General features: G+C 72.2%; 46 protein-coding genes, 3 tRNA genes and 2 pseudogenes (2 of these 51 cut by a window edge). 25 read left to right on the top strand and 26 right to left on the bottom strand.

The window, feature by feature from the left end:
- A protein-coding gene (locus tag AB0A69_RS19535) for a hypothetical protein (protein WP_361423031.1) crosses the window boundary here: on the top strand, positions 1–39 show its 3' portion. It extends 126 nt beyond the left edge of the window; the window shows 39 of its 165 coding nt (coding positions 127–165); the start codon falls outside the window, past its left edge; the stop codon is at positions 37–39.
- Between the two features lie 68 nt (positions 40–107).
- Here the strand turns inward: AB0A69_RS19535 and AB0A69_RS19530 are convergent, their stop codons facing one another.
- The 6 genes from AB0A69_RS19530 to AB0A69_RS19505 form a co-directional block, all read right to left on the bottom strand.
- Positions 108–2729, bottom strand: a complete 2622-nt coding sequence (locus AB0A69_RS19530; protein WP_361423028.1) for a cellulose binding domain-containing protein — start codon at positions 2727–2729, stop codon at positions 108–110.
- A 100-nt stretch (positions 2730–2829) separates the two neighbouring features.
- A complete protein-coding gene (locus tag AB0A69_RS19525; protein ID WP_361423025.1) occupies positions 2830–5679 on the bottom strand; it encodes a glycoside hydrolase family 48 protein in 2850 nt (949 codons plus the stop codon).
- 245 nt (positions 5680–5924) lie between these two features.
- Positions 5925–6644 carry a DUF4328 domain-containing protein gene (locus AB0A69_RS19520; RefSeq protein WP_361423022.1) on the bottom strand — a complete coding sequence of 240 codons (720 nt, stop codon included), beginning with the start codon at positions 6642–6644 and terminating at the stop codon, positions 5925–5927.
- A 417-nt stretch (positions 6645–7061) separates the two neighbouring features.
- Positions 7062–7973, bottom strand: coding sequence for a hypothetical protein (locus AB0A69_RS19515; RefSeq protein WP_361423019.1), 912 nt, complete (start codon positions 7971–7973; stop codon positions 7062–7064).
- A gap of 424 nt (positions 7974–8397) precedes the next feature.
- Positions 8398–9426 carry a LacI family DNA-binding transcriptional regulator gene (locus AB0A69_RS19510; protein WP_361423016.1) on the bottom strand — a complete coding sequence of 343 codons (1029 nt, stop codon included), beginning with the start codon at positions 9424–9426 and terminating at the stop codon, positions 8398–8400.
- A gap of 349 nt (positions 9427–9775) precedes the next feature.
- On the bottom strand, positions 9776–10891 hold the full coding sequence (locus tag AB0A69_RS19505) for an amidase domain-containing protein (protein WP_361423013.1): 1116 nt from the start codon (positions 10889–10891) through the stop codon (positions 9776–9778).
- 451 nt (positions 10892–11342) lie between these two features.
- Between AB0A69_RS19505 and AB0A69_RS19500 the strand changes: the two genes are divergently transcribed.
- The 5 genes from AB0A69_RS19500 to AB0A69_RS19480 all read left to right on the top strand — a co-directional run bounded on the left by AB0A69_RS19500 (position 11343) and on the right by AB0A69_RS19480 (position 17419).
- On the top strand, positions 11343–12743 hold the full coding sequence (locus AB0A69_RS19500; protein WP_361423010.1) for an ABC transporter substrate-binding protein: 1401 nt from the start codon (positions 11343–11345) through the stop codon (positions 12741–12743).
- An 88-nt stretch (positions 12744–12831) separates the two neighbouring features.
- Positions 12832–13851: a sugar ABC transporter permease gene (locus tag AB0A69_RS19495; RefSeq protein ID WP_361423007.1), complete on the top strand. Its 1020-nt coding sequence runs from the start codon at positions 12832–12834 to the stop codon at positions 13849–13851.
- Entirely contained in the window at positions 13848–14726 is an 879-nt protein-coding gene (locus AB0A69_RS19490) for a carbohydrate ABC transporter permease (RefSeq protein WP_361423004.1), read from the top strand. The genes AB0A69_RS19495 and AB0A69_RS19490 overlap by 4 nt, the downstream gene beginning before the upstream one ends.
- A gap of 298 nt (positions 14727–15024) precedes the next feature.
- Positions 15025–16467: a GH1 family beta-glucosidase gene (locus tag AB0A69_RS19485; protein WP_361423001.1), complete on the top strand. Its 1443-nt coding sequence runs from the start codon at positions 15025–15027 to the stop codon at positions 16465–16467.
- Positions 16468–16633: 166 nt separating this feature from the next.
- Positions 16634–17419 (top strand): alpha/beta hydrolase, encoded by a 786-nt coding sequence (locus AB0A69_RS19480; RefSeq protein ID WP_361423206.1) that lies wholly within the window; start codon positions 16634–16636, stop codon positions 17417–17419.
- Between the two features lie 48 nt (positions 17420–17467).
- On the opposite strand, the gene AB0A69_RS19475 is transcribed toward AB0A69_RS19480, so the two are convergent.
- Both AB0A69_RS19475 and AB0A69_RS19470 read right to left on the bottom strand, forming a co-directional pair.
- Positions 17468–18865, bottom strand: a complete 1398-nt coding sequence (locus tag AB0A69_RS19475) for a HAMP domain-containing sensor histidine kinase (RefSeq protein ID WP_361422998.1) — start codon at positions 18863–18865, stop codon at positions 17468–17470.
- Entirely contained in the window at positions 18862–19551 is a 690-nt protein-coding gene (locus tag AB0A69_RS19470) for a response regulator transcription factor (protein WP_361422995.1), read from the bottom strand. The genes AB0A69_RS19475 and AB0A69_RS19470 overlap by 4 nt, the downstream gene beginning before the upstream one ends.
- A gap of 79 nt (positions 19552–19630) precedes the next feature.
- On the opposite strand from AB0A69_RS19470, the gene AB0A69_RS19465 reads away from it, so the two are divergent.
- Complete coding sequence (locus tag AB0A69_RS19465) at positions 19631–20221, top strand: hypothetical protein (protein WP_361422992.1); 591 nt, start codon at positions 19631–19633, stop codon at positions 20219–20221.
- A 23-nt stretch (positions 20222–20244) separates the two neighbouring features.
- Here the strand turns inward: AB0A69_RS19465 and AB0A69_RS19460 are convergent, their stop codons facing one another.
- The 3 genes from AB0A69_RS19460 to AB0A69_RS19450 form a co-directional block, all read right to left on the bottom strand.
- A complete protein-coding gene (locus AB0A69_RS19460; RefSeq protein ID WP_361422989.1) occupies positions 20245–20382 on the bottom strand; it encodes a hypothetical protein in 138 nt (45 codons plus the stop codon).
- 125 nt (positions 20383–20507) lie between these two features.
- Complete coding sequence (locus tag AB0A69_RS19455) at positions 20508–21383, bottom strand: fused MFS/spermidine synthase (RefSeq protein WP_361422986.1); 876 nt, start codon at positions 21381–21383, stop codon at positions 20508–20510.
- Between the two features lie 47 nt (positions 21384–21430).
- A complete protein-coding gene (locus AB0A69_RS19450; RefSeq protein WP_361422983.1) occupies positions 21431–21913 on the bottom strand; it encodes a hypothetical protein in 483 nt (160 codons plus the stop codon).
- 248 nt (positions 21914–22161) lie between these two features.
- On the opposite strand from AB0A69_RS19450, the gene AB0A69_RS19445 reads away from it, so the two are divergent.
- Positions 22162–23517, top strand: coding sequence for a tetratricopeptide repeat protein (locus AB0A69_RS19445; protein ID WP_361422980.1), 1356 nt, complete (start codon positions 22162–22164; stop codon positions 23515–23517).
- A 31-nt stretch (positions 23518–23548) separates the two neighbouring features.
- On the opposite strand, the gene AB0A69_RS19440 is transcribed toward AB0A69_RS19445, so the two are convergent.
- Complete coding sequence (locus AB0A69_RS19440; RefSeq protein WP_361422977.1) at positions 23549–24145, bottom strand: histidine phosphatase family protein; 597 nt, start codon at positions 24143–24145, stop codon at positions 23549–23551.
- Positions 24146–24280: 135 nt separating this feature from the next.
- Between AB0A69_RS19440 and AB0A69_RS19435 the strand changes: the two genes are divergently transcribed.
- The 7 genes and pseudogenes from AB0A69_RS19435 (at position 24281) to AB0A69_RS19405 (ending at position 30404) form a co-directional block, all read left to right on the top strand.
- Positions 24281–25180, top strand: a complete 900-nt coding sequence (locus AB0A69_RS19435; RefSeq protein ID WP_361422974.1) for a phosphatase PAP2 family protein — start codon at positions 24281–24283, stop codon at positions 25178–25180.
- On the top strand, positions 25113–26264 hold the full coding sequence (locus AB0A69_RS19430) for a hypothetical protein (RefSeq protein ID WP_361422971.1): 1152 nt from the start codon (positions 25113–25115) through the stop codon (positions 26262–26264). Before AB0A69_RS19435 ends, AB0A69_RS19430 begins: the two co-directional genes overlap by 68 nt.
- 43 nt (positions 26265–26307) lie before the next feature.
- On the top strand, positions 26308–27903 hold the full coding sequence (locus AB0A69_RS19425) for a hypothetical protein (protein WP_361422968.1): 1596 nt from the start codon (positions 26308–26310) through the stop codon (positions 27901–27903).
- Positions 27900–29240 (top strand): AAA family ATPase, encoded by a 1341-nt coding sequence (locus tag AB0A69_RS19420; protein WP_361422965.1) that lies wholly within the window; start codon positions 27900–27902, stop codon positions 29238–29240. Before AB0A69_RS19425 ends, AB0A69_RS19420 begins: the two co-directional genes overlap by 4 nt.
- Positions 29241–29328: 88 nt before the next feature.
- On the top strand, positions 29329–29673 hold the full coding sequence (locus AB0A69_RS19415; protein WP_361422962.1) for a hypothetical protein: 345 nt from the start codon (positions 29329–29331) through the stop codon (positions 29671–29673).
- Between the two features lie 140 nt (positions 29674–29813).
- Positions 29814–30340 (top strand): annotated as a pseudogene (locus AB0A69_RS19410) (bifunctional DNA primase/polymerase).
- Positions 30331–30404 (top strand) — tRNA-Lys (locus AB0A69_RS19405). The pseudogene AB0A69_RS19410 and the gene AB0A69_RS19405 overlap by 10 nt, the downstream one beginning before the upstream one ends.
- 96 nt (positions 30405–30500) lie before the next feature.
- Here the strand turns inward: AB0A69_RS19405 and AB0A69_RS19400 are convergent.
- Entirely contained in the window at positions 30501–31742 is a 1242-nt protein-coding gene (locus AB0A69_RS19400; protein WP_361422959.1) for a M6 family metalloprotease domain-containing protein, read from the bottom strand.
- Between the two features lie 450 nt (positions 31743–32192).
- Between AB0A69_RS19400 and AB0A69_RS19395 the strand changes: the two genes are divergently transcribed.
- A complete protein-coding gene (locus AB0A69_RS19395) occupies positions 32193–33971 on the top strand; it encodes an EAL domain-containing protein (protein WP_361422956.1) in 1779 nt (592 codons plus the stop codon).
- Positions 33972–34058: 87 nt separating this feature from the next.
- Here the strand turns inward: AB0A69_RS19395 and AB0A69_RS19390 are convergent, their stop codons facing one another.
- From AB0A69_RS19390 to AB0A69_RS19380, 3 genes are all read right to left on the bottom strand, one after another.
- Positions 34059–35789: a glycosyl hydrolase family 18 protein gene (locus AB0A69_RS19390; RefSeq protein ID WP_361422953.1), complete on the bottom strand. Its 1731-nt coding sequence runs from the start codon at positions 35787–35789 to the stop codon at positions 34059–34061.
- A 297-nt stretch (positions 35790–36086) separates the two neighbouring features.
- A complete protein-coding gene (locus AB0A69_RS19385) occupies positions 36087–37139 on the bottom strand; it encodes an LLM class flavin-dependent oxidoreductase (protein WP_361423203.1) in 1053 nt (350 codons plus the stop codon).
- A 158-nt stretch (positions 37140–37297) separates the two neighbouring features.
- Positions 37298–38035: a decarboxylase gene (locus AB0A69_RS19380; RefSeq protein ID WP_361422950.1), complete on the bottom strand. Its 738-nt coding sequence runs from the start codon at positions 38033–38035 to the stop codon at positions 37298–37300.
- A gap of 82 nt (positions 38036–38117) precedes the next feature.
- Here AB0A69_RS19380 and ehuB point away from each other — a divergent pair, with 82 nt between their 5' ends.
- The 6 genes from ehuB to AB0A69_RS19350 all read left to right on the top strand — a co-directional run bounded on the left by ehuB (position 38118) and on the right by AB0A69_RS19350 (position 42116).
- The gene (ehuB, locus tag AB0A69_RS19375; protein WP_361422947.1) at positions 38118–38999 is read left to right on the top strand and encodes an ectoine/hydroxyectoine ABC transporter substrate-binding protein EhuB; all 882 of its coding nucleotides are present in this window, start codon (positions 38118–38120) and stop codon (positions 38997–38999) included.
- Complete coding sequence (ehuC, locus tag AB0A69_RS19370) at positions 38996–39655, top strand: ectoine/hydroxyectoine ABC transporter permease subunit EhuC (protein ID WP_361422944.1); 660 nt, start codon at positions 38996–38998, stop codon at positions 39653–39655. Before ehuB ends, ehuC begins: the two co-directional genes overlap by 4 nt.
- A complete protein-coding gene (ehuD, locus tag AB0A69_RS19365; protein ID WP_361422941.1) occupies positions 39652–40302 on the top strand; it encodes an ectoine/hydroxyectoine ABC transporter permease subunit EhuD in 651 nt (216 codons plus the stop codon). The genes ehuC and ehuD overlap by 4 nt, the downstream gene beginning before the upstream one ends.
- Entirely contained in the window at positions 40253–41032 is a 780-nt protein-coding gene (gene ehuA, locus AB0A69_RS19360; protein WP_361423200.1) for an ectoine/hydroxyectoine ABC transporter ATP-binding protein EhuA, read from the top strand. The genes ehuD and ehuA overlap by 50 nt, the downstream gene beginning before the upstream one ends.
- Before the next feature lie 166 nt (positions 41033–41198).
- Positions 41199–41957 carry an IclR family transcriptional regulator C-terminal domain-containing protein gene (locus tag AB0A69_RS19355; RefSeq protein ID WP_356645255.1) on the top strand — a complete coding sequence of 253 codons (759 nt, stop codon included), beginning with the start codon at positions 41199–41201 and terminating at the stop codon, positions 41955–41957.
- Positions 41958–42042: 85 nt separating this feature from the next.
- Positions 42043–42116: transfer RNA gene (locus AB0A69_RS19350), tRNA-Lys, on the top strand.
- A gap of 69 nt (positions 42117–42185) precedes the next feature.
- On the opposite strand, the gene AB0A69_RS19345 is transcribed toward AB0A69_RS19350, so the two are convergent.
- The 3 genes and pseudogenes from AB0A69_RS19345 to AB0A69_RS19335 all read right to left on the bottom strand — a co-directional run bounded on the left by AB0A69_RS19345 (position 42186) and on the right by AB0A69_RS19335 (position 45536).
- Positions 42186–42779 carry a lytic polysaccharide monooxygenase auxiliary activity family 9 protein gene (locus AB0A69_RS19345; RefSeq protein WP_361422937.1) on the bottom strand — a complete coding sequence of 198 codons (594 nt, stop codon included), beginning with the start codon at positions 42777–42779 and terminating at the stop codon, positions 42186–42188.
- 115 nt (positions 42780–42894) lie between these two features.
- Positions 42895–44064 (bottom strand): annotated as a pseudogene (locus tag AB0A69_RS19340) (SPFH domain-containing protein); the annotation flags it as partial.
- A 137-nt stretch (positions 44065–44201) separates the two neighbouring features.
- Positions 44202–45536 carry a peptidoglycan-binding protein gene (locus AB0A69_RS19335; RefSeq protein WP_361422934.1) on the bottom strand — a complete coding sequence of 445 codons (1335 nt, stop codon included), beginning with the start codon at positions 45534–45536 and terminating at the stop codon, positions 44202–44204.
- A 165-nt stretch (positions 45537–45701) separates the two neighbouring features.
- On the opposite strand from AB0A69_RS19335, the gene AB0A69_RS19330 reads away from it, so the two are divergent.
- The 3 genes from AB0A69_RS19330 (at position 45702) to AB0A69_RS19320 (ending at position 50066) form a co-directional block, all read left to right on the top strand.
- Positions 45702–45775 (top strand) — tRNA-Lys (locus tag AB0A69_RS19330).
- A 404-nt stretch (positions 45776–46179) separates the two neighbouring features.
- Positions 46180–48117, top strand: coding sequence for a glycosyltransferase family 2 protein (locus AB0A69_RS19325; protein ID WP_361422931.1), 1938 nt, complete (start codon positions 46180–46182; stop codon positions 48115–48117).
- On the top strand, positions 48114–50066 hold the full coding sequence (locus AB0A69_RS19320; RefSeq protein ID WP_361422928.1) for a galactose oxidase-like domain-containing protein: 1953 nt from the start codon (positions 48114–48116) through the stop codon (positions 50064–50066). Before AB0A69_RS19325 ends, AB0A69_RS19320 begins: the two co-directional genes overlap by 4 nt.
- Positions 50067–50130: 64 nt before the next feature.
- Here AB0A69_RS19320 and AB0A69_RS19315 read toward each other — a convergent pair whose 3' ends face one another.
- The 7 genes from AB0A69_RS19315 to AB0A69_RS19285 form a co-directional block, all read right to left on the bottom strand.
- Positions 50131–51153, bottom strand: a complete 1023-nt coding sequence (locus tag AB0A69_RS19315) for a glycoside hydrolase family 6 protein (RefSeq protein ID WP_361422925.1) — start codon at positions 51151–51153, stop codon at positions 50131–50133.
- Positions 51154–51327: 174 nt separating this feature from the next.
- Positions 51328–52002: a class F sortase gene (locus AB0A69_RS19310; protein ID WP_361422922.1), complete on the bottom strand. Its 675-nt coding sequence runs from the start codon at positions 52000–52002 to the stop codon at positions 51328–51330.
- A gap of 5 nt (positions 52003–52007) precedes the next feature.
- On the bottom strand, positions 52008–52652 hold the full coding sequence (locus AB0A69_RS19305; RefSeq protein ID WP_361422919.1) for a hypothetical protein: 645 nt from the start codon (positions 52650–52652) through the stop codon (positions 52008–52010).
- 122 nt (positions 52653–52774) lie between these two features.
- Positions 52775–53554, bottom strand: coding sequence for an HAD-IIA family hydrolase (locus AB0A69_RS19300; RefSeq protein ID WP_361422916.1), 780 nt, complete (start codon positions 53552–53554; stop codon positions 52775–52777).
- Between the two features lie 242 nt (positions 53555–53796).
- Positions 53797–55326, bottom strand: a complete 1530-nt coding sequence (locus AB0A69_RS19295; RefSeq protein WP_361422913.1) for an alkaline phosphatase family protein — start codon at positions 55324–55326, stop codon at positions 53797–53799.
- 132 nt (positions 55327–55458) lie between these two features.
- Complete coding sequence (locus AB0A69_RS19290; protein WP_361422910.1) at positions 55459–56520, bottom strand: 2-aminoethylphosphonate ABC transporter substrate-binding protein; 1062 nt, start codon at positions 56518–56520, stop codon at positions 55459–55461.
- A 26-nt stretch (positions 56521–56546) separates the two neighbouring features.
- Positions 56547–57119, bottom strand: the 3' portion of a protein-coding gene (locus AB0A69_RS19285; protein WP_361422907.1) for an ABC transporter permease subunit. The gene runs 225 nt beyond the window's last position; the window shows 573 of its 798 coding nt (coding positions 226–798); its start codon lies off the right edge, out of view; the stop codon is at positions 56547–56549.

Below are 57119 nucleotides of genomic sequence, written 5' to 3'. Positions count from 1 at the left end.
AGCGCCCGGGACGACCTGGACTACGTGCGCCGCCGCTGACCGGCCGGCCGGGGCGCCTGTGAGGTGCGTGGGGGCCGGGATGCGGACCGCACCCCGGCCGCTGATCGCTACCCCGTACCCGTACAGGACACGGTGGTCGGAGGCGGGTTCGTCCCCGACCACGAGCCGGTGAGGCCGAAGGTGGCCGAACCGCCCGGCGGGACACGGCCGTTCCAGGCGGTGTTCCCCGCCGTGACGGCCGCGCCGGTCTGGGTGTGGGTGGCGTTCCACATCTGGGTGACCTGCTGGCCGCCGGTGAAGCTCCAGCCGGCAGTCCACGAACTCCACGCCGCCGTGCCCGTGTTCTTGAGGGTCACCTCAGCCTGGAAGCCGCCGTGCCACTGTCCGGTGACCTTGTACGTCGCGAGGCAGGCGCCCCCTCCGTCGGAGGGCTGGGCGGTGTCGCCGTAGACGATGCCGCGGCCGTTGGTCGACACGTACACCCGTCCGTAGACGCGCGGGTCGCCGGTGATGGCGGCGCCGGTCCAGCCCCACTGGTGGGCGTCGTCGTTGATGCGCACCCAGCTCGCGCCCGCGTCCGTGGACCGGAAGACGCCGCGTACGCCGCCCACCTTGGCGCTGGCGTAGAGCGCCGGGTACGAGGCGCCCGGGGCGGCCTTGCCGAAGCCGATGGTGTCGGCCTGGTCGACGCCCTGGACCTTGGTGAAGGTGGCGCCGCGGTCGGTGGAGTGCCACAGGCCGTAGGTGCCGTCGGGGTCGCCGCCCGCCAGCCAGAGGTCGCCGCCGCGGCCCGGGACGGCCTTGAAGCGGACGTTTCCCTTGGCCGGCAGTCCCGTCGCCTTGGACGCGGCGAAGGTGGCGCCGCCGTCCGTGCTGACGTAGAAGACCCCGGCCTTGAAGCCGTAGAACGTCTTCGGGTCGACGCGGTCGGACTCGACGACCGCGCCCGCCGGGATGCCCTGGGAGGCGGTCCAGGAGGTGCCGAAGCCGGAGGCGGTGTGGACGCCGGCGCCGTCCGGGCTCCACACGAAGCGGCTGCCGTCGGCGGCGGCCGCGACGGTGCCGCCGCCGGTGACGCCGGAGGGCTCGGTGCCGGGGAACCAGTGGGCACCGTTGTCGGTGGAGAAGGCGACGCGCGGGCCGCCGTCGAGGTTGCCGGCGCGTACGACGACGTCGGGCTTGGTCTCGGCGTAGTCGACGCTCGTGGTGGAGGTGAAGTTCGGTGAGGTGAACATCATCGACGGCACCTTGGTCAGGTCCGTGTGGCGGAAGCCGCCGATGTCACCGAGGGCGCTGATCAGGGGCGCGCCGGAGGGCGGGGACGCCAGATCCAGGACGGCGGTCTCCTCCAAGCCCTGCACCATCGGCTTGATGGTGATCTTGCCGCCGGTGTCCCACTGGCCGAGGTTCTCGGTGCCGTAGATCGTGGCGCCGGTGCCGTACATCATCCGCTGGGAGTCGAAGGGGTCGATTTCCAGGGCCTCCGTCATCCAGCCGAGCTTCGGCGTCTGTTCGGGCGGTGCGGGGTTGGCGCCCCAGGTCAGCCACGGGGAGGAGGAGACGTCCATGGTGTAGCGGTTGGAGCGGTCGGGGTACGAGGTGAAGTCCCAGGCCTTCGTCCAGCTCGCGCCGCTGTCGGTGGTGCGGAAGATCTGCGTGTCGGGCCACCAGGAGCTGTAGCCGCTCACCATCACGGTGCCGGGCTTCTGCCGGTCGACGGACAGGCCGCTGAAGCCGTAGTACGCGTCGGCGGCGGGGGTGACGTCCTTCCAGGCGCCCGTGCCGCCGCCCGCCTTGGTGTCGTACCGCCACACCGCTCCCTTGGAGCCGTCGTACGGGCCGCCCGTGTCGCTGTAGGCGAGGTAGAGGTGGCCGTTGGCGGTGTCGAGGACGCCCTTGTGGGCGAGGAGGCCGGTCGGCTGGCCGGGCAGCCGGGTCCAGGTGGCGCCGGCGTCCGTGGAGCGGTAGACGGTGTTCTCCTTGTCGGCGACACCGACGTAGACCGTCTTGGTGGCGGTGCCGGGCGTGCCGGTGGACTCGTCGAAGGTGACCCAGACGATGCCCTGGTTGTCGGAGGCGTAGCCGCTGGTGTCGCTCGGGTCCTGGGCGTAGTTGCCGGGGTTGGGGAAGGCGGTGACCTGCGACCACGTGGCACCGGAGTCGGTGGAGCGCCACAGGCCCTTGCCGCTGGGCGCGCCCAGGTAGAGGACGCTGTTGCGGTGGGGGTCCACGGCGAGGCGCTCGCCCATGCCGCGCCCGGGCATGTTGCCGCCGAGCTTGAAGGGCAGGTCGGCCTTGCGCCAGGTGGCGCCGCGGTCGGTGGAGCGCAGGACGGCGCCGTTGCCGGGGTCCCAGCTGTTGGTGTACGTGCCGACGGCGGCGTACACGCGGTTCGGGTCGACGGAGTCGGTGGCGAGGCTGACGACGCCGGTGTGGCCCCAGTCGTCCCAGCCGATGTGGTCGAGCAGCGGGGTCCACGTCTTGGTCGACTGCTGCCAGCGGTAGGCGCCGCCGATGTCGGTGCGGGCGTAGGCGAGGTTCTTCTCGGCGCGGTTGAAGACGATGCCGGGGACGAAGCCGCCGCCGTCGATGCGGACGTTCTTCCAGGTGTACGCCTCCGCGGCCTTCGGTTCCACCGCCGGCTGGGCGGCGGCGGCCGTGGGTGGCGCGGCGGTCAGCAGGCCGGCGGCGAGCGCCAGGCCGAGGAGCAGGTGTCGTGTTCTGCGCACGGGTGCGTCCTCTCGGTGGGGGGTGACCCGGGAGGGCCGTGGCCGTGGGACGGCACGGCCCTCCCGGGCGGCGGGGCCGTCGCCCCTCCCGGGTGACGGGCTATTCGAGGAGCTCCGCGTACGAGCCCATGGCCAGGGCGATGTCCGCCTGGGCCCAGAAGCGGTGGTACGTGAAGACCGGCGCGGCGCCGCCCTTCAGATAGGCCTCGACCTTCGACCAGGCCGGGTCGTCCTCGTAGAAGGAGCGGATCGAGGCGAAGGTGGAGGAGGAGTCGACCCGGTCGCCGTTCGGCATGGTCCCGGTCCAGGCGCTCGGCACGTAGACGGGGTCGTCGAACCGGTTGTAGTCGGCGCGGGTCTCCGGGACGGCGATGCCCAGGGGGTCCTGGTGGTGGTCCCACATGCCGTCGAGGAGGGCCTTGGCGACCCGCTTGGCGTCCGCGTCACCGGACTTGGCGGCGTAGTACGTCAGGGTCTTGGCGTACGCGGCGGCCACGCCGACGTCGTTGGTGTAGTCGGCGACGGTGACGTGCAGTCCGGTGTTCGCGCCGGGCGCGGACGGGTTCCAGGTGTCGGGCCGGCCGGACCACTGGAGGGTGGACGGGATGCGGAAGGTGCCGTCGGGGTTGATGGTGGTCTTGGAGATGGCCCAGTCGACCCACTTGTCGAGGACGCTCTTGGCGAGGGCGTCACCGCTCTGGTGGTAGTACTCGGCGACCCGCTCCATGGACCACGCCTGGAAGCCGAACCACTGGTTGGACGGCGGGTCGTGGTAGACGGGCTTCTCGTCGTAGAAGAGGCCGTAGAAGGTGGGCGTGCCGGCCGGCGGGGTGGCGTAGCGGCCCTGCCAGCTGTTGGTCGCGCCGCCCGCGATGGCGCCTTCGGAGGACTGGAGCCAGCGGTAGAACTCCACCTGCCGGTCGAGGCTGGTCGCCCAGTCCTGTGCGCCGGTCGCCGACTTGGGCTTCAGCGGCGCGTACTCGCTGAGCGCGTACGCCGCGAGCGGGTTCTGGTAGCCGCCGTGGGCGTGGCTGGAGCCGATGCGCCAGGCCCAGCCGGCGTTGCTGTCGGTGGCGCCGCCCCAGGCGTAGTACCAGCTCAGCAGGTAGTGCGCGCTGTTCTTGCCGGTGCCGGCGGGGCAGGTGGCCGGGCCGACGCAGTTGCCCGACTTCTTGAAGTACTTGTCGAACATGGCGTACCGCAGGTAGTCGCCCATCTTGGCGGCCTTGGCGACGGTCGCCGAGACCTGGGCGCCCTTGCCCTGCTGCTTGGCCCAGATGTCGGCCCAGTAGGCGGCCTGGACGGCGCGGGCGTCGGCGTCGGGGGCGTTGGTGAACTTCCACTGCTTGGCGTAGGAGGCGTCCCCGGTGAACAGGTCGAGGAAGCCGTTGCGTCCGCCGTAGGTGAAGTTGTCGCAGGTGGGGTGGGTGACGGTCTCCCAGACGGACTCCTGGGGGCCGCGCTGGAAGGTGTTGATGTACGACGGGCCGGTGGCCGTCGGTCCGGCGGAGCACTTGCCGGGCTCGTTGCCGAAGCCGTAGACGTTGTCGACGTCCTGGATCCAGTGCATGCCGTAGATCTCGTCCGTGCCGTACGCGCTCTTCAGCTCGCCCGCGATCGGGTCGGCGCCGGCGGGGACGCCGGAGTCGAGGCGTGCGGGGTACTGGGACGGGAGGTCGTGCTCGGGCGCGTACGTGGCCGGCTTGGAGGCGTTGTAGAAGGAGTTGGTCGGCTGGTCGGCACGGGTGGGGATCATGAACTTCTCCATGGTGTCCCACGCGCCGTTGAACTTCGTCCAGTCGCCGGTGATCTTCCCGTACATGGCCTGGAGCCAGATCAGGTAGCTGTACGCCTCCGACGTCGTCTCGTGGCCGTGGTCCGGCGCCTCGACGATGAGCGTCTCGACCGAGTGGTACGGGATGCCCTCCGGCGAGAAGTAGCCGTTGGCCGGGTTGGTGATCCTCGCGTGCAGGTCGAGGAAGCGGGCGTCGTACGTCGAGTCGGCGGCCAGCTGCGTGACGGTGACCTCGGCCTTGGTGTGGCCGGGGGCGGTGGCCGTGAAGACGGCCGATCCGGTGCCGGTGGGCGCGGCGGTCACGGTCACCTTCTGGGCGGTGTTCCAGTTCGCCGGGGTGAAGGTGAGGGTGGCGGGCGCGGCGGTGAGGCCCGTGTTGCCCGAGGTGCGGGCGACGGTCACCGTGACGTTCGCGGACGGCTGGGTGGAGAGCTTCAGGTCGAACGTGCCGCTGGAGCCCTGGCGTACGCCGAGCTGGGCGGGGCTCGCCACGAGCGCGGCACCGGCGGCCACGGTGATGCCGACGGGCGCGGACTCGGCGGAGGCGCCCCGGTTGTCGTACGCCTTGGCGTACAGCGAGTGGGTGCCGGCGGTGAGGCCGGTCGCGCTGTGGGTGAACGGCGCGGTGGTGTCCGTACCGAGGAGGGTGGTGTCGCGGTAGAACTCCACCTTGGTGACGGTCGCCCCGTCGGCGGCCGCGGCGGTGGCGGCCATCGGGACGGGGTCGCCCGCCGTGAAGACGGCGCCCGCGGCCGGGCTGGTCAGCACGGCGACGGGCGGCTTGTGCGCCCCGGCGCAGGGCTCGCCGTTGACGGCGAAGGCGGCGGGGGCGGTGTTGGCGCCGGTGTAGGTGAACTGCCCGCCGGCGGTGACGGCCGCGCCCGCGGCGACGGTCCGGTTCCAGTCGGCGTTGCGGAGGGTGACGGTCTTGCCGGACTGCGACCAGACGCCGTTCCAGCCGTTGGTGAGCTTCTGGTCACCGGCCTGGTCGTAGGTGACGGTCCAGCCGGTGAGGGGCGCGGTGCCCCGGTTGGTGAGCGTGACCTCGGCGGTGAAGCCGGAGCCCCAGTCGTTGGCCACCTTGTAGTCGACGCTGCACTGGACGGCGGCGGCCTGGGCTGCCGTCGCGGGTGCGGGGGCGCCGACGGCGGCCATGCCCAGCGGTAACGCGAGGGCGACGACGACGGCGGCGGTTGAGCGGGGCCTTGACCTGCCTCTGAGCCAGGTTCCGGCTCTGTTTCTGGTTCGGGTTCCCGGTGACATGTGCCTGCTTCTCCTCGCGGCTCGGGGAGGGTCGGGGGTGAGCACAAGCGGTGAACATGTGGGAGCGCTCCCACTATGGGGAGGGCCGCGGGAGGGGTCAAGGTGCGGGAAGAGTCGAAGAAATTCGACGGGGGCGGCTACGCCGGAAGCCCTGGCTCGGGTGCGGGCGCGGACGTGGCGGGAGGTACGGGGGCGGTGGGAGATGCAGGGGCGGTGGGAGGTACGGGGGCAGCGGTGGGCGCGGGCTGCGCGCGCTCCAGCGCCCGGGCGTGCTGCATGCCCGTCAGCTTGTGCACGAAGCGGATCGCGAGCAGCGCGGCGAGGATGTCGAGGGCATGGGCCACCACGAGCAGCTCGGTCGCGGACACGATGTCGTACGGGCTCTCCGCCCGCTCGTACTGCCGGTCGGCCACGCGCGTGACCAGCCAGGCGATGACGAAGGCGCCCCACCACAGGTTCACGGGCGTTCGGGGCTCGTGCTCGTCGCCCGCGTACGGCTGGGACCGGCTCGCGGTCCACACCTGGGCGGCGATGCCGCGCGGGATCCACAGGGCCGCGAAGGGGATGAACCAGGAGCCGATCGCCCAGCCCGCGCCCCGGTCGAGCAGGTCGGGGGCGAAGACGTCCGCGTTCTTGCGGACCCGGTGGAACCAGATGATGAAGACGACGGCGGTGGCAAGGAAGGCGAGCGACTGGAGGACCGACGTGACGAGCATGAACAGGTCCGCCCGGCTGCCCTCGGCCTCCGTGTAGAAGGCGAAGAGGCGGTCCCCGGCCGGGGCGAACAGGCCCCGCATGGTGAGGGCGGCGCCGATCACCGCGGCGTCGGTGAGCGCGACGACGCCGAGCAGGATCATCACGGCCCGCCCGAGCCCGACGGGCGACCGCAGGACCGCGGACCTCGTGGACGCGCACGCGGCGCAGCGGCCATCGTCGGTCGTCGCCGTCCGGCCACGGCAGTTGGAGCACGGCATCACGGAAGAACCCCCAGGGAACACGGACGCGACCGGAGAACGCCGTGCGCACGCGGTACGGGCACGGGCGGCCGCCTGCGGACGATATGTCCGCACGGCGGCCGCCGTCCACCGCGAATACGCGGGTGAGGCACCGGACTAGGCGCCCACGGGTCCTTCAGCGGCTCGTCAGTGGATCCGAAAGAAGGGCGGACTGCCGTACAGCGCCTCCCGGTTGGCCACGACGCACCCCTCCGGCACCGCCGGCAGCTTCCCGTGCGTGCTCAGCGGCACCTTCTGATCCCTCTCCACCGGGGGTGATCAGCCCTTGGCGAGTACGTCGGCGGCCCTGCGCATCCGGTCCTCGTTGGACTTCTTCACCTCGGCGAGCGCCTTCGCGTTCCTCTCCAGCGTGCGCTTCTGGTACGCGGTCTCCACCGCCAGCCACACCCCGGCCAGGTTGGTCTCGACCTTGCACGTCACGTCCGCGGTCGCGATGCGGCGTTCGGTGTCCGTCGCCGTCTCCGACTTGCCCCACTCGGGGTCGTTGTTGGCCGCCCAGGGGTCGTCGTAGTCGTGCCCGGCCTCGCTCATGCAGTCGCTCCACTTGGCGAACGCCTTCACCACCTGGGGGTCTTGCTCGGCGCGCTCGGCGTCCTCGACGACGAGCCGCTCGATGTAGTCGTCGCTGGTGGTGTCGGCCTTGTCCATGGACTTCTTGCCGTTGAGCCGGGCCCGCGCCTCCAGTACGCACGCGCCCGCCGCCTGCTGCGCGGCCTCGGACGTGTCCTGCCCCGCCTCCCGCTCCTTGGCGCCCGGGCCGGTCTGTGCGGGGCCGTGGTAGCCGGTCCGGCCGGCCTCCGCCGGGTCGAGGACGCCGTACCTGCGGACGTGCCGGTTCCCCCCTGCCGGGGCGGGCCGCTGCGGCGCGGCCCACGAGAAGCCCCGCGCGGTCATGCAGGCCGCGACGAGCTTGTCCTGCGCGAGCTGGAGTTGACGCGCCTGCGCGGGAGTGAGCTCGTACGCGTCCAGGGGGAAGGCGAGTTGCTCCGCGCTGGTGACGGTGGTGACCGCACCGATCGCGATGGGGCCGCTCCCGGCACCGTCCGCGGAGTCGGCCGCCCCCGTGCCCGCGCACCCGGACAGCGTGACGGCGGCCAGCGCGAGGGCGACCGGTGCGGAGCGGCGCCGCGCGAGGTGAGGGAGGGGGCGGGAGAGGATCGATGCGGCCAAGGCAGGGTCCGTTCTGGAAGGGCGGGGCGCCGGGCACCGGTCAGAAGTCGCACTGGCTGCAGCCGCTGACCCCGCCGTCCTTCCAGCAGGGAGAGCTGTACGCGTCGTCGTACGCACCGGTATCGAGCCGGGCGGAAGGGAGGGGCAGGCCCGGAGCGATACGGGCGGGAGGGGTGGAGAAACATGGGGGGAGAACCAGAAACGGGAGAGGTGGTCCCGGGCGCACCATGAGCGGCGTCTGTATGGCCGGAAAGAAGCGGTGCGGGGGAGAACATATGGGCCCCGGGCGATCTTTGACAAGGCCCGAGGGCTCCTCGCTGACCAGCAAGTTCGCCTGATTGTTTCGGCCCGGCGCCCTACCCGGAGTAACCCGTTCCGTCGCCGCCCTCACGCTGGCCCGCGTCGCCCACGCGGCTCACCCCCCTCACGTCGACTCCCGCACCACCAGCTCCGTCGGCAGCACCAGCTGTCGCGGTTCCGCGGCCGTGCCCGTGACCTCCTGGAGGAGGATGCGGGCCATCCGGCGGCCCATCTCCTCGATCGGCTGGCGCACGCTCGTGAGCGCCGGGTCCATCAGGCGCGCCACCGCCGAGTCGTCGACGCCGATGAGCGCCACGTCGTCCGGTACGCGGCGGCCCGCGTCCCGCAGGACTCCGCGCGCGCCCGCCGCCATGACGTCCGACGCGGCGAAGACGCCGTCGAGGTCGGGGCAGCGCTCCAGCAGCTCGCGCATGGCCCGGCGGCCGCCCTCCTCGGTGAAGTCGCCCGCGGCCACGAGCCGGTCGTCCGCCGGGAGGCCCGCCGCCTCGATGCCCTGGCGGTAGCCGTCGAGGCGGCACTGCGCCACGTACATGTCGAGCGGCCCCGTGATGGTGGCGATCCGGCGGCGGCCCCGCGCGGCGAGGTGGCCGACCGCCGAACGGCCGGCCCCGACGTTGTCGGAGTCGACGTACGCGCCCGGCTCCGCCTCGGAGCGGCGGCCGTTGAGCACGGCGGGCAGCCCCAGCTCCTGGACGAGGTCGGGCAGCGGGTCGTCGCCGTGGACCGAGACCAGCAGGACGCCGTCCACGCGCTGTGCGGCGAGGTACTGCTCGAAGCGCTGCCGCTCCTTGCTGGAGCGGATCAGCGTGAGCAGCAGCTGCACGTCCGCGTCCGCCAGCTCGGCGCTGACACCCCGGATGATGTCGAGGAAGTACGGCTCCGCGAACAGCCGCGCCTCGGTCTCCGGGATCACGAGCGCGACGGCGTCCGTGCGGGCGCCCGCGAGCGCGCGGGCCGCGCGGTTGGGGACGTACCCGAGCTCGGCGATGGCCTGGCCGACCGCCTCCTTCGCGCGGTCGCTCACCCGCGGCGAGCCGTTGATCACCCGCGACACCGTGCCGCGCCCGACCCCCGCCCGGGCCGCGACCTCCTCCAGCGTGGGCCTGCCGGTCTGCCGTCCGCTCACCGCCATCGGCCTCCCATCGAACGTTTCTCCCTCAGAGGGGTGTGACCCAGTCAACCTAGAGGGTGCCCCCTGCACGGCCCGAAGGGGAGTACCGGTTACACCCCCACGATCTTGGGAGCGCTCCCACCGTAAGCCACGAGGCCACCGGGGCGCCAGCCACCGATCGCCCGGTGCGAGACCGCCCGGGTCCACCCGCACCTGCGGCAGAGCGCGGACGCGAGCGGGGGGCGTGCACGGACGCGAGCGCGGGGGGCGTGCGTGGACGCGGGGCAGGGAGCGCGCGCGGAGGCGGAGGCAGGGAACGTGCGCGGGCGCGGGGGCGGCGGGTTCCCGGGACCCCCGCGCCGTCGGCGCATCAGGTGCGGTAGGCGTAGTAGAGCGCGTTCGGGTAGGACGCGATGAGGCTCGCCACCGACTTCCGGTAGGTGTCGGTCGAGTGGTAGGTCAGGTACGGCGTCCCGTAACGGCTCCGGTACGTGGTCATCATGGTGTGGTCCTTGGACCCGTCCCGGTCGAAGTCCACCTGGAGCACATCGCCGATGCCCATGTCGTACACGTTGCCCAGGTTGGTCGTCCGCTTGCTGTGCAGCGCGAACCACGACCACTCGTTGGCACCCACGAACGATACGGAGGCGCCCAGGGTGGGGTCGTACCACCAGTTGGTGTAGTCCGAGTAGAGCCCCGGATCGTGCTTCCAGCCGCCCGCCTTCAGGGCCTGGCTGATGAAGTTCGTGCAGTCACCGCCGGCGCTGTTGTACGCCGGGTAGGCGGGGTTGTAGTTGCTCCAGTACTTCTCGGCGTAGGCCGCCATCGCCTGGTAGTCGTAACCGGCGGTGCCCGGGGGCTTCTGCGTCTGCTGCGAGGGCCGCCGGGTCGAGGCGGGCGTCGCCGAGGGTACGCCCGTGTCCGCCGCGGCCGCCGCCGTCCGCGCCGCGAAGGGCTCGTTGATGGCGACGGGGCCCTCGTCCGTGGACCTCATGCCCGTCAGTTCCCACGTGCCGCGCGGCGTGAAGGCGAAGCTCAGCTCGTGGTGGGCCTGGAATCCGGTGGTCGCCGGCTCGTCGCCGCGGATCCTCTTGTACGTCAGGGTCGTGGTCTCGGTGACCCTGACCGTGGCGCGGCGGTCCTTGACGCGCGTCTTGTCCACGCGTACGTCGGTGGTGGCCGCGGTGTACACCTCACCCAGTGCGGCGAGCCGGTCCTTCCGGGACCGCAGTGAGGACACCGCCTCCTTCTCCGACCGCGCCACCCCGGCGGACAGGCCGGCCCTCCGGTCCGTCATCGGCGTGGAACGCCGTGCCTGGCCGTTGTCGAGCAGGGCCGCCGTACGCTGCGTCAGTACGGCGTCGGCCAGCTTCTCGAACGAGGCCGTCGTGGCACCGTCCACCGTCGGCTTCGCGGCCGCCTCGGCCTCCGGGTCGCCACCCGCGAAGGCGGTGGGCAGCAGGACGGCCGATGCGGCGACTGCCAATACGGCCCCCAGGGCGGATCTGAACGTCGATCGCTTCACGAAGTCTTCCCCTTGTCACCCGGTCCCGCGCGGGCCGGGCGACGGAATGTTCGCACGACCTTCCGTTATGTGGAGCCGTGGTGAATGTCGCAGGATTGCCACAATTCCGCGGCGCGGGGCCGGGAAAGCGCCGGCAGCAGGTCAAGTGACCTCCGTCGACAGGCACTTCGCGGCGCTGGATCGCGAACGGCGGCGGCCGGCCACGCGGCTTGACACCAGCCCGACGCCGGACGTGACACCGGACGGGCACCCGACGGGCACCCGACGGGCGCCCGTCGGACACCGGTCGAGCCCTCGACGTCCTGCGGACGTCCCTGCGTACGGAGCTGCTCCAATTCGCGCCCATCCCTTGACACCCACCCTCGTGACCCAACATCGTGGGAGCGCTCCCACAGACGACGAGGAGAGTTGAATGCGCCCTTCCAGCACGTCCGGCGGCAGAACGCGCGCCGGAGCGCCCGGCCGCCGCCCCACGCGCCCCGCGGGTACCGGGCGCCGCACGCGCACCGCGTACACCGGAGCCGCCGCCGCAGTCGCGGCCTGCGCGGTCCTGCTCACCGGCTGCGGCGACGGCGGCGGTTCCGGCCAGGCAGCCGGCGACGAGAAGATCACCCTGCGCATCGGAACCTTCGGCTCCTTCGGCTACGACGACAAGAACGGGGCCAAGCTCTACGCCGAGTACGAGAGGCTCCACCCGAACATCAAGATCGAGGAATCGAACGTCGCGGACGGCCAGAAGTACTGGGACACGCTGAAGCTCCGCCTCTCCCGCAACAGCGGCCTCGCCGACATCCAGGCCATCGAGGTCGGTTACATCGCGGAGGCCACCGGCCCCGCCATGGCGAACAAGTGGGTGGACCTCTCCAAGAGCGGCGGCGCCGACACGTCCGCCTTCCTCGACTGGAAGGTCAAGCAGGCCACGACCGTCGACGGCAAGGTCATCGGCCTCGGCACCGACATCGGCCCGATGGCCATCTGCTACAACAAGGACCTCTTCGCCAAGGCCAAGCTGCCCACCGACCGCACCCAGGTCGCCCGGCTCTGGGCCGGCGACTGGGCGAAGTTCGTCGCCACCGGCAAGACGTACCAGAAGAACGCCCCGGCCGGGACCGCCTTCCACGACTCCGCGAGCGGCCTGTTCAACGCCGTGCTCTCCAGCCAGCCCCTCCAGTACGCCAACGAGAAGGGCGAGTTGGACTACGCCAACAGCCCCGGCGTGAAGAAGGCGTGGGACCTCGCCGTCGAGGCCGCGCAGAGCGGCATCACCGCCAAACTGCGGCAGTTCGACGAGAAGGGCAGCTGGAACGCCGGGTTCAAGAACTCCGCCTTCGCCACCGTCGCCTGCCCGAGCTGGATGACCGGCATCATCAAGGACCAGGCCGGACCGGCCAACCAGGGCAAGTGGGACATCGCCGCGCCGCCGGTCGCGGGCAACTGGGGTGGCTCCTTCCTCGCCGTACCGAAGTCCGGCAAGCACGCGGAGGAGGCCGCGAAGCTCGCCGCCTGGCTGACCGCGCCCGAGCAGCACGCCAAGGTGTTCGGGGTCAACGGCAACATCCCCTCCACCAAGGCCACCCTCGCCTCCGCCACCGTCCAGAACGCCAAGATCCCGTACTTCGGCGACACCCCCGTCGGCAGGATCTACTCCGAGGCCGCGGCCGGCATCACACCCGCGCCGGTCAGCCGCTACGACGGCCAGGTGAAGACCTTCATCACCGACAACGGCATCCTCGACATCGAGCAGCGCGGCACCGCGCCCGACGCCGCCTGGGAGAACGTCAAGAAGCTGGTCGACGACAAGATCGATCAGTAGCGGGGCGCCCCTGAGGCGGGGTGGCCGCCCGGCGCTCCCCCGCCGGACGGCCACCCCGCCCCGTACCGACCTGGAAGGAATGCCCCTCGTGGCCACCTCCGTCCGTGCGGCGACCGATGGCGGCACCGCGCCACCGCCGCCCACGCCCTCGCCGCCGCCCCGTGCCGTACGCGCGGGCAGCGGCTGGCGCAGCCGCCTCTACCGCTGGGACCTCAAGGCGACCCCGTACGCCTTCGTCTCGCCGTTCTTCCTCTGCTTCGCGGCCTTCGGGCTCTTCCCCCTGATCTACACGGGCTGGCTGTCGCTGCACCGCGTGGAGCTCGGCGGTGAGGCGGAGTGGCGCGGCTTCGACAACTACACGGGCCTGTGGGACAGCGAGTTCTTCTGGCGGGCACTCGCCAACACCTTCACCATCGGGGTCATCTCGACCGTTCCGCAGCTGCTGATGGCGCTGGGGCTCGCGCACCTGCTCAACTACAAGCTGCGCGGCCGCGGTTTCTTCCGGGTCGCGGTCCTCGCCCCGTACGCCACCTCGATCGCCGCCGCGACGCTCGTCTTCGCGCAGCTGTTCAACAGCGACTACGGCCTCGTCAACACCGTCCTGGGGTGGGTCGGTTTCGACCCCGTCGACTGGGAGTCGTCCAAGTGGCCGGCCCAGATCGCGATCTCGGTCATCGTCATCTGGCGCTGGACCGGCTACAACGCGCTGATCTACCTCGCCGCGATGCAGGCCGTTCCCCAGGACCTGTACGAGGCGGCCGCCCTCGACGGGGCGTCGCGCTGGCGCCAGTTCATCAGCGTGACCATTCCGTCCATCCGCCCGACCATCCTGTTCACGATCGTGGTCTCGACGATCGGGGCCACGCAGCTGTTCGGCGAGCCGATGCTGTTCGGCGGCAGCCTCGGGGTGAGCGGCGGCAGCGGCGGTCAGTACCAGACGCTGAGCCTGCTGATGTACGAGAAGGGCTGGGTCACCGGCGCCCTGGGGCAGGCGTCCGCCATCGCCTGGGTGATGCTGCTGCTCCTGCTGCTGATCGGCGCGGCGCGGCTGCTCGTCGCCCGCAAAGGGATCAAGGGGATCAAGGGCATCAAGGGAAGGACGTCATGAGCCTCGGAACACCGCTGAAGCGGCTCCGGCCGGCGCGGCCGGCGGCGGGGCGCCAGCACCACGCGGGCCCGCTGACGTACGTCCTCCTCGGCCTGGCCGCCCTCTTCTCGCTCTTCCCGCTGTACTGGAACCTCGTCGCGGCCTCGCACACCGGCGAGCGCGTGGTGGAGGCCCCGGCCCCGCTGCTGCCGGGACCGCGCCTCCTCGACAACCTCACCTTCGCCTGGAACCAGGTCGACATGGGCGAGGCGCTGGTCAACACCACGGTGGTGGCCGGTCTGGTGGCGGCGTCGACCGTGGTGTTCTCCACACTCGCCGGATTCGCCTTCGCCAAGCTGCCCTTCCGCGGCCGCAACGCGCTGCTCGCGCTGGTGGTGGCGACCATGACCATCCCGCCGCAGCTCAGCGTGATCCCGCTGTACCGGATCATCACCGATCTCGGGTGGGTGGACCAGCTCCAGTCCGTCGTCCTGCCGTCGCTGGTGGCCGCGTTCGGGGTGTTCTTCATGCGGCAGTACCTGCTGGAGGCGCTGCCCGTGGAGCTGGTCGAGGCGGCCCGGGTGGACGGCGCGCACAGCCTGCGCATCATCTGGCACGTGGTCTTCCCCGTCGCGCGCCCGGCGATGGCGGTGCTGGGCATGCTCGTCTTCGTCCAGGCGTGGAACGACTTCTTCTGGCCGTTCATCGCCCTCACGCCGGACGGCAACCCGACGCTTCAGGTGGCGCTCGCCGGCCTGGGCTCGGGCAACCACACCATCAACCAGGCGATCGTGCTGACGGGCGCCCTGATCTCCACCGTGCCGCTGCTGCTGGTCTTCGCCCTGCTCGGCAAGCACATCGTGGGCGGCATCACCTCGGGCGCGGTCAAGAGCTGAGGCCCACGCACCGCCGGGGCCGGCCCCCACGGGGCCCGGGCCAGGGGCGGCCACGGGGGGCGGGCCCGGGGGCGGCCACGGGTGGCAGGGCCGGGGCGGACGTCCGCGCTAGCGCCGTCGCCACCCGCCCCCACCCAATCCCCGGCACCCCGCGCCCCCACCCCAAGTCCCGTCACCCGGCCACCCGGCCGCTTCGCGCGCGCCCCCGTCCAGGCCCCCGGTCCGGCCCCCCGACATCAGCCTTCGTCCTCAACCCACCCCTACCCACCCCTCCTCTTCTCCCTGGGAGCGCTCCCATATGACTGCGTCCGACGCTCGCCCTCTCACCGCGACCCGTCAGTTCCCGCCCGGCTTCCTCTGGGGCGCCGCCACCGCCGCGTACCAGATCGAAGGCGCGGCCACCGAGGGCGGCCGCACCCCCTCCATCTGGGACACCTTCTCCCGCACACCGGGCAAGGTGTTCCAGGGTCACACCGGCGACGTGGCGACCGACCACTACCACCGCTTCCGCGACGACGTACGGCTCATGGCGGACCTCGGCCTGAGCGCGTACCGCTTCTCGGTCTCCTGGTCGCGCGTACAGCCCACCGGCCGCGGCCCCGCCGTCCAGAAGGGCCTCGACTTCTACCGCGAGCTCGTCGACGAGCTTCTCGCGCACGGCATCTCCCCGACCCTGACGCTCTACCACTGGGACCTGCCGCAGGAGCTGGAGGACGCGGGCGGCTGGCCGCACCGGGCCACCGCCGAGCGGTTCGGCGAGTACGCCGCCCTCGTCGCCGACGCGCTCGGCGACCGCGTCGGCCGCTGGATCACCCTCAACGAGCCATGGTGCACCGCCTTCCTCGGGTACGGCTCCGGCGTCCACGCCCCGGGCCGCACCGACCCCGTCGCCGCGCTGCGCGCCGCGCACCACCTCAATCTCGGGCACGGCCTCGCGGTCCAGGCGCTGCGGGCCGCCCTGCCGGCCGACGCCGAGGTGTCGGCCTCGCTCAACCTGCACGAGGTGCGGCCGCTGACCCCGGCGGCCGAGGACATCGACGCGGTACGCCGCATCGACGCGGTGGGCAACCGCGTCTGGCTCGGGCCCATGCTGGACGGGGGGTATCCGGAGGACCTGCTCGCGGACACGGCGGCGCTCACCGACTGGTCGTTCGTCCGGCCGGGCGACCTCACCGCCATCCACCAGCGCCTCGACTTCCTGGGCGTCAACTACTACACCCCCGCCGTGGTGGCGAAGATCCGCGACGGGGAGGCCGCCCCGCGCAACGACGGGCACGGCGCCAGCGCCCACTCGCCGTGGCCGGGCGCGGAGGACGTCGCGTTCCACCAGCCGCCCGGCGCGCGGACGGCGATGGGCTGGGCGGTCGACCCGACGGGCATGTACGACCTGCTGATGCGCCTGGCCGGCGAGCACCCGGGCCTGCCCCTGCTCATCACGGAGAACGGCGCGGCGTACGAGGACGAGGTCGCCGCCGACGGCTCGGTCCACGACCCGGACCGCATCGCCTACGTCCACGGGCACCTGGAAGCGGTGCACCGCGCGATCGCCGACGGCGCGGACGTACGCGGCTACTTCCTGTGGTCCCTGATGGACAACTTCGAGTGGTCGTACGGGTACGCCAAGCGGTTCGGTGCGGTGCACGTGGACTACGAGACGCAGGCGCGGACGCCGAAGTCGAGCGCGCACTGGTACGCGAAGGTGGCGCGGTCCGGCGAACTGCCGACGGTGGACGCGTCCTGACGCTTCGACACCCGGGGCCGGACCCGCGATTTATTTCTGTAGCGGTCGCTAGAAAAGGTGCTACGGTTGCACCAGATTTCCTAGCGACCGCTACAGAAACGAGGGGCCGCCCATGTCATCCACGTCCACCGCGTCATCCACGTCATCCGTGTCGGCCGCGTCATCCATGTCGGCCGCGCCCGCCTTCGCCCGCACCGTCCGCGGCACCTCCGGCCCCGGCCTCCTCCTCGCCCACGGCGCCGGTGGCGGCATCGAGGCCAACTACGGCCCGGTCCTCGACATCCTGGCCCAGGGGCGCCGCATCGTGGGCGTCGACTTCCCGGGTACGGGCGGCACGCCCCGCGCCGAGGGCGCCCTCGAAGTGGACGACCTCGCCGACGCCTTGGTCGCCGCGGCCGACGCGGAGGGCCTGGACCGGTTCGCCGTCTCCGGGTACTCGCTGGGCGGTTCGGTGGCCGTGCGGGTCGCCGCCCGGTACCCCGAGCGGGTCACGGCCCTGGTCCTGACCTCCGCGTTCGCCCAGCCCGACCACCGCACGCGGCTGGCCGCCGAGGTGTGGCGCGAGCTGTTCGTCAGCGGGCAGCGGGAGCTGATGGGCCGCTTCCTCGTACCGCTCGCGCTCAGCCCGGGACTGTTGGAGGCGCTGCCGCCCGAGCAGCTGGAGGCGGCGATCCGTTCCACGGGCGAGACCGCGCCGCCCGGGACGGGTGACCACGCCGACCTGGTGGCGCGCACCGACGTGCGCGCGGACCTGGCGGGCATAGCCGTACCGACGCTGGTGATCTCCACGACCGCGGACCGGCTCGTACCGCCCGCCCTGCACCGCGCCGTCGCCGCCGGCATCCCCGGCGCGCGCCTGGAGGAGCTGGCCACCGGGCACCTGCCGTTCGCCGAGGCGCCGGAGCAGTGGGGCAAGCTCATCACGTCGTTCCTCGACGAGCTGGAGGGGTGACGAGCCGGAGAGGTGCGGAAGGGCGCGCTCCGGCCGGGTGGGAGCCGACTAACGCGGGGCACGCCCGGCGCTCGTGCGGCGGCGGCGTACGACGCGGTGCCCGCGCCGCGCCGGGGCGTCGGCGCGCCCATCGCCCAGTCCGATCCAGATCCGGACCTCCGTGCCGCCCAGCACCGAGTGCCCGATCCGCACGTCGCCGCCGGTCGACTCGGCGACCCGGCGCACGATGTCGAGCCCGAGCCCCGTCGAGCCGTCCCGGCCGCCGCTGTTGCCGCGCGCCAGCGCCGCCTCCGGATCGGCGATGCCGGGACCGGCGTCCGAGACGAGGATGATCACGGCGTCGTCGCCGTTGTGGAGGTCCACCGAGAAGGCGGTGCCCTCCGGGGTGTGGCGGAAGACGTTGCCGAGCAGCGCGTCGAGCGCGGCGACGAGTTCGGGCCGGGCCACCGGGATGCGTACGGGCCGGTCGACACCCGCCACCCGCACCTTGCGCCCCTCGTCCTCCGCCAGCGCGGACCAGAAGTCCATCCGCTCCCGTACGACCTCCGAGGCGTCGCAGCCGGCGCCCGGACCGGTGGGCTGCGTCTGGGGCTTGGCCTCCCTGGCCGTGCGGATGATGACGTCGACCTCCCGCTCCAGCTGCTCGACGGCCGCGCGCGTCTGGTCGGCGGCGGGCCCGTCGCCCAGGGACGCGGCGTTGAGCCGCAGCACCGTCAGCGGGGTGCGCAGCCGGTGGGAGAGGTCGGCGGCGAGCTCGCGCTCGTTGGCGAGGAGCTGGACGACCTGATCGGCCATCGAGTTGAAGGCGACCGCGGCGGACTTCAGCTCCGTGGGCCCGTCTTCGGGGACGCGGGCGCCCAGCTTGCCCTCGCCGAGCTCGTGCGCGGCCCGCGCGAGGCGCTGGGCGGGCTGCACCATGCGCACGCCGAGCCGGTCGGCGACCGCGACGGACCCGACGACCAGCGCGGCCCCGACCCCGGCGAGGACCAGCCACGCGGTGGCGATGCCGTTGGTGACCTCCCCCTCGGGCACGTACACCTCGACGATCGCGATCCGGCCGGTGCTGATGGCGGTCGGCTGGAGCAGCGCGAAGCCGCCGGACACCTCGGTCGTCGAGGCGCGCGGCACCCGCTGCACGGTGGCGAGGTCCTTCGCGGCGGCCCGCCCCGTACCGATGGTCACGGCCTCGCCGCCCTCCCCCGGGCCGGGGATGTGGACGGCCATGCGCCCGGCGGCCCCGGCCTGCGTGGAGGCGACGGCGCGTTCCAGCTGGTCGCGGTCGGTGGTGATGGAGAGGGTGGGGCCGATGGCGGCGGCCTGCCGCTCGGCGTTGGTGAAGGCCCGGTCCCGTGCCATCTCCTTGATGACCAGGCCCAAGGGCACGGCGAAGGCCACCACGACCATCACCGTCACCGCCAGCGCCACCTTGACGAGCGCCCACCTCACAGCGGCGGCTCCAGCTTCACGCCCACACCCCGCAGCGTGTGCAGGTACCGCGGTCGGGCCGCCGTCTCGCCCAGCTTTCTGCGGAGCCATGACAGGTGGACGTCGATGGTCTGGTCGTCGCCGTACGACTGCTGCCACACCTCGGCGAGCAGCTCCTTGCGCGGGACGACCACGCCCGGCCGCCCGGCCAGGAAGGTCAGCAGGTCGAACTCCCGCCGCGTCAGGTCCAGGGGCACCCCGTCGAGTTCGGCCTGCCGCCGCAGCGGGTCGATGGACAGCCCGCCCACCTGGATCAGGCGCGGCGGCGGTACGTCCCCGGCCGCGGCGCGCGAGCGGCGCAGCACGGCGGCCATCCGCGCGGAGAGGTGCTCCACCGAGAAGGGCTTGGTGAGGTAGTCGTCGGCGCCGTCGTTCAGGAGCCGTACGATCTCGGCCTCGTCGTCCCGCGCGGTCGCGATGATCACCGGTACGTCGGTGATGCCGCGCAGCATCTTCAGGGCCTCCGACCCGTCCAGATCGGGCAGTCCGAGGTCCAGGATGACCACGTCGAAGCGGTGATGGGCCACTTCGCGCAGCGCCTCCAGGGCCGTGCCGACGCTCCGCACGGTGTGGCCGGCCTCGGACAGGTGCCGGATGAGGGCGGAGCGCACGAACTGGTCGTCCTCGACCACGAGCACACTTGCCATGGCCCGCACCGTACGCCATCCCTCATCCGTTCGGCGGAACGAGGGGGACCGGTAGGACACCGTGGACGGGTAGTGCACTATGGCCCGGATGCGTAGAGGACTCGTACATGCCATGGCGTGGTCGCTCGCCACCGGCGCGGCGGTCACTCTGTCGTGGTGGGGTGTGCACACGGTGATGGCCGGGACGGCGTACGACCCGCCGCGCGCCCTGCCGATCACGGCCGACCGTCCCACGGCACCCGCGGGCGGCGCCGAGCCGCAGTCGTCGTCGACGCGGCGCCCGGGGCCGGATCCGGAGGAGAAGCCGGCCTCGTCCGCTCCCCCGCGCACCGGCGGGACGCCCGGGTCGAAGCGGCCGGAGTCGCCGTCGCGCGAGCCGTCCGCGCCCGCGTCCCCGTCCCCGTCCCGTACGCCGGAGAGGACACCGTCGGCGAGCGGCCGGCCCACCGGCAGCGTGAAGAGTTACTCGGTCGACGGCGGCCGGGTGGCCTTCGACATGGGGCCCTCCTCCGCCGAGCTGGTCTCGGCGACCCCGGCCTCCGGCTGGCAGATGCAGGTGTGGAAGCAGCCGACGTGGATCCGGGTGACGTTCACGAAGGACGGCCGGGAGATCTCGGTGTTCTGCGTCTGGCACGACACCGCGCCACGCGTCGAGATCGACGAGCGCTAGGACCTGTCTTCCGGATCCTGCCGCTACTCCGGTTCGCCGTCGTCGACCGGGTAGGACTTGATCCACGTCTCGCCGCAGCGGCAGTGGTAGTGCTCGATGAGCTCGCCGGCGTCGGAGACGCCCATTCCTTGGCGGATACGAACATGGACATGTTTACCCATGGGGGCTCTCCCTCCTTCATTGGGCTTCATTGGGACAATTGCCCGATTCTGGCCTCCGGCGGCCGTGCGGGGCAACAGCCCGCCCACCATGCGGACGGACGTAGTCCTCTTTACTCGCACACCGATTACTCGAACACCGACGGGGGCGGTGCGGGCGACGGCTTGGCGGCGGCGTCGGTGACGGCCGTCGCCCCGCCCGTGAAGTCGGCCAGCGCCCGCCCGTGCTCGACGCGCCCCGGGTGCGGGTCCGTGGCCACCCGGCGGGTCAGCTCGGCGACCGGCAGCGGGGTGTCCGAGGCGAGGAGGACCGCGTTGCCGAAGCGGCGCCCGCGCAGTACGGCCGGGTCTGCGGCGAGCGCGAGTTCAGCGAAGAGCGTGGCGGCGGTGGCGATCTGACCTCGCAGGTGGGCCAGCGGCGGCCCGTCGGCGAGGTTGGCGGCGTAGTGCCCGCCGGGCTTCAGCACGCGCCGCACCTCGGCGAGGAACTCCGCGCTGGTGAGGTGCGCGGGCGTGCGCGCCCCGCTGAAGACGTCCGCGATGACGAGGTCGGCCCAGCCGTCGGGGATCTTGCCGAGCCCGGCGCGGGCGTCGCCGCCCCGGACGCGTATCCGGGCCCCCGGGTCGAGCGGCAGCTCACGGCGGACCAGCGCCACGAGCGGTGCGTCGAGCTCGACGATCTGCTGGGTGGAGCGGGGCCGGGTGGCGGCGACGTAGCGGGCGAGGGTGAAGGCGCCGCCGCCGAGGTGGACGACGGTGAGGGGGCGGCCGGGCGGGGCGACGAGGTCGGCGATGTGCCCGAGGCGGCGCTGGTAGGCGAAGCTCAGGTGGGCGGGGTCGTCGAGGTCGACGTGCGACTGCGGGGCGCGGTCGATGAGCAGGGTCCAGGCGCGGGAGCGCCCGGGGTCGGGTACGAGCTCGGCGAGGCCGCCGTCCACGGCCTCGGCGACGGTCGCCGGGGCCTGCCGCCCGCGCTGCTTGTGCTGTGCTGCTTTCCTCGCCACCAGCCCATTATCGACGCACTGGCGTGCGAGCCGGGGGCTGCGGGAGCCTACTGGCAGTTGTCGGCGGCCTCGATGAGGCGGGCGGCCTCGCCGAGCGCCCGGCGCAGCACGGCCGGGTCGGTGACCGCGTCGGGGCCGGTGGGCGGCAGCAGCCAGCCGGCCCCGGCGACCGGCGGCTCGCCCGGCTCGCCCGGCCCCAGGTCGGGGATCCGCAGGCCCCGCCCCGCCGTCTGCGTACAGGCGCTGCCCGGCATGTCCCAGTCGGCGGCGGTGCCGGGGGGCACCAGGAAGCCGAGGGTGTCGCGGTGGTCGTCGTGCAGGACGGGGCCGACGGCGGGGGCGCCGCCGCGACGGAGGATGTCGACCGCCTCCAAACCCTGACGGGTCGGCACGGTCACCAGATCGCAGGGTTCACCGGCCGCCTCCGGAGGCGGGGCGCCCGCGTCCTGCGTCGGCCGGTGCTGTGCGGTGGTGTGCGGTTCCGCGTGCTGGGACTGGGACTGGTAGTGCGACTGCTGCTGCGACGCCATGCCGACCTCCAACAAGGGATCCCTCCTCGCTCGAGTCCCCGTGTGGAGACACGTTCCGTCTCTCCGGAGGGTTCAACGCCGACACGCGTCAACAGCTACGGCGGCACGCCGCCGCAAAGGATGGCAGTTCATGGCGGATCGCGGGCGAGATATCCCGTTTGTTGCCAAACGCAGCGTGCGCGCCCCGTCACAGCAGGTACGTTCTTCCTCCGCCGGACCAACGGCAGCACGCAGGAGAGGGCTCGGCCATGGCGTCGTCACGGGCAGTTCCCAATCTCGCCTTCCGTCGGCTGCGCGGCCGGCGCTCCCCGGCCGAGTTCGCGGCCGCGGTCCGCCGGTCCGCCCGGGAGATCGGTGAACAGGTCGCATGTGACGCCCGCTACATCGGGCGCGTGGAGTCGGGTGAGATCCGCTGCCCCAACTACGCGTACGAGCGGGTGTTCCTGCACATGTTCCCCGGCCTCACCCTGGCCGATCTGGGGTTCGCGGCACGTGAGCAGGTGCGCGGCCGGGCGGCCCGCGCCCCCGCCGGCCCCCCACCGGCGGCACAGATCACCATCCGGAACGATGAGGAGAGCGACGTGCTGCGTCGCGCATTCATGACGAGCGGTACCGCCACGGTGGCGGCCGCCTCGCTCGGCCTCGGCGGCCTGGCCGGTGCCGGTCTCGGCACCATCCCCGCCCCGCGCGCGGGCCGCACGTTCGGGGAGACGGAGGTGGAGGCCGTCGAGGAGGCGGTACGGCGCATCCGCCTGCTCGACGACCGGTACGGCGCGGACGGGCTGTACCGCAGAGCCGCCGAGCCGCTCCGCATGGCGTACGCGCTCCTCGACTCGGGGACCCCGGCCCGCCAGTCGACCGCCGACCGGATGCAGGCGGGCACCGGCGAGCTGGCCCTCTCCGTGGGCTGGCTCGCCCATGACTCGGGCCGCCTGGAGGACGCCCGCTCCCACTACGCGGAGGCGCTGGCCACCGCCCGCGTGGCGGGCGACCAGGCACTGGAGGCGCACGCCTTCTCCAACACCTCGTTCCTCGCCCGGGACGAGGGCCGCTTCCGCGAGGCGGTCCGTGCCGCCCAGGCGGGCCAGCACGCGGCCCGGCAGCTGTCCTCCGCTCGCCTGCTCGCCCTGCTGACGCTGCGCGAGGCGTGCGCCTGGGCGGGCCTCGGCGACCGCGCGGCGTGTGAGCAGGCTCTGGGCCGGGCGCACGCGCTCTTCGGGCGGGGCCCGTGCGACGCGGACCCCGAGTGGATGTCCTTCTTCGGCGAACCCGAGCTGGAGGCGCTGGAGGCCCAGTGCTGGTCGGCGCTCGGCGACTGGCCCCGCGCGGTCCGCCACGCCCGCCGTGCGACGGCCCTCCAGAACCCGCACTTCACCCGGAACCTCGCGCTCTACCGCGCCCAGCTCGCCACGGACCTCGCCCGCTCCGGCGCTCTGGAGGAGTCGGCCGCGGCGGGCGAGCGAGTGCTGGACCTGCTGGGCGAGGTCCAGTCGTCCCGCATCCGCGCGATGCTCGTCGACACCGTCCGAATCCTCTCCCCGCAGCGCTCGACGCCGGCGGTGGCGGCCTTCCTGGACCGGCGGGCGGCCTTGGACCGGGTCTGACGCCCCGCCGCACCGGGAGCCGGAGCCGCCGTCAGCCCTCCAGGTGGCCCGTGTCGTTCCACCGCTCGATCGCCGGGGCGCCGTACGCCCAGCCCAGGGCCGAGATGCTCGTCGGGTCGAGGCGGATGCGGGCCGCGAAGGAGACGTCCTCGCCGAGCCAGCGGGCGCCGATGGAGCGCAGGATGTGGCCGTGGGCGAAGACCAGCACGTCACGGTCGGCCGAGCGGGCCCACTCCACGACCTCGTCCGCGCGGGCCGAGAGCTGGGCGAGGGACTCACCCTCCGGGACGCCGTCGCGCCAGATGAACCAGTCCGGACGGAGGGCCTTGATCTCGGCGGGGGTCATGCCCTCGTAAGCGCCGTAGTCCCACTCCATCAGCGCGTCCCAGCGCTCGGCGCGGTCGCCGAAGCCGGCCAGTTCGCAGGTCTCCCGCGCGCGTACCAGCGGGCTCGTACGGATCTCGACGCCCTCCAGGCCGCCCCACGGGCCGCGGTGCAGCCGTTCGCCCAGCAGCTTCGCGCCCCGGCGGCCCTCCTCGAGGAGGGGTATGTCGGTCCTGCCGGTGTGCTTGCCGAGCAGCGACCACTCGGTCTGGCCGTGCCGGGCGAGCAGGATGCGCGGTGCCATGAGGGCTCTCCCTGAGGGTTCACAGAAGGTGCCCCTCCATCATCCCGTACGTGAACGGGGGCCCACGCCGGAGCAACCCCGGCCGCGATCTCCACGTCCATGACAGGAGGGAGCCATGGAGGGGGAACCGTTCGGATGCCGCACACCGTCGTGAGTCGTCGTCCCCGGTGGTGGACCGAGCTGCTGCTGATCGTGGTGGTGTACGCCGCGTACTCCGGCGGGCGGCTGCTCGCGCGTGGTGATGTGGCCGACGCCGTGGACCACGGGCTGGCGATACTCCGGCTGGAACAGGCGCTGCACCTCAACGCCGAACATCCGCTGAACCGTCTCTTCACCGCGACCCCCGCGCTCGGCATACCCGCCGATTTCGCGTACGCCACCCTGCACTACCTGGTGACCCCCGCCCTCCTGGTCTGGCTCTTCCGGCGCCGGCCCCTCCACTACCGGGCCGCCCGCACCTGGCTGATGGTCTCCACACTGCTCGGGCTCGTCGGCTTCACCCTGCTGCCGACCTGCCCGCCGCGGCTGCTGGCCGCCGGGCACGGGTTCGTCGACACCATGGCGCAGTACAGCGCCTACGGCTGGTGGGGCGGCGAGGCGAGCGCCCCGCGCGGGCTCGGCGGCATGACCAACCAGTACGCGGCGATGCCCAGTCTGCACGTGGGGTGGGCGCTGTGGTGCGGGGTGATGCTGTGGCGGTACGGGCGTACACCGCTGCTGAAGGCGCTCGGGGTGGCGTACCCCCTGCTGACCGTGGTCGTCGTGATGGGGACGGCCAACCACTACTTCCTCGACGCGGTCGCGGGGTGCGCGGTGATGGGCGCCGGGCTGGTGCTGGCGGGGCCGGTGGCGCGCGGGGTCGACCGGGTACGGGACCGGGTACGGGACCGGGTACGGGAGCGTTTCGGCGGGGGTTCCGTTCCGGGAACTTCACCGATTGTCAGTGGCGGATGCGAGACTTCCGCGGGTGAGCGAATTCCTGGGCAGCGGGCCCGATCGGCGTCCGCAGACGACACTCCGGCACCGGCTCGCTGAGCTGCGCGGCCCCGCCGCCGCTCCGCATCCGCTGGACGCCCGCGCGCTGGCCGCGCTGGCGGCCAATCCGGGCTGCCGGCGCCGCGCGCTGCTCGACGGAGCGGGGGTCGACAAGGCCGCGCTGGCGTCCGCCCTCGGCTCGCCGTCGGGCTTCGGGCAGTCGCAGTTCGCCTTCATGCGCGGTAACGCCTTCGAGGCCAAGGTCAAGGCCGACGGCGGCCTGGAGCTGCTGCGGCTGCTCGGCGTGGAGAGCCAGGGCGACGTGCGGGTGCCGGACCTCACGGCGGCCGGGCCCGAGGGGCGCGCGGCGCGCACGGCCCTGGCGCTGCGTGAGGCGACGGAGGCCGGGGGGTGGTCGCTGCTCGACCATCCGATGCTCGCGCTGGAGGTCGCCGGCTCGCCCGCGTACCTGGAGCCGGACGCCGTCGTCGTACGGCCCGACGGGCGGTGGACGGTCGTCGAGATCAAGTCCTTCCCGATGATCGACGGCTCGGCGGACGCGGCCAAGGTGGGCGCGGCCGCCCGGCAGGCCGCCGTGTACGTGCTGGCGCTGGAGCGGGTCGCGGCCCTGACGGACGGCGCGGAGGTGACGCACTCGGTGCTGCTGGTCTGCCCCAAGGACTTCTCCAACCAGCCGACGGGCTCGCTCGTCGACGTACGCAAGCAGCTGTCCGTGACGCGGCGGCAGCTGGCCCGGCTGACGCGCGTGGAGGACATCGCGGCCGCCCTCCCGGAGGGCGTCACCTTCGATGTGGAGGCGTGCTCGGCGGAGCAGCTGGCGGCGGCGGTGGACGCGGTGCCGCACGCGTACGCGCCGGAGTGCCTGGCCGCGTGCGAGCTGGCGTTCCACTGCCGCGACCGGGCCCGGGAGGCGGGCGCGGTGGAGGCGCTGGGCCGTTCGGTGCGGGGCGAGCTGGGCGGGCTGACGACGGTCGGCGCGGTGCTGGCGGCGGCGCGCGGGGAGGCCGGCGACCCGGCCGACCCGGCGGTGGCGGCGCTGCGGCGGGCGGCGGCGCTGCGGGCGGAGGCGGTCGCACAGGCGCCCGCGCGGATGCCGAAGGAGTACGTCGAATGTCCCTGCTGAGCGTGTCCCTGCTGAGCCCGGGCCTCGCGGAGGGGGTGGGCGCGTGTCGTTGATCTCCACCCTCGCGCGGCTGGAGGCCGTCGAGTCCGGGCGGGCGCAGCCGCTCGCCACCGTGCGGCACCGCCACCTCTCGGAGCGGCCGCTCGTCCTCGTACCGCTGACGACCGCCGGTGAGGCCGGTGCTCCGCTCGGGGCACTGCTCGGGACCGATCCGGAGGAGCCGCGGCTGCTGGTCGTGCCGCAGCCGCGCGACCGGGACCTGCGGTTCGCCTTCCTCGCGGAGCTCGCGGAGGCCGTGATCCCGTACCTCGACGCGTACGCCGACGACGTCGAGCCGGCCGAGCGCAACGAAACGGATCCCGAGACCGGCAAGAAGGTCAAGGTCGAGGTGGAGCTGTGCGCGGACGCGCCGCAGCTGATCGTGCCGAGCCGGGCGGGCGTCGAGTACGTACGGCTGCTGGGGCGTTCGATGCGGTTCCGGCGCACGGCCGAGCAGGATCCGGAGACGCCGTTCCCGGCGCCGCCGCGCGTGCCGCTGCTGGGGCGCTGGCTGACGCACTACGGCGAGCGGGCGCGGGTGCCGGGCTCGTCGCTGCTGCTGGCGGCGACGGACCTGCTGAACCGGCACTGGGCGACGGGCCAGTCCTCGCTGGAGGACCAGCACCTGGGGGCGCTGCTCGCCTGGATCGACACCCCTGAGGGTGAGTCGGGCGCGGAGGCGGCGCTGCGGGCGGAGCTCGGCCGTGACCGGGACGGGCAGCTGCTGTGCCCGCCGGCCGGTCCCGCGACCGACCCGGCGTTCGACAACCGGCTGCTGGCGCCTGCGATCGAGCGGTACGACCGGGCACGGCAGGCGTTCGCGGCGGCGGAGGACGGCGAGGCGGCCGACGAGCGGCTCGGCGAGCTGCACCGCGCCGAGCGGGAGGTCCGGCGGCTGATCGTCACCCAGCTGCGGCCCACGTGGGAGGCGGTGTGGCGGGCGGTCGAGCTGGCGCGCGAGCTGCCGCCGGGCGCCCGGGTCGCGGACCGCTGGACCCGGGACCGCTGGTCGTTCACCGGCCACCGGGACCGGATCCGGGCCGGTGAGCCGCCGCAGCCGCGCCGCGACGACGCCGTCACGGCCGCGCAGAAGCTCGCCGCGCGCGAGAGCGCCCAGGCGCAGCTGGAGGCGCAGGAGGCGCTGGACGATCCGCTGGTCATGGCGGGGCGGCGGCTGGCCGGTGAGGCGTTCGTGGCCGAGGTGCTGGACGTGACCATGACGTGGACGGAGTCGAAGCGCCCTGCGCCGCGCCCGCTGCTGACGGTGCGGACGGACGACCGGCCGCACCTGGGCGAGAAGGTGAAGGTGTACCGGTCGCTGGACGGCAAGCCGCAGACGGCCGAGTTCGTGCGGTTCGAGGACGGGGAGGCCGGGGCGCTGGTGCTGCGGGTGCTGGACCGGATGGGGCGGGGCAAGGAGCCGGCGGAGGGGTCCGTACCGGAGAAGGGGGACCGTCTGGTGTGGACGCTGTTCGAGCACGACCAGCGGGTCGGCCCGAAGCTGCCGGACCCGGAGGAGACGCCGTGGACCCACGGCGGTCCCCCGCGTTCCGACGCGGGGGAAACGCCCGACGCCGTGACGCCGGAGGACCTGCTGTGACCGCCGTCGTGCCCTTCGATCCCGCCGCGGAGGCCGCGCGCGCGACCCGGGAGATCCTCGACGACACGCTGCACGGGGACGCCCGGGGCGTCGTCGTGGACTCGCCGCCGGGCGCCGGGAAGTCGACGCTCGTCGTGCGGGCGGCGCTGGAGCTGGCGGCGGCCGGGCGGCCGCTGATGGTGGTCGCGCAGACCAACGCCCAGGTCGACGACCTGGTCCTGCGGCTCGCCGAGAAGGAGCCGGAGCTGCCGGTGGGGCGGCTGCACTCCAACGACTCCGACCCGTACGACAAGGCGCTGGACACGCTCGACAACGTACGGAAGTCGGCGAAGGCGGCGGACCTGGCCGGGCTCGACGTGGTGATCTCGACGGCCGCGAAGTGGGCGCACGTGAAGGGCGTCGAGCCGTGGGGCCACGCCATCGTCGACGAGGCGTACCAGATGCGGTCCGACGCCCTGCTGACGGTGGCCGGCCTCTTCGAGCGGGCGCTGTTCGTCGGGGACCCCGGGCAGCTGGACCCGTTCTCGGTGGTGGGCGCCGAGCAGTGGGCGGGGCTGTCGTACGACCCGTCCGCGAGCGCGGTGTCGACGCTGCTCGCGCACAACCCCGAGCTGCCGCAGCACCGGCTGCCGGTGTCGTGGCGGCTGCCGGCGTCGGCGGCGCCGCTGGTGTCGCAGGCGTTCTACCCGTACACGCCGTTCCGCAGCGGGACCGGGCCGGGTGAGCGGCGGCTGGCCTTCGGCGTCGCGTCGGACGGGTCGGGGCCCGACCGGGTGCTGGACGAGGCGGCCGAGTCCGGGTGGGGCCTGCTGGAGCTGCCGGCCCGGCACACGCCGCGTACGGACCCGGAGGCCGTACGGGCCGTGGCGCTGGTGGTACGGCGGCTGCTGGACCGGGGCGGGGCGGCGGTCTCGGAGCGGGCCGCCGAGCCGGTGCCGCTGGGCCCCGACCGGATTGCCGTCGGCACGGCGCACCGCGACCAGGCGGCGGCGGTGCGGGCGGCGCTGGCGGAGCTGGGCGTGTTCGGGGTGACGGTGGACACGGCGAACCGGCTCCAGGGGCGGGAGTACGACGTGACGGTCGTGCTCCACCCCCTGTCGGGGCGCCCGGACGCGACGGCGTTCCACCTGGAGACGGGCCGCCTGTGCGTGCTGGCGTCGCGGCACCGGCACGCGTGCATCGTGGTGTGCCGGGCGGGCGTCGCGGAGCTGCTGGACGAGCACCCGTCGACGGAGCCGGTGCAGCTGGGCATGACGGTCAAGTTCCCGGACGGCTGGGAGGCGAACCACGCGGTGCTGTCGCACCTGTCGGAGCACCGGGTGAGGTGGGCGCCGTAGGACGGCTCCGGGGCGGGGTTGCGCGGCGCGGGACAATGGACGGTGGCCGACCGGAGGGCGGGGGCCGGGACCAGGAGGAGATGGCGACATGGCGGAGACCGAGCGGAGCGAGCAGCGGCGGCTGAAACCCGCGCCCCTGCTCTTCGAGCCTGCGGAGGCCGCCGCCGACCCGGAGCACTTCTTCGACCTGGAGTCGATGGACGACCCGCGCGAGCTCCTCGCGCGCTCCACCGAGCTCGCGCTGGCGTTCCGCGCCGCGACCGACCGGGCGGTGGAGTTCCAGGCGATGGCGGCCGCGCAGCTCGCGGACCCGCGCCGGTTCGACCGGCTGACGGCCGCCGACATCGCGGAGCGCGCGGAGTGGACCGAGGACTACGCGAAGCGGATGGTCGAGTTCGGGCGTGACCTGCTGCGGGACAGCGAGCGGGACTGACGGCGGCGCCGCCGCGAGGATCGGGCGCTGGCCGACGGCATATGCCGGTCGGGCGAACCTTACTCCCGGAGGGACCCGCTTGTCCGGGTTTTCCCCAACCCTCGGAGAGGGGGCTGTCACAGGGCGTAAGTGTGGTGGCCATGAACGTATCCCACGCCACCTCCGACGGCGCCGACTGGCTCGCCTCCGCCGCCCCGCACCCGGACTCCGTCCTCGACCTCTGGGCTGCGCACCCCGCCGCCCCCGCCGTCCTGCCCTGCGGGCGGGTCTTCGACGTCGTGAGCGGACCGGCGGTCGCCGGGCGCCGCGTCCTGGACCGGCTGTGGGAGGAGGGCCCGGGATCGGGGCCGGTCGCCGTGCACCGGGGGCGGATGCTGCTCTTCACCGCGCCGGGCACGGCCCAGCGGTTACCGTCGCTGCTGCGCTGGGAGCAGTGGGGCGGCGACGACATACCGCCGCTGATCTGCCACGGCGTGGGGGACGCCGTGACCGTGCCGCCGCCCGCGCCGCTGGGTGCGACCGAGGGGCCGCGCTGGGTGGTGGCGCCGGACTCCCGGCGGCCGTGGCTGCCGGGGCCGGAGGTGCTGCTGTGGGCGGTGCGCCGTTATCGATTTCTCCTCGCGCCGAACAGGGTGCTAAGGTCTACGACGTCAGCAGGCGCCGCTAGCTCAGTTGGTTAGAGCAGCTGACTCTTAATCAGCGGGTCCGGGGTTCGAGTCCCTGGCGGCGCACAGACGGAAGAAGCCCCTCGCGGAAGCGGGGGGCTTCTTCGTTCGCCCGCGGGCGTTCACCCGCGGTCGTTCGCCCGCGGTCGTTCGCCGTCACGGTCAACGGGGCGTGATCTTGACCGTCCACGCGCCCGTGGCGGTGCGGTCCGCCACCTCCACCCGCGTGCCCTCCCCCGGCACCGTGAAGGTCTCCCCCACCCCCAGCGGCGCGTCCGCGAGCGGCGCGTACACCGAGCGGCCCCAGCAGGCGCCGGTGCGCGGGTGCGTGTCGACCACCTCGACCGGTCCGGCGCCGGACGACGCCTCGCCCCGGACGCGGTAGATCAGCACCCCCTCGGTGCAGGTGCCCTCGTCGTTGCCGGTCGCGGCGCGCGCCTCGATCGCCAGCACACTGTGCTCGCCGGTCCTGACGACCGCCAGCCGGGTGCCCGCCGACACACCCCACTCGGGCACCGCGGCCAGCGGCTCCAGGGTGAGGAGGGTCGGCTCACCCGCCGGAACGCAGCGGACCTGGTGCCCGCCGAGCCAGCCCAGCTTCCACTTGTGCCAGCCGAAGAGCTCCGGCGCCATCGCGAACTGGCTGCCCATGACGTCCCAGTCCCCCACATGGGTGTCCCAGTCACCCTTGCCGTCCATCGGCCGCCGGTAGAGGTCCGGCAGGTCGAAGACGTGCCCGGTCTCGTGGGCCAGCACGTTGCGGTCCGGCGGGTGGCGCTCGAAGACCGTGACGACACGCCGGATGTCGGTGCCGTCGGCGCGCAGCGGGACGTCGAGGTTGACGACCTTCGTGGCGTCCGAGTCCACGCCCGGCGCGTCCGGGTCGGCGACCAGGTAGACGATGTCGTACCGCGAGAAGTCGACGTACGGGTCGGCCACGGCGAGCGCGTCGCGCAGGTAGGCCGCACGCCGCTGCGGCTCCCAGTCACGCCGTATGGCGTACGCGGTGGAGGGCCGCGGCATCGGCAGCCACTCGCGCAGCAGGTGCGGGCGGAGCGTGAACCGGCCGTACGACGCGCGCTGGAAGAAATGGGTGGTCGCCGGGAAGTGGTCGGCGGCGATCTCGTCGGGGTGGGTCAGCGGCGGCGCGTCCGGGAAGGACAGGAAGAGCATGACCGCGTCGAGGTCGCGCACCGGCCGCGGGTAGGCGGCGTTCCAGGTGTCCAGGCCCAGCGAGTGGTGCGCGCCGGTACGGGGCAGGGCGCACGGGGCCGCCTCGGGCGCGGCGGACGCGGGGCCTGCCACGAGGCCCGTCGCGGCGAGCGCCAGGAGAGAGAAGATGCCCGCGGCGGTGGACCGCAGGCGCGCGCGGTCCACTCCCTCGGGTGTCTGCTGACTCTCCACGTCGACCTCCGGGTGCGGGATACGGGACGTCTCACCACCCTGAGGTGATTTGGCGCGATACGCCCTGTTCCGCTGCCCCACTTGGGTGAGCGGGCCGATTTCACGCAAAGTCACAACCGGTCAGGGTGGGATCGGCGGGCGCCACACCCGGGCCAGACCTGTGCAGAAACGATCGACCGGGGGCGCGCGGGTGGGGCGGCTCACACCTTCCGGGCGCCTCTCACCCAGTGGCGGCGCTGGAACGGCCGCCGCGACAGCCTCTATGATCGGCACACTTTCGATGGCTGACCATTCCGACCACATCTGTGCGTCACAACTGCCCTGCGGGAGCGAGCGGTGAGCGGAACCTCCAGCGGAATGCCCCAAGCACCGGGAGCTGCGGCAGTCTCACCGACCGACACCGCCGACCTTCCGAACACGCAGAGTCACGAATCCGGCGGTCCGGGCCCCGTGCCCGACACCGAACCGCGCGACTACCGCGCCGCGTTCAACGCCGCCCACCTCGCCATGGCCGTCGTCGGTCCCGAGGGCCTCGTCGTCGCCGCCAACGACGCCCTCGCCGCCCTCCTCGGCACCGACTCCGACTCGCTGAGCGAGCAGCCGGCCTCCGACCTCGTCGACCTCGCCTCCGACAGCCGCACCTGGCACGCCTACCGCGAGGTGCTGAGCGGCCGCCGCTCCCGCTTCCGCTGCACCCGCCGCCTCAAACACCCGGACGGGCGCTCCCTGTGGGCGGAGGTCACCGTCGCGCCCGTACCGCACAGCCGGCGCGTGCTGCTGTCCATCGCCGACATCAGCGACCGGCGCGAACTCCAGGCGCGGCTGCGCCACCTCCAGATGCACGATCCGGTGACCCGGCTGCCCAACCGCACGCTCTTCTTCGAACGGCTCGCCTCCGCGCTGGAGAACTCCGCGTACGACGCGTACGACACGTACGACACCTACGGCGCGCACGACGCGCGCGGCGCGTACGACTCCTACGGCGGTGGCGGATCAGGGCGGATCGGCCTCGTCTACCTGGACCTGGACGGCTTCAAGGCCGTCAACGACACCCTCGGGCACCGCGTCGGCGACCGGCTGCTGGCGGCCGTGGCCGCCCGGCTCACCGAGTGCGCGGACAGCGACGGCTACACCCGCAGCGGCGGCCACCTCGTCGCCCGGCTCGGCGGCGACGAGTTCGCGATCCTCGTCGAGGACTCGACCGGTACGGAGCAGCTCGCCGACCTGGCCCGGTCCGTACTCGCCGCCGTACAGCGGCCGTTCGACCTGGCCGGGCAGCGGCTGTCGGTCTCGGCGTCGATCGGGGTCGTCGAACGGGCCGCCGCCGGCACCACCGTGACGGGCCTGATGCAGGCCGCCGACACCACGCTGTACTGGGCCAAGGCCGACGGCAAGGCCCGCTGGACGCTGTTCGATCCCGAGCGCAACGCCCACCGCATGACGCGGCAGTCGCTCTCCTCCACTCTCCGCCCGGCCGTCGAACGCGGCGAGTTCGCCCTCGAATACCAACCGCTCGTCGGCATGTCCGACGGGACGGTACGCGGCGTCGAGGCGCTGGTGCGCTGGAACCACCCGCAGTTCGGCTCGCTGGCGCCGAATCGGTTCATCGGGATCGCCGAAGAGGACGGCTCGATCGTCCAGCTCGGGCGGTGGGTGCTGCGCACCGCGTGCCGCCAGGCCCGGCAGTGGCAGAAGGAGCACCCGCGCGAGAAGCCGCTGTTCGTCAGCGTCAACGTCGCCGTACGCCAGGTGTGGGACTCCGACCTGGTCGCGGACGTCGCCGAGATCCTCGCCGAGACGGGGCTCGCGCCCCACCTCCTCCAGCTGGAGCTCACCGAGTCGGCCGTCATGGGCTCGGCCGGCCGGCCGCTCCAGGCGCTCCAGGCGCTCAGCGACATGGGCGTGCAGATCGCCATCGACGACTTCGGCACCGGCTACTCCAACCTCGCCTACCTCAGCCGCCTCCCGGTCTCCGTCCTCAAGCTGGACGGCTCTTTCGTCCGCGGCTTCCAGGACGAGGAGCACCCCAACCCGGCCGACGAGGTCATCGTCGAGGCCCTGGTCCAGCTCGCGCACCGCCTCGGCCTCACCGTCACCGCCGAGTGCGTCGAAACCTCCGGCCAGGCGGCCCGCCTGCGCCGCATCGGCTGCGACACCGGCCAGGGCTGGCTCTACTCGCGGGCGGTGGCCCCCGACCGCATCCCCGAGCTGATCGGCGCCGGGGCGTGAAACCGCCCCTGCCCGGGGGGTGCTCGCCGGGCAGGGGCGGTGGTCGTGGGGGGTGGGTCTCAGGCCGTCAGGCCGTGTGGTGGCGGGTCAGCAGGCTCCCTGGTCCTGCCAGACGCCCCACTCGCCGGTGGTGCCGGGCTCCTCGCCCTTCGTCCACCACTTGGCCTTCCAGGTCCGCCCCTTGTGGGAGACCTGTGCGCCGCCGGTGTACTCCGCCGTCGCGGACCAGGCCGCGGCCGTGCACGCACCCGGCGTCGGGGTCGGGGTCGGCGTGGGAGTCGGCGTGGGGGTGGGGGTCGGGGTGGGGGTGGGGGTCGGGGTGGGGGTCGGCGTGGGGGTGGGGGTCGGCGTCGGGTCCGGGGTCGACGGCGACGAACCGACCGCGGCCACGATGTCGTTCAGCAGCGTGGTCCGCTCGTCCAGCCCGAGCAGCGAGTACATCATCGCGCCCGCCAGGCCCCGGTTGTGGGCGTAGTCCGCGCGGGCCTGGATGGACCGCTTGTCCAGTCCGGTGAAGAACTCGCCGTCCTTGTAGAAGTACGCGGCCTTCGCCTGGTCGTCCCAGAAGGTCGTCGCCGCGTTGTCGACGATGCCGCCGAGCTCCTTGTAGTGCGCGATGCCGGCCTGCCGGCTCACCGGCCGGGCGGCCGAGGCGCCGGTCGCGGGCTGCGCCAGGCCGTTCTTCGCCCCGGCGGGGACGCCCTTCCAGCCGCGGTAGTAGAACTCGTACCCCAGCGTCAGCTTGTTCGCGGGGAAGCCGCCCGCGATGCCGTACGCCGGCTTGCCGTCGATCCAGGCGTCGATGGCGTTGTCGATCGAGTACTTCTCGGTGCCGGGCTTGATCGGGTCGGTCGGGTCGTCGGAGCCGGAGTACAGCGGCGACTGGTGGTACGTCGGCCCGTCGCCGTCCCAGGCGCCGTGCATGTCGTACGTCATGATGTTCGCGTAGTCGAGGTACGCGCCGATCTTGTCGGTCTCGATGTGCTTGATCTTGTCCTGCCCGGCCGGCAGGGCGGCGGTCAGCAGGTACTTCTTGCCGCCGTGGGCGGCGCCGTACGCGTCCAGCTGCTTGCGGAACTCGGCGAGGAGCAGCGTGAAGTTCTGCTTGTCCTCGGGGCCGTAGTGGTTGCCGAGGTGGCCGTCGGGCGAACCGGGGTACTCCCAGTCGATGTCGATGCCGTCGAAGATCCCGGCAGCCGTGCCGGGGCCGCCGTAACCGCCCTCGACCGGCAGGTCGCCGGCGATGTACTGCTTGATGCAGGAGGCCACGAGCTTCTTGCGGCTCGCGTCCGTCTTCGCGGCGTCGTGGAAGTACTTGGAGTAGGTCCAGCCGCCCAGCGAGATGTTGATCTTCAGCTTCGGGTACTTCGCCTTCAGCTCCTTGAACTGGTTGAAGACGCCCACGATCGGCTGGTCCCACTTGTCGGCGACCCCGTCGACGCTGTCGGCGGCCGAGAAGGACCGCTGGTAGTCGGCGTACGAGTCGCCCGCGCCGTCACCGGCGTTGGGGTTGGCGTCGTCGCCCGCCGCCTTGTTGGCCTGGAAACAGGTGAGCTCGGTGGGGTGGATGTTGCCGAAGGAGTAGTTGATGATGTCCAGCTTGCCCGCGATGCCCCGGGTGTCCAGGTGCTTGGGGTAGAAGGCGTTGCCGTAGACGCTCCACTGGTCGTAGTACGCGATCTTCACCCCGCCGGAGGAGGGCGCGGCGGCCGCCGGGGCGGCAGCGGCGGCGGTGCCGGGGCCGGCGAGGGCGGCCAGCGCGCCGGCGGTCAGCGCCACGCCGGTGAGCGCGGCGACGAGGGGTTTGCGGTGCTGCACGTGCGGCCTCCGAGGGGGGTGGCGGTACGGGAGTTGGAGCAGTGATAGCCGCCTCGTGAACAGCGCGTCAATGGTCCGAACCAAATGAGGACTAGACCATTTCGGCGGCGAAACCCCTCGTCAGGAGCGCGCACGAACCGCCCGCCACCGGTGGTGACGAGCGGTTTAAGGCTCCCTTATGGATCTTGTGCGCCCGTTCCCGAGCAGGAACCACGCGGCTCCGCGCCTCCGTTCCCGAGCAGGAACCACGCGGCTCCGCGCCTCCGGTCCCGAGTAGGAACCATCCGGCTCCGCGCCTCAGGCGTCCGGCAGCCCGTACGCGTCCGCGATGAGCTCGTAGCTGCGCAGCCGCGCCTCGCTCCCGTGCGCGTTCGCCGTGATCATCAGCTCGTCCGCGCCCGTGCGCTTCTGGAGGTCGTCCAGCCCCGTCCGTACCGCGTCCGGCGTGCCGTGGACGACGTTGGCCAGCCAGCCGTCGACGAACTCGCGCTCCGCCGGGCTGAAGGCGTACGACTCCGCCTCCTCCGGCGTCGGGATCAGGCCCGGCCGGCCGGTGCGCAGACGGACCATGGACAGCGCGCCCGTGAGCACCTGGCGCCGCGCCTCCCGCTCGTCCTCCGAGGCGAGCGCGGAGACGCCGATGAGCGTGTACGGCGCGTCCAGCACGGCCGAGGGGCGGAAGGAGTCGCGGTACAGGTCCAGCGCCGGGATGGTGTTCCGCGCCGAGAAGTGGTGGGCGAACGCGAACGGCAGTCCCAGCGCGCCCGCGAGCCGGGCGCTGAAGCCTGACGAGCCGAGGAGCCACACGGGCGGGCGGCCCGACGGGCCCTGCACCGGCCCCGGTACGGCGTGGATCCGGGCGTAGGGGTGGCCGTCGGGGAAGTCGTCGTCGAGGAAGCGCACCAGCTCCGCGAGCTGCTGCGGGAAGTCGTCGGCGCCTTCGTTCAGCCTCTCGGTGCGGCGCAGGGCCGCCGCCGTGGCCCCGTCGGTGCCGGGCGCCCGCCCGAGGCCCAGGTCGACGCGGCCCGGGGCCATGGCTTCCAGGGTGCCGAACTGCTCGGCGATGACGAGCGGCGCGTGGTTGGGCAGCATGACGCCGCCCGAGCCGAGCCGGATGCGCTCGGTGTGGGCGGCGAGGTGCGCGAGGATCACGGCCGGCGAGGAGGAGGCGACCCCGGGCATGGAGTGGTGCTCGGCGACCCAGTGGCGGTGGTAACCGCGCCGCTCGGCCAGCCGGGCGAGGGCCACGCTGGTGGCGACGGCCTCGGTGGCGGTGCGCCCGCTGCCCACGGTGACCAGGTCGAGGACGGACAGCGGTACGGGCGCGCTGCCGAGCGCCGTGCCGCGGATGGCGTCCTCGCCTCGTACGGCGCCATCGCCTCGTACGGCCTCATCGCCTCGTACGGCGTCGTCGTTCACGAAGGACCCTCCTGCGTCGATGCGTGCGTAGTGCACCCATCCACAACATGAGGCACTCTCCGGTTATTCCGCACGCCCTCCGCGTGGGCTCATTCCGTGAGCGCTTCCGCGCCCTGCCGCGCGAAGAGCCGCCCCAGCTCCTCGGACCAGGCCCCGCGCCGCTCCGCGAGCCGCAGGCCCTCCCACACGGTTACCTGGTTCCCGGTGAGCACCGGCTTGCCGACGGTCGCCTCCAGCTCCGGCAGGTACGCCACCGTGTGCAGCGCCGTATCGGGCAGGAGCACCGCCTCGGCCTCCGGATGGTCGCCGGTCGCCGCGAGCTGGAGCACGTGCTCCCGGCCCCACCGGGCGAGCTCGGCCGCCGTGACGACGGAGCTCGACCGGGCCGCGACCACGTCGAGTCCGGCGTCCCGGAGGAACCGTACGAAGAGCTCCGTGACGTCCGGCGGATACGTGGCCGCCACCGCGACCCGCCGCACCCCCAGCGCCCCCGCCGCGTGCGCGAACGCGAACGCCGTGCTGGACGCCGGCAGCCCGGCCGCCGCCGCGAGGGCCCGGATCTGCTCGTGGGCGCCCTCCCAGCCGTACACGAACGACCCGCTCGTACACGCCCAGACCACCGATTCGGCGCCGGAGAGCCGCAGCTCCTCGACCCCGGCCGCGAGCCGCTCGCGGGCGCCCATCTCCTGGAGGACGTCCACGCGGTGCGCGTCCTCGCCGATGTCGGTACGGACGATGGGCAGGTTGAGGCCGTTGAGCAGCGACTCCATCCGGGGGAAGTCCTCCTCGGCGGCGTGCCCCGGGTAGAGCAGTCCGACCGTCGTCATGTCATGCCCTCCATGTCACGCGCTCCTGTGCGTCGGCGTTCACGTACGCATACCCCGCGCGGTCTCGGGTAGCCGCGCGCCCATGGCCCGAACAGTTCGTCGACTCAGAACGACCCCTTCGATACCCCGGCGCACCCTCCTGCTGGGCTCGGCCGCGGCCGCCCTGGCCGCCACCGGCTGCAGCCGCGTCGCCTCCGGCAACGCCCTGGACCGGCTCAGATCCCAGGGCACCGTCCGGCTCGGCATCGCCAGTGAGGTCCCCTACGGGTACGTCGACGAGCAGGGAGAGTTCACCGGCGAGGCGCCGGAGCTGGCGAAGGTGGTGTTCAAGCGGCTCGGCATCGACCGCGTCCAGCCCGTGGCCACCGATTTCGCCTCCCTCATACCGGGCCTGAACTCCCGGCAGTTCGACGTCGTCGCGGCCGGGATGTACATCAACAAGGAACGCTGCGAGCAGGTCGTCTTCTCGGACCCCGAGTACCAGATGCTCGACTCCTTCGTCGTCCGCAAGGGCAACCCCCTCAACGTGCGCTCGTACGAGGACGCGGTCCGCGCCAAGGCCAGGTTCGCCACCGCCACCGGGTACGCGCAGCTCGACTACGCCGTGGCCGCCGGGTACCCCGAGAAGGACGTCGTCATTCTCCAGGACCAGGTGGCCGGGCTGAACGCCGTCGAGTCCGGCCGCGTCGACGTCTTCGCCGCCACCGCCCTCACCGCGCGCCTGGTCGTGGAGAAGAGCCGGCGGGCCGAGGCGACGGCGCCCTTCTCGGCGGTCGTCGACGGCGAGAAGAAGATCGACGGCGGCGGCTTCGCCTTCCGCCCCACCGACCGCGACCTCCGGGACGCCTTCAACACCGAGATCCACAAGATGAAGAAGAGCGGCGAGCTCTTCCGCATCATGCGGCGATTCGGTTTCACCCAGGCCGAGATGACCACGCTCACCGCCGAGGAGCTGTGCCGATGACCGCCGGACTCTGGCAGAACTGGGTACTGCCCGGCATCTGGACCACCCTCCAGCTGCTCGTGTACAGCGCCGCGCTCGGCGCGCTGGTCGCCTTCTCCGTCGGCACGGCCCGCACCCACCGCTCGCTGTTCGTCCGCTTTCTGGCGGGCGCGTACACGGAGATCTTCCGGGGCACGTCGGCGCTGGTGCTGATGTTCTGGCTGTTCTTCGTGGTGCCGCCGCTGCTGGGCTGGCAGCTGGTGCCGATGTGGGCGGCGGTGCTCGCGCTCGGCCTGTCGTACGGGGCGTACGGCGCCGAGATCGTGCGCGGCGCCCTGGCCTCCGTACCGAAGGCGCAGCGCGAGGCGGGGGTGGCGCTCAGCTTCACGCCCTGGCAGCGGCTGCGGCTGATCCTGCTGCCGCAGGCCGTGCCCGAGATGATCCCGTCCTTCTGCAACCTGCTGGTCGAGCTGCTGAAAGGCACCGCGCTGGTGTCGCTGCTCGGCGTCGGGGACGTCTCCTTCGCCGCGTACCTGGTGCGCCTCGCGACCCAGGAGAGCGCGCAGATCTACTCCCTCATCCTGGTGATCTACTTCGTGATCGCGTTCGTCATCACCCGCTCCATGAAGGCACTCGAACGGAAGACCAAGGCCAATCTGGGGGTGGTGGCCAAGTGAACTGGGACTGGTCCGCGGTGGCGGACTTCATGCCGCGCTTCTGGGACGGGCTGCTGGTCACGCTGCAGATCCTCGTCCTCGGCTCGCTCATCTCCTTCACCCTCGGCCTCGTCTGGGCGGCCGGATTCCGCGCCCCGAGCCGGCTGGTGCGGTGGCCGGTGCACGCGGTGACGGAGTTCATCCGCAACACACCGCTGCTGGTGCAGCTCTTCTTCCTCTTCTTCGTCCTGCCGGAGTGGGGGGTGCAGTTCTCCGCCCTGACCACCGGCACGCTCGCCATCGGGCTGCACTACTCGACGTACACGGCGCAGGTGTACCGGGCCGGGATCGACGCCGTACCGGCCGGGCAGTGGGAGGCCGCCACCGCGCTGAGCCTGCCGGCCCACCGGACCTGGACCGCGGTGATCCTGCCGCAGGCGCTGCGTCGCGTCGCGCCGGCGCTGGGCAACTACGTCATCGCGATGCTGAAGGACACGCCACTGCTGGCCGGAATCAGTGTGCTGGAGCTGCTCCAGCAGTCCCGGCTGGAGAGCGCGGCGACCTTCCAGTACACCGAGCCGCTGACGGTCGTCGGTGTCGCCTTCATCCTCATCGCCTATCCGGCATCCCTTCTCGTACGAGCCCTGGAGCGCCGCCTTGTCCACTGACCTGATCACCTTCGAGAACGTCACCAAGCGCTACGGCGGGAACACCGTCCTCGACGACCTGTGCTTCTCGGTCGAGCCGGGCCGGCACGTCACGCTCATCGGCCCGTCCGGCTCGGGCAAGACGACGATCCTGCGGATGCTGATGACGCTGGAGAAGCCCGACGCGGGCACCATCCGCGTCGACGGCGGCCGGCTCTTCCCGGCCGACGAGAAGCAGCGGCGGGAGGTGCGCAAGCAGATCGGGATGGTCTTCCAGCACTTCAACCTCTTCCCGAACATGTCGGTGCTGCGCAACATCACCGAGGCCCCGGTGCGGGTGCTGGGCCTGGAGAAGGACGAGGCCGTGGAGCGCGGCCGGGAGCTGCTGGAGATGGTGGGGCTCGCCGACAAGTGCGACGCGAGACCGGCTCAGCTCTCGGGCGGCCAGCAGCAGCGGGTGGCGATCGCGCGGGCGCTGGCGATGCGGCCGAAGGTGCTGCTGCTGGACGAGGTGACCTCGGCCCTCGACCCGGAGCTGGTGGCCGGGGTGCTGGACCTGCTCAGGGACATCGCGCGGTCCACGGACATCACCATGCTCTGCGTCACGCACGAGATGAACTTCGCCCGTGACATCTCGGACGAGGTCCTCATGTTCGACGCGGGGAAGGTCATCGAGTCGGGTGCGCCGGAGCGGATCTTCTCCGATCCGGAGCACGAACGCACGCGCGACTTCCTCGGCGCGGTGCTCTGACCTCCCGGTCGGCGCCGAAAGTAGGCCATTGGCATATGCCAAAGTGTCCCGTTCCTGCGTATGCCCCCGGGACGGGACACTTTCTTGCCAACGGGGCCTCCTGAAACGGCCCTTGGCGGCTATCGTGGTACAGAAGCATGCGGTCACAACCTGGTAGGGGGAAACCGTGGCGCCGAAGCCCGAGCCGACCGCGCCGTTCCACTCGGTGCACTACGCCCTGCGCGTCCTCGAAACGATCTCCAGGCATCCCGGTGGCGTCACCGACGTCCAGATCGCACGCGAGACCGGACTCCCGACCGGCCACCTGGCCCCCATGCTCCTGATGCTGCGCCGCGAGGGGTACGTGGAGCAGGTCTCCGACGGCGCGTACGTCGTGGGCGACTCCCTCGTCCTGCTCGGCTCCGGCGCCACCCGCCGCGAGGCCCTGCAGAACAAGCTCCAGGAGACCCTGACCGAGCTGCGCGACTCGCTCGGCGCCGCCGTCTACATCAGCCGGTACATCGACGGCGAGGTCAAGGTCACCCAGGTCGCGGACGGGCCGCACACGCCCAAGGTCAACGAGTGGGTCGACTTCCGCTCCGCCGCGCACGCGAGCGCGGTCGGCAAGTGCCTGCTGACACAGCTGGACGTGAACGGGCGCAGAGACCACCTCTCCCGCCACAAGATCGCGCGGCTCACCTCGCGCACCATCACCAGCGAGAAGGTGCTGTTCTCCAAGCTCGACAGCCAGCCGCCGACCGTTCCCGTCCTGGACCTCCAGGAGTACGCCGTGGGCACGGTCTGCGCGGCGGTTCCGCTGACCGCCGGGTCGGCCGTGGGCTGCCTCGCGCTCTCGCTCCCGATCGAGCACGCGCACCGGCTGCGCTCGGCTGCCGACGCGCTGAACCGCAAGGCGGCCCCGGTGGTGCTGTCGCTGGCGCTTTAAACCCGTACGCGCCGGATGTGAGCCAGCTCACGCCCTCGCGGGCGGAAGCACGCCTCGGACCAGGTAGTATTAACTCTGTCAGCAGGCGCCGCTAGCTCAGTTGGTTAGAGCAGCTGACTCTTAATCAGCGGGTCCGGGGTTCGAGTCCCTGGCGGCGCACAGACGAAAGAAAGCCCCTCGCGAGAGCGAGGGGCTTTCTCGTGCTCGTGCGGTGCTCGCGCACACGGCTCAGAACTGGACGTCCGAACAGGCGTAGAAGGCGTTCCCCGTGTCGGCGATCGTCCAGACGGCGAGGATGAGGTGCCTGCCCGTCTTGCCGCTGGGGATCGTCCCGCTGTGCGCGAGCGTGGACGGCGGCTGCTGGGCGTTGTACGGGACCGTGAGGAACGGTTGCGGATCCAGGGCCGCGCGGGTCAGCGGAGCGCTGGAGTTCCAGCCGTTCCTGGTGATGTAGTACTTGAAGTCGGTGGTGCGGTGCCGTGCCGTGAACTGCCAGCGGAAGGTGTGGCTCTGACCGGCGGCCAACCGGGTGGCGGGCCAGGCCCCGCCCCGTGGATCGTCGAGCTGGGCGAAGGTGGAGTTGCCGCCGGCGCATATCCGGCCGTCGGCGGGCCCGCCGGACGGGAAGCCCTTGGGCCCCTCGACCGACTGCGGCTCCCACTGGATGGCGCCGCAGTTGGTGACAGTGCCGTTGGCGCAGAGCTTCTGGCGGCTGATGGGTGAGTCGGTGTAGCCGTGGCTGCTGGCGCTGCTGGTGGCGAGGAGAGACGCTCCGGCGACGCCGAGCGCCACCACGGCCGCGCCTAAGGTGCGGTTTCGCATGCTGGTGCTCCAGGTGAACGTGGGGGAAGTTCCATGAGCCGTGGTGCGATCCAGCCGGGAGTTGGTCTGGACCAACTCCCAATGTAGGGACGTCAATTAGACATGTCCATACCAATCACGGGGCTTCGACCGGACCACTGCGACCCGTGTAGAAAGCCACCGTCAGGTCCTTGACCAGCGCTTTACGGTCGTAGTCGTCCAGCTCGACCAGACCACGCGTGGTCAGCCGGTGGACCATGTCGTCCACCGCGTCCACCACCGACGTGAGCACCATGTCCCGGTGCTTGGCGTCGATCGACGCGATGCGCCGCCGCTGCATCGCGGCCGCGATCTCGGGCGCGTACTCGATCCGCGTCGGCTGCGCCGAGAAGACGTCGATGCCGACCGGCGCGCACTCCTCCGCCAGCATCCGCGTCAGCGCGTCCCCCACCACCTCCGCGTCCCGCAGCGTCGGCGCGTCCTCGTGGAAGGCGTCGGCCGGCAGTTGGGAGAGCACCCGCGCCATCGCCGCCTCCACCTGCTCGCGCAGGTACTGCTCGTGGTCCGCGACCCCGAGCGCCGCCCGCACCGTGTCCCGGATGCGCCACACCACCAGCACCACCACCCGCAGCGCGGTGCCGTTCGCGTCGACGGCCGGCAGCGGCTCGCTGCGCCAGTGCCGCAGCCGTACGTCGACCCGGCGGCGCAGCATGAGCGGGCTCACCCACACCAGCCCGGTGCGCCGCACACTGCCCCGGTAGTCGCCGAACAGCGTCAGCACCCACGCGTATCCGACCCGCCCGCGCCCCAGCCCACCGAAGGCGAACAGCGTCATCAGCACCCCGAGCGCGAGCAGCGCCCACCAGCCGAGGGCGATGCCGTGGTACGGAGGGGACGGCAGCCGCAGCATCAGCGTCAGCGCCGGGGGCACGACACCCACCCACCACAGCACCGCCGCGCACCCGGCGAGCGCGGCGGCCCCGGCGACGACACCGACCCAGCCGGGCAGCGCGGGCCCGGGCCGCTCGACGAGGCGCGGGTCGCCGGACGGCACGGGCCGCGGCCGGCCGGCAGGCGGTGTCTGCGCCGGTGCCTGAGTCGGCACGGACACGCATACGGACACGGTTCCGGGCACGGAGCCCGCGGGCGGCCGCGGCGGCGCCTCGTCCCGTACCGCCGCGTCGGTCGCCGCGGCCGCTCCCTCGCCGCCGGCCTCTCCGCCGTCGCCGTCGGTCTCGCCGCCCTCCCTGTCGTCCCGGAACAGCAGGTGGACCGGGATGGGCCCGGTCGTCTCGTTGCCGATCACCGGCACGCGCCGCACATGCGGCCCGCCGCTTTCCGGCGTCCCCGTCTGCATCACTCACACCTCGTGGTCACAATTGGTCGTCGCGTCTTCGGGTCGTCGAGTCGTCGAGTCTTCGGGTCGTCAAGTCGTCGCATCGGTCATCGGAACAGCCGCCGCCATGTCTCCGGTCCCGGATAGCCGTCCGCCTCGCGGCCCCGCCAGCCCTGCGCCCGCTGGAACGCCTCGACGTTGCGCCGGTCGGCCTCGCCCCAGCGCGGGGTCGGCCCCGTGCGGTAGTGGGCGCCGAACCCCCGCCGCACCAACTGGCGGCCGAGCTGCTCGACGTACGGGTTCGACTGGCCCGGCCGGAACCAGCCGCGCCCGGGGAAGTCGGGCGTGCCGCTGCTCCGGACCGCTCCCGGGATGTCGCGGCCCTGACCCCGCACCAGCAGTCGCCAGGTGTGCGGCCCGGGCAGCCCGTCCGCCTCGCGGCCCCGCCAGCCCTGCGCCCGCTGGAACGCCCGCGTGGCCGTGCGGTCGGCGTCGCCCCACCGGGGGCCGGGCCCGGAGCGGTAGAACCGCTCGCCGCCGCGCGACGCGAGCATCCGCCCCAGCTGGGTCACGTACCGGTTGGCGGCGCCGGGCCCGAAGGAGCCGTCGCCGGGGTACGCCACCGGCGTGCCTCGGCCGCCGGAGGTGGGGAGGGCGCTCAGGCCCTTGTAGCGGAAGGCCACGTAACGGCTGGAGTTGGTCCAGTACGCCATCGGCGTGGCCTGCTTGCGGGCGTGCGGGCGGGCCTGCTCGTAGGCGGTGTAGTAGGTGTGCGTGTAGTCGGTCCAGCCGCCGAAGATCGTGACGTGCGAGCCCTTGTTCGGGTCGGCGGGGTTGTGGAAGAGCAGGATGTCGCCGGGCTGGAGCTCGCTGCGGTCGATGGGGGTGCCGTACCGGTCGAGGGTGCCCGTCCACTCGTTGCCGGGCAGGCCCCAGGCCATCGAGACGAAGCCGGAGCAGTCCTGCCGGTAGCCGTCGTGCCAGTACTTCTCCATCGAGTACGGCACTTTCGCCGCCACCCACAGCTTGGCCCGGTTGATGATCTCGGCGCGGGTGGAGCGGCGCAGCGTCTGGGCGGACACCCCCGCCTGACTCGCCGTCGGCCCGGGCCGCGGCCGTCCGTGCAGGGGCCCTGTCTGGCCCTGCGGTGTGCCGGGGCCCGGGTCGTCGCGCCCCGTGAGGGCGCCGGTGGCCCCCGTTCGCTGGAGCGGGTGGGTCGCGGGGGCCGCCACCTCGGCCCCCGGCGCGGCGCCGGCGCCCGCCCCCAGGGCCACACCCGCCACGGTGGCCAGGACCAGGGCGCGGCGGGCGCCGTGCGCGGCGGGGTGACCGCCGGCGCACACGGCGAGCCCGAGGGCCAGCTCACGGCGCTGCCGGGCGCAGCCCGCGCACGGGCAGTCGGCGTCGGGCTCGTACTCCTCGAAGACCAGGGCGGCGGCCATGCGGATCCTCTCCTCGCTGCGGTACGGGCGCCAGTGTCGCAACTATCCAGATATGTCGCATTTTGACTGAAGGAAGGGGAAAACCGGTCAGCTGACAGGCCGAGCCGCCGGGCGGGATGGTCGGGACCACTCCCGGACATCCGGTAGAGTTATGCAGGTCAGCAGGCGCCGCTAGCTCAGTTGGTTAGAGCAGCTGACTCTTAATCAGCGGGTCCGGGGTTCGAGTCCCTGGCGGCGCACGCGAGGCCGAGGCCCCCTCACCACTGGTGAGGGGGCCTCGGTCGTTCCCATGGCCACATCCGTGCGATGGCCCCCGCGGTGATCCTCGCGCTCCGGATGGGGGCCGTAGAATCTGGCGTGGACCCGACACACCCCCAAGAGGGCAGTGGGTTCGAACAGTTGGGGGAGCGGCTTTCCGCAGGTGCCCCGGTGACGGAATCGACGGGGTGGGGGCCCCGTTCACAAGCCGATCACAGGACAGGCATCATGCAACCGGAGGGTCTCCAATCCATGTCTGAGGAGACGGCGGCCCGCCACTGATGCACCCGGGCGCCGGCCGCGGGAAGCCGAGGGAAGCGCGCGGCCCGGGTGTGGAACGAACACGACCAATCACGCAGCAAGCATGCGTGCGGGGGGAAGACTCATGACGTCGACGCCGACCGGCGACCGGCAGGACAACGACCCATCCCGGACCACTCAGCTCCGGGTTCCCCCGCGGCTCAGGACCGGGGGCGGGCCCCGGCAGCGCCCCGTCGCGAAGCCACTGCCGCGCTACGACTACGAGCACTACAGCCGGCTCGCCGGGCCGCTCACCCAGCCGGACCCCAACAAGCCGTACACGGTGCAGTACCGGTCCCTCATCTCGCAGGAGCCGCACCGCATCCGGGTCGCGCTGATGCTCGCCGCCGCGCCGGTGCTCTCCCTGGTGCTGCTGGTCTGGCTGCTCCAGCCGTCGCACTGGACGGAGCGCGACTACCCGGCCTTCGACTGGCTGCCGGCCCTCGACGTCGTCATGCTCGTCTCGATCGGCCTGATCGAGCTCTTCCGCTGCATGAACGTCTTGTCGAACGCGCACGCGACGCTCGTCGCCCGTGACCCGATACCCGTCGTGCCGGAGACCGGCACCCGCGTCGCCTTCCTCACCTCCTTCGTCCCGGGCAAGGAGCCCCTGGAGATGGTGACGAAGACGCTGGAGGCCGCGGTGCGGATCCGCCACCGCGGGCTCATGCACGTCTGGCTGCTGGACGAGGGCAACGACCCCGAGGTCAAGGCCGTCTGCGAGCGCCTGGGCGTGCACCACTTCTCCCGCAAGGGCATCGCGAAGTGGAACCAGCCTTCCGGCCCCCACCGCGCCAAGACCAAGCACGGCAACTACAACGCCTGGCTGGACGCGCACGGCGACAACTACGACTTCTTCGCCTCCGTCGACACCGACCACGTGCCGCTGCCGAACTACCTGGAGCGCATGCTCGGCTTCTTCCGCGACCCGGACGTCGGCTTCGTCATCGGCCCGCAGGTCTACGGCAACTACGACAACTTCGTCACCAAGGCCGCCGAGTCGCAGCAGTTCCTCTTCCACGCGCTGATCCAGCGCGCCGGCAACCGCTACGGCGCGCCCATGTTCGTCGGCACGTCGAACGCCGTGCGCATCAAGGCGCTGAAGCAGATCGGCGGCCTGTACGACTCGATCACCGAGGACATGGCGACCGGCTTCGAGATCCACCGCCACAAGAACCCGGCCACGGGCCGGAAGTGGCGCTCCGTCTACACCCCGGACGTGCTCGCGGTCGGCGAGGGCCCCAGCGCCTGGACGGACTTCTTCACCCAGCAGATGCGCTGGTCGCGCGGTACGTACGAGACGATCCTCACGCAGTACTGGAAGGGCTTCGGCACGCTGCCGGCGGGCAAGCTCTTCAACTACACGATGATGATCATCTTCTACCCGATGTCCGCGCTGAACTGGATCCTGGCGGCACTGAGCTGCGCGCTCTTCCTGGGCCTGGGTGCCTCGGGCGTGAACATCGACCCGACCGTGTGGCTGATGCTCTACGGCAACGCCTCCGCGCTCCAGATCGGCCTGTACGTCTGGAACCGCCGCCACAACGTCTCCCCGCACGAGCCGGAGGGTTCCGGCGGTGTGGCCGGCATGGTCATGTCCGCGCTCTCCGCGCCGCTCTACGCCAAGGCCCTGATCGATTCGGCCCTCCGCCGCAAGAGCAAGTTCGTCGTCACCCCGAAGGGTGACTCGGCGAGCCCGGACCGGTGGTTCGGGACCTTCCGGTACCACTGGTACTTCATCGGGATCTTCGTCGCCTCCATCGTCGCCGGTTTCGTCCTCGGGAACTCCCACCCCGCGATGGTCGTCTGGGCGTCGTTCGCGACGCTGATCACCGCGTTGCCGATCTTCGTCTGGCGGCACATGCTGCGCCAGGAGAAGAAGCGCCGCCCCGCCCGGCACGCCGGCGGGGGCCGCCCGCCGCAGCCGCCCGCGCCCGCCGTGGACCACGCGCCGCAGGCCAGGCCGAGCTGGGCCGAGCAGAACGACACCATGCAGATCGCCCTTGGGGGACGTAACAAATGAGCAGCCTGCCCGTCCGGCCGAACCACCGGAAGAACCGCGCCCGTCGCATCCTGATAGGCACGGCGGTGGTCGCGGTGGTCGCCGGGTTCAACGGGCCGGCCCTCTACCGGTACGGCTCGGAGAAGTACCACGACTACACGATCAACAAGCCGGAGTACAAGGCCGCCAACGGCCACTGGGACTTCCTCGACGTCCCCTCCGAGTTCAGGATCAACACCATCCACGCGGCGCTGCTGCACACCGGCAAGGTGCTGCTCATCGCCGGCTCCGGCAACAACCAGAAGAACTTCGACGCGAACAAGTTCGAGTCGGTCCTGTGGGACCCGAAGACGAACACGTTCAAGAAGATCCCCACCCCCAAGGACATGTTCTGCGCCGGGCACACCCAGCTGCCCGACGGGAAGCTGCTGGTCGCGGGCGGCACCAAGCGGTACGAGAAGCTGAAGGGCGACGTCACCAAGGCCGGCGGCCTGATGATCGTCCACAACGAGGACCCGGACAAGCCGATCACACTGCCCGCGGGCACCGAGTTCACCGGCAAGGCCAACGGCAAGACCTTCGTCTCCAAGGACCCGATCCTGGTGGAGAAGGCGAAGAAGGTCTTCGACCCGGCCACGGGCGCCTTCCTGCGCACCGAGCCGGGCCTCGGCCGGATCTACGTCGAGGCCGAGAAGTCCGGCAAGGAGTTCGAGACCGGCACCGAGGACAACTACACGATCGAGGGTCTGAAGGGCAAGGACGCCCGCAACGTCTACGGCATGGCGCAGAAGCTCGCCCTCGACAAGAAGGACTTCCAGGGCATCAAGGACGCCTTCGAGTTCGACCCGGTCGCCGAGAAGTACATCAAGGTCGACCCGATGAACGAGGCCCGCTGGTACCCCACGCTGACCACCCTCAAGGACGGCAAGGTCCTCGCCCTCTCCGGCCTCGACGAGATCGGGCAGATCGTCCCCGGCAAGGACGAGATCTACGACCCGAAGAAGAAGACGTGGGAGTACACCGGGATCGAGCGCCGCTTCCCGACCTACCCGGCGATCTTCCTGATGGACAACGGCAAGCTCTTCTACTCCGGCTCCAACGCCGGGTACGGCCCCGCCGACGTCGGCCGTGAACCGGGCGTCTGGGACCTGGAGACCAACGAGTTCGACAAGATCCCGGGCCTGAGCGACCCCGACAAGATGGAGACCTCGGCGACGGTCATGCTGCCGCCCGCGCAGGACCAGAGGTTCATGGTCATCGGCGGCGGCGGTGTCGGCGAGTCCCAGGAGTCCAGCGAGAAGTCCCGTCTGGTCGACCTGAAGGACCCGAACCCGCGTTTCAAGGACGGCGCCACGCTGGAGAAGGGCACCCGCTACCCGAGCGCCTCGCTGCTGCCGGACGACACCGTGCTGGTGACCGGCGGCTCCGAGGACTACCGGGGCCGCGGCGGCTCCAACATCCTCCAGGCGCGTACGTACGACCCGAAGACCGGCCAGTACAAGCGGGTCGCCGACCCGGCGGTGGGCCGCAACTACCACTCCGGGTCCGTGCTGCTGCCCGACGGCCGCGTGATGATCTTCGGGTCGGACTCGCTCTTCGCCGACGCCGCCAACACCAAGCCCGGCGTCTTCGAGCAGCGCATCGAGATCTACACCCCGCCCTACCTGTACCGGGACGCGCGGCCGAAGATCACCTCGGGGCCGGAGACGATCAAGCGCGGCGGGAGCGGGGTCTTCAAGACGCCGGACGCCGCGAAGATCAAGACGGCGAAGCTGATGCGGCCGAGCGCGGTCACGCACGTGACGGACGTCGACCAGCGCTCGATCGCGCTGGAGGTGGAGAAGACGGCGGACGGCATCGAGGTGACGGTGCCGAAGAACCGCGCCCTGGTGCCCTCCGGCTGGTACATGCTCTTCGTCACGGACGACAAGGGCACGCCGTCGGAGGCGGTCTGGGTCGAGGTGCCGTAAGCGGGTCGAGGTGCGTTGAGCCGAAGGGCCCCGGCGGTTGCCGGGGCCCTTCGCGTACGCGGGTCTACTTCGTGTTGCGGGCCAGTTCGAGGGCGTACTCCGGGAACCAGTCGCCCGCCTTCGGGCCGCCCTTGCAGTCGCCGTCCGACTCGCCGGGGCGCTTGATCCACAGGTACGCGTCGACCAGCGGGTCGCCGGTCTCGGTGGTGGGCGTCTCACCGAGGGCGCGGCCCGGCGGGTTGCACCAGCGCTCTGTGGGGTCGCCGTCGGTGTAGGGGCCGTTGCCGTTGCGGCTGGTGTCGATGACGAAGTGCTTGCCGCCGACGTTCGCCGAGACCTTCCGGCCGTACTCCTTGCTGGCCTCGGTGGTCTGGAAGTTGGCGACGTTCACCGCGAAGCCGTCGGCCTGCCCCACGCCCGCGCGCTTCAGCGGCTCGAAGATCTGGTCGGGCTTGCCCCAGCCCGCGTTGCCCGCGTCCAGGTACACCTTGGTGTGGGGCTGCTGCTTCAGCCGCTGGACGGCACCGCGCAGGAGGTCGTACCGCTCCTCGTGGTAGCGCCCGTCGGTGCAGTTGTCCACCATGTGCATCACGGCGTCCGGCTCCAGGATCACCGTCGCCGGGCGGTCGCCGATGCCCTTGGCGACCTTGTCGAGCCAGTCGCGGTACGCGTTGCCGTCGGCGGCGCCGCCCGCGGAGTGCTGGCCGCAGTCGCGGTGGGGGATGTTGTAGAGGACGAGGACGGCGTCCCGGTCGGCCTTGGCGGCGGCTTCCGTGTAGCCGCGGGCCTCCGCCTCCGGGTTCTCGGCGCCCACCCACTGGCCCATCGGCTGAGCGGCGATCTTCTTGATCAGCTCGGCGTTCTCCGTGTCCCCGTCGCGCACCCGACTGGCGAACGCCTGGGCCGCCTTCCCCTCCGGATTGACCCAGAACGGGGAGACCTCCTTGGGCTGCTGGCCGATCCCCGGCGCCGGCCCCTGCGACCGCCCACCGCCGTCCGAGGAGGAACACCCCGCCAGCAGCAGCGCCGCGACCGCCCCCACCGCGGCCGCGCCCAGGCGCGCACGACCGGTGCAACTGCCGTACATCCACTCCCCTTTGGTGCACTGTCGTCTCGTCGGGGCCACCCCCCAGGCGCCCCGCCCCGGACAAGCCCGGTCGAATCCATCCTGACACACGGGCCGGTCGCGGATCAGTGTGCCCTGGATCGGCGGACCGAATCAGCGGGGCCGGATCAGCGGGCCCGGGTCAACGGGGCCGGGTCAACGGGGCCCGGTCACGCCCGTGAGGTACGCGGAGACGACGACGTTCGCCGTGTAGGCGTCCGAGGCGCGGTCGAAGGTGCCGCCACAGGTGATCAGCCGCAGCTCGGCGCGGCCCGGGCGCCGCTGCCCGTACACCTTCTGGGGGTCGAACTCGTCGCGGGCGACGACCTGCACGTCCTCGATGGTGAACTCGGCGACCGAGCCGTCGGTCCGGGTCACCCGGACCCGTTCGCCGGGGCGGGCCGAGCTCAGCCCGTAGAAGACGGCCGGTTCGGTCTCCGTGTCGACATGGCCGGTGAAGAGGGCCGCTCCGTCCGTGCCGGGCTCGCTGCCGGCGCCGAACCAGCCGACGGTCCGCGGTGTCTCGTACGGCGGCGGGTCTATCGCGCCGCTGCTGTCGAGGCCCCGCGCCACGACCGGGGCGGCGATGCCCAGCGACTCCACCTCCAGCCGTGTCGGCCCGGCCGGCTCCAGCGGCGGGTGCGCGGGCGGCAGCGGTACGCCGAGGGGGCGGCCGACGGCGGCCACGTCTCCGGTGGTGGGGGCGGACAGGCCACCGGGGCCGTCGGCTATGCCCTTGCCCCAGAGCCATAGGCCGAGGAGGAGCAGGGCCCAGGCCATGCCGGTGAGCAGCCGCCCGGAGCCCGCCGGGCGGTCCGGGGTCGACGACATGGCCGTCAGTCCGCGCCCGGGCCCGTACCCACGCCGGTACGCCGGCGGCGGCGCAGGCGGGCGCTGCGGAACGCGACGGCGACGGCCGCCGCGCCCGCGAGGACGAGGCCGATCACGGTGTGCGGGGTGCCGGGCCCGCCCTCGCCGGCGTCGGCTCCGGTGACGGCGTCGGCGACGCTCGGGGCCTGGGCGGGGTCGGCGGCGAGCGCGGCCGCGCCACCGCCCCCGGCCCGTACGGGCGCGGTGGGGGTGGCCGACGCGGGGAGCATGACGTGGACGGTGCCGGCGGCGTGGTGGACGCGGCCGTCGCAGTGCACGGCGACGTCGTACGTACCAGGGGAGATCTGGGGCTTGATCGCGGTGGCGCCGCGCAGGGGCGCGCCCTTGCCGTCCTGGGCGGAGAGCGGCGCGGCGGTGAGGAACGCCTTTGACTTGGCGTGGCCGTGGTCGCGCTTGCAGCCGGTGACGCGGACCTCGACGTCGGCGCCGGGGGCGGCGATGGCCGGGAGGACCAGGGCCGTCACCTTGTGGTGTCCGCCCGGTTCCTCCTCCCCCGCGTGCGCGAGGCCGGCGGCCGGTGCGAGCACCAGCACGGGCGCCAGTACGGTGGCCGCCCCTGCGGCACGGAGAGCAAGCAGTCCTGAACGCATCGTGAACCTCCTGGTACTCGAAGATTCACCCCTGTTGGGGCTTTTCGCATCTCCAGAGGACTGCGAGGGGCGGCCATTCGGCGCAATCACCGCTCTGACCTGCGGTGACGCGGCGGATCCGGTCAGATGCGCTCGACCAGATCGGCGATCGAGTCGACGACGGTGGACGGCCGGAAGGGATAGCGGTCGACGTCGGCCGGGGTGGTCAGGCCGGTCAGCACCAGGAACGTCTCCATGCCCGCCTCCAGACCGGCCAGCACGTCCGTGTCCATGCGGTCGCCGATCATGGCGCTGGTCTCGGAGTGCGCGCCGATGGCGTTGAGCCCGGTCCGCATCATCAGCGGATTCGGCTTGCCCGCGAAGTACGGGTCCTTGCCGGTCGCCTTGGTGATGAGCGCCGCGACCGCCCCGGTGGCGGGCAGCGGGCCCTCGGCGGAGGGACCGGTCTCGTCGGGGTTGGTGCAGATGAAGCGGGCGCCGCCGTTGATGAGCCGGATCGCCTTGGTGAGGGCCTCGAAGCTGTACGTGCGGGTCTCGCCGAGGACGACGTAGTCCGGGTCGTGGTCGGTGAGGATGTACCCGATGTCGTGCAGCGCGGTGGTGAGCCCCGCCTCGCCGATGACGTACGCCGTGCCGCCCGGCCGCTGGTCGTCGAGGAACCGGGCGGTGGCGAGGGCGGAGGTCCAGATGTTCTCCACGGGCACGTCCAGGCCCATGCGGAAGAGCCGGGCGTGCAGGTCGCGGGCGGTGTAGATGGAGTTGTTGGTGAGGACCAGGAAGGGCCTGTCGGTGTCCCGCAGCTTCTTGATGAACGCGTCGGCACCGGGGATGGGGATGCCCTCGTGGATGAGGACGCCGTCCATGTCGGTGAGCCAGGATTCGATCGGCTTGCGCTCTGCCATGGTTGCGGGACTCCTGCCGTACAAGTCGTGCGTGGGTGCTGGGGGCGCCGCGACGGCACTGTGGCGACGCCCTCAGCGTAGGCCCTACCCGGCCGGCCAGGCCGGTCAGGGAGCGGGGTCTGGTGCGTGCAGATGCAAGGCGGAGGAAGGAGCCATGGCGGAGCCCTGGCGACTGACGACAACGCAGCAGATGCGGGTGCCAGGGCCCGCGAGCCCGGCCTGGCCGGCCGGGTAGGGCCTGATCACGATGAGGTGATCTTCACCCCGTCGATCGTCCAGTACCAGTTGTTGGACCCGGTGTAACGGAAACGGAAGCTGACGCTGGACGCGCCGGAGGGGACGGCGACGGTGAGGGACTGGGGCTGGGAGATCACGTCGGAGGTGTAGCTCTTCACGAGGGTCGGCGTCCCGCCGTTGAAGGAGGCCAGCACTTCGGCGGTCTGGCCGCCCTCCTGCCTGTAGAGCGTGGTGAAGTCCAGCGTGACCTTCGTCTTTCCGCCGACGCCGTACGCGGGGGTGACCAGCGTCGAGTCGTACGTACCGGAGAAGGACGTGTCGGCCCACTCGTCGGAGTCGGCGACCGCGAAGACGCCGCGGGCCCGGATGTTGAGCTCGCGCTGCTGGTCGGCTTGCGTGCGGGACCAGAACTCGTCCGTCGCGAAGGACCAGCCGCGCCACTCGGTCACGCCGCCGGTGCCCATGGCGTTGTTGATGACCGACCAGCCGCTGGGCGGGGTGTGCGTGAAGCCGAGGACCCCGGCGGGGATGCCGGTCTCGTCGACGCGCTGCGTCAGGGAGGACTGGAGGCTGTCGAAGGGGTCGGTGGAGCGCTGCTGGATCGGTTTGCCGTCCAGGCCCCACGCCGGGTCGGGGACGATGCCGAGCTGGTGGAAGACGGTGGCGGCGACGTCCACGAGCCGGGTGTCGAGCGGGCGGGCGCCGGCGGCGATGCCGGGGCCGGTGGCGAGGACGAAGGTGCGCCGCTCCTCGATGGAGCTGCCGCCATGGCCGCCCGCGTCGACATGGCCGTGGTCGGTGGTGACGATGACGGTCCAGCGCTCGGAGGCGTACGTGGGGCGGGCCTTGATGGCGGCGAGCATCCGCCCGAGCTGGGCGTCCTGGACGGCGATGGCGTCGAGGTACTTCTGGCCGGTGCCGCTGCCGTGCGCGACGGCGTCGGTGTTGCCGAGGTAGACGAACAGGACGTCGGGGTTCTGGTCGCGGAGGACCGCCTCCGTCTCGGCGGTGATGGTGGCGTCGTGGGCGACGTAGCCGTCGCGGTCGCCGTCGAGGACCAGCTTGGCGTCGGCGCCGGGCGTGACGGTGCCCTGGGTGTCCAGCGCCTTCCAGTCGACGGCGGCGTACGTGGAGAGGGCGGGCCGCACCTGGGCGAGGCGGGCGAGGAAGCCGGGGTACCGCCCGTAGTTCTTGCCGGTGAAGGTGTTGTCCTTGACGCCGTGCTTGTCGGGCCAGACGCCGGTGGAGATGGTCGACCAGCCGGGCCCCGAGGAGGTGGCGGCCATGGGGTTCGCGTACAGCAGCGACAGGCCGTAGGTGCCGTTCGCCATCATCGCCTTCAGGTGCGGGGCGTTGGCGGCCTCGGTCCTGTCGTGCCGAAGCCCGTCCATGCCGACGACGAGGACCTTGTCCTGGCTGGTGCCGTTCGGGAGCGTCGGCGCGGCGGCGGCCGGGGTGGCGGCGACGGCAGCGGTAGCGGCTCCGGCCGCGGCTGCGGCGAGCACGGTACGGCGGGACATGCCGGTCTGGGGCATCGAGGAACCTCCATCGGGGGTGCGGGGGCATGCCAACACCCCTGATTTCTCAAGGGTGTTGGTCCGTACCCGTTATCCTTCCGCGACCTCTTGCGGGGCACCAGATACGTGCGGTGAACGGTTGGCTTCGGCTTAGCCGCCCGTCGCCGTCTTCCACGCGTCGACGTACGTCTTCAGGTTCTCGTCGATGTCCGCCCAGTCCGGCTCGAAGACGTCGACGCCCTCCATCAGCCGGGCGAGGGCGACGGCGTTGGCGTCGGTGGGCTTGACGTCCGTACGGGCCGGGAAGCCGCCGCCGACCGCGCTGACCTGGAGCTGCGCCCGCTCGCCGAGCATGAAGTCCAGGAGCTTCCTGCCGTTGTCGGCGTGCGGGGCGTCCTTGACCAGCCCGGCGGCGTACGGGAGGGCGAAGGTGGTGGGCTTCTTCCCCTGCCGGGCCGGGAACCAGATGCCGAGGTTCGGCATGGACGTGGCCTGCGCGAAGTTCATCTGGACGTCGCCGTTGGCGACGAGGAGCTCGCCCTTGTCGACCTTGGGGGCGAGCTTGGAGGTGGAGGAGGACGGGCCGACGTTGTTGGCCTGGAGCTTCCCCAGGTACTCCATGGCCGGCTCCTTGCCGCCGAAGTCGTGCATGGCCTTGATGACGACGGCGGTGCCGTCGCCCGCGACGCCGGGCGTGGAGTACTGGAGCTTGTCCTTGTACGCCGCGCCGAGGAGCTCCTCCCAGGTGGTGGGGGCCTTGGGGAGCTTCTTCTTGTTGTAGACGAAGCCGAAGTAGTTGTTGACGACGGAGGTCCAGGCGCCGTCGGCGGCCTTGCCGGCGCCGGGGACACGGTCGGCGCCCTGCGGTTCGTACGGCTGCAGCAGCCCCTTGGAGTCTGCCTGCTGGATGAAGGGCGGGAGGGTGACGAGCACGTCGGCCTGGGTGTTGCGCTTCTCGCGCAGGGCGCGCTGCACCATCTCGCCGGAGCCGCCCTCGACGTACTCGACCTTGATGCCGGTCTCCTTCTCGAAGTCCGCGAAGACCTTGTCGTACCAGCCGTCGCCCTTCTCGCCCTTGAGACCGTCGGCGCTGTAGACGGTGACGACCTTCTCGTCGGAGGCGGCGGAGCCGCAGGCGGTGAGGCCGGCGGTGAGGAGGAGGGTGCCGGCGAGGGCGGCGAGCGGGCGGGGGCGGGTGGCGTGCAGGGGCATGACGTCGTTCTCTCCTGACGGTCGGGTCAGCGGTAGGAGGCTTTGGTACGGATGCGGGAGACGGCGAGCAGGACGAGCAGCGTCGTCGCCATGAGGACGACGGCGAGCGCCGAGCCCGTGAAGAGGGAGCCCCGGTCGGTGGCCGTGAAGATCAGCACCGGCAGCGGCAGCCAGTCCGGCGGGTAGAGCATCATCGTGGCGCTCAGCTCCCCCATGGACAGCGCGAAGCACAGCCCGGCGGCGGCGTTGAGCGACGGCAGCAGCAGCGGCAGCTTGACCCGGAGGAGGACGTACGCGGGCCGGGCGCCGAGACTCGCGGCGGCCTGTTCGTACACCGGGTCGAGGCGTACGAGGGCGGCGGAGACGGACTGGTACGCGAACGCCGTGACGAGCACGGCGTGCGCGAGGATCACGATCCAGCGGGTGCCGTTGAGGAGCAGCGGCGGTTGCGAGAACGCGACGAGGACGGCGAGGCCGACGACCACGGACGGCACGGCGACCGGCAGCACGAACAGCGCGTCGAGCACCCGGCGGCCGCGCCTGCCGAGCGCCTGCGCCGCGAGCGCGGCCCACGTCCCGGCGACGAGCGCGAGGGCGCT

It is taken from the genome of Streptomyces sp. NPDC045431 (genome assembly GCF_040646655.1).
Lineage (GTDB): Bacteria > Actinomycetota > Actinomycetes > Streptomycetales > Streptomycetaceae > Streptomyces.
The sequence above is the reverse complement of the archived record's forward strand: the minus strand, read 5'-3'. Positions and strand labels throughout refer to the sequence as shown.

Excerpts from the sequence above, each read along its gene's own strand:
- AB0A69_RS19460 (WP_361422989.1), bottom strand. The coding sequence starts at position 20,382 with ATGGGTAAACATGTCCATGTTCGTATCCGCCAAGGAATGGGCGTCTCC.
- AB0A69_RS19525 (WP_361423025.1), bottom strand. The coding sequence starts at position 5,679 with ATGGCCGCCGTCGGCGCCCCCGCACCCGCGACGGCAGCCCAGGCCGCC.
- AB0A69_RS19315 (WP_361422925.1), bottom strand. The coding sequence starts at position 51,153 with ATGTACGGCAGTTGCACCGGTCGTGCGCGCCTGGGCGCGGCCGCGGTG.
- AB0A69_RS19490 (WP_361423004.1), top strand. The coding sequence starts at position 13,848 with ATGAGCCTCGGAACACCGCTGAAGCGGCTCCGGCCGGCGCGGCCGGCG.
- AB0A69_RS19320 (WP_361422928.1), top strand. The coding sequence starts at position 48,114 with ATGAGCAGCCTGCCCGTCCGGCCGAACCACCGGAAGAACCGCGCCCGT.
- AB0A69_RS19295 (WP_361422913.1), bottom strand. The coding sequence starts at position 55,326 with ATGCCCCAGACCGGCATGTCCCGCCGTACCGTGCTCGCCGCAGCCGCG.
- AB0A69_RS19310 (WP_361422922.1), bottom strand. The coding sequence starts at position 52,002 with ATGTCGTCGACCCCGGACCGCCCGGCGGGCTCCGGGCGGCTGCTCACC.
- AB0A69_RS19500 (WP_361423010.1), top strand. The coding sequence starts at position 11,343 with ATGCGCCCTTCCAGCACGTCCGGCGGCAGAACGCGCGCCGGAGCGCCC.
- AB0A69_RS19510 (WP_361423016.1), bottom strand. The coding sequence starts at position 9,426 with ATGGCGGTGAGCGGACGGCAGACCGGCAGGCCCACGCTGGAGGAGGTC.
- AB0A69_RS19380 (WP_361422950.1), bottom strand. The coding sequence starts at position 38,035 with ATGACGACGGTCGGACTGCTCTACCCGGGGCACGCCGCCGAGGAGGAC.
- AB0A69_RS19480 (WP_361423206.1), top strand. The coding sequence starts at position 16,634 with ATGTCGGCCGCGCCCGCCTTCGCCCGCACCGTCCGCGGCACCTCCGGC.
- AB0A69_RS19435 (WP_361422974.1), top strand. The coding sequence starts at position 24,281 with ATGCCGCACACCGTCGTGAGTCGTCGTCCCCGGTGGTGGACCGAGCTG.
- AB0A69_RS19415 (WP_361422962.1), top strand. The coding sequence starts at position 29,329 with ATGGCGGAGACCGAGCGGAGCGAGCAGCGGCGGCTGAAACCCGCGCCC.
- AB0A69_RS19485 (WP_361423001.1), top strand. The coding sequence starts at position 15,025 with ATGACTGCGTCCGACGCTCGCCCTCTCACCGCGACCCGTCAGTTCCCG.
- AB0A69_RS19345 (WP_361422937.1), bottom strand. The coding sequence starts at position 42,779 with ATGCGAAACCGCACCTTAGGCGCGGCCGTGGTGGCGCTCGGCGTCGCC.
- AB0A69_RS19470 (WP_361422995.1), bottom strand. The coding sequence starts at position 19,551 with ATGGCAAGTGTGCTCGTGGTCGAGGACGACCAGTTCGTGCGCTCCGCC.
- AB0A69_RS19305 (WP_361422919.1), bottom strand. The coding sequence starts at position 52,652 with ATGCGTTCAGGACTGCTTGCTCTCCGTGCCGCAGGGGCGGCCACCGTA.
- AB0A69_RS19335 (WP_361422934.1), bottom strand. The coding sequence starts at position 45,536 with ATGGCCGCCGCCCTGGTCTTCGAGGAGTACGAGCCCGACGCCGACTGC.
- AB0A69_RS19445 (WP_361422980.1), top strand. The coding sequence starts at position 22,162 with ATGGCGTCGTCACGGGCAGTTCCCAATCTCGCCTTCCGTCGGCTGCGC.
- AB0A69_RS19520 (WP_361423022.1), bottom strand. The coding sequence starts at position 6,644 with ATGATCCTGCTCGGCGTCGTCGCGCTCACCGACGCCGCGGTGATCGGC.
- AB0A69_RS19325 (WP_361422931.1), top strand. The coding sequence starts at position 46,180 with ATGACGTCGACGCCGACCGGCGACCGGCAGGACAACGACCCATCCCGG.
- ehuC (WP_361422944.1), top strand. The coding sequence starts at position 38,996 with ATGACCGCCGGACTCTGGCAGAACTGGGTACTGCCCGGCATCTGGACC.
- AB0A69_RS19440 (WP_361422977.1), bottom strand. The coding sequence starts at position 24,145 with ATGGCACCGCGCATCCTGCTCGCCCGGCACGGCCAGACCGAGTGGTCG.
- ehuB (WP_361422947.1), top strand. The coding sequence starts at position 38,118 with ATGGCCCGAACAGTTCGTCGACTCAGAACGACCCCTTCGATACCCCGG.
- AB0A69_RS19300 (WP_361422916.1), bottom strand. The coding sequence starts at position 53,554 with ATGGCAGAGCGCAAGCCGATCGAATCCTGGCTCACCGACATGGACGGC.
- AB0A69_RS19450 (WP_361422983.1), bottom strand. The coding sequence starts at position 21,913 with ATGGCGTCGCAGCAGCAGTCGCACTACCAGTCCCAGTCCCAGCACGCG.
- AB0A69_RS19465 (WP_361422992.1), top strand. The coding sequence starts at position 19,631 with ATGGCCCGGATGCGTAGAGGACTCGTACATGCCATGGCGTGGTCGCTC.
- AB0A69_RS19290 (WP_361422910.1), bottom strand. The coding sequence starts at position 56,520 with ATGCCCCTGCACGCCACCCGCCCCCGCCCGCTCGCCGCCCTCGCCGGC.